The following is a 45052-nucleotide window of genomic DNA, read 5'->3' as shown; positions in this document are numbered from 1 at the left end:
GGGCCAGCAGGCCGGCCCCGGCCGCCAGCGCGACCGCCGCCGCGCCCCCGAGCAGCGCGAGCACCGGGAGGCCCTCCGAGGAGGCGGCGACGGGCGCCGCGGCGGCCGGTGTGCCCGTTGCGGTGGCCGGGGTGGCGGTGGCGGGCGGGGTGGCCGGGGCGCTGCCGAGGTCCGGCAGCGGGGGCAGTGCGGCGGCCGGGTCGAGGGCGACGGCGAAGCTCAGCGGGTCCATCCCGGTGTCCGCGGGGTAGAGCCCGCCGAAGGCGCGGGAGCCCGACTCGGTGAGCCGCAGCGGCAGTTCGACCGCCTTCAGCAGGCCGCCCTCGGTCCGCAGCCCGGCCGGGTCGAACAGGGCCAGCTCCACGCCCGTCTGCTGCCGGGTGGCGCCGTCGGGCGTGCGCCCGGAGACGTCGGCCGTCAGCCGGCCCTCGCCACCGGCCACGCTCACCGCCGGGTTGGCGAGCGTGAGGTCCAGCCCGTACGTGTCGCCCTGGCGCATGCCGGTGAAGCGCACGCTGCCGGTGAAGGCCGCGGAGAGCGTGCCGGTGGCGGGTTCGTAGCCGCCCTTGGCCGGGGTCCAGCGGAAGAACGCGCCGCCGTCCGCGGCGCCGCCGCCGAGCTCCCAACGGCCCTGGGCGACGGCGCCGGTGACGTAGTCGCGGAAGGTCCGCCGTACGCCCCAGTCGAGTGCGCCGTTGCCGAACTCGGTCCGCCCGGCGGGCGGCCCCGCGGAGGGCGCGGTGGCCTCGGGCGTACCGGCCGGCTCCGGCGCGACGGTCGGCGTGACCGTGGGCGCGGACGTCGGGGCGGGGGCGGGTGCGGGTGCGGTGGAACCCGTCGCCGCCGGCAGGTTGACCGAGAGGGTGAGCGGGTCGAGGGCCGTCCCGGCCGGGTAGAAGCCGCCGAAGGCCTTGGCCCCGGCCTCGGTCAGGGTCGCCGGCACGCTGCCGAGCGTCAGGGTGCCGGCCGCGCCGCGCAGGTCGACGCCGCCCAGTGAGAGGTCGGCCAGCTTCGCCTGGCTCACGACGCCGACCTGCCCGGTCTCCCTGGAGCGGCTGCTGACGTCCGCGTACAGCCCGGCGGCCCCGCCCTGGACGGCCCGGAAGGTGAGCCGTCCGATGCTCAGGTCCAGCGCGTCGACGCCGTTCTCCCGGTGCCCGGTGAACCGGACCCCGCCCGAGAAGGAGGCGCTCAGCGCACCGCTCGCCGGGTCGTACGTCCCGCTCGCCGAGTGGAACCGGAAGGTGCTGCCGCCGACCGTGGCGGCTCCCCCGGTGAGCGCCCAACTCCCCTTGGCGATCGGCCCGGTGACGTACGTCAGGAAGGACTGCCGGATTCCCCAGTCCAGCCGGCCGCCCGAGACCCGGCCCTCGGCCGCCGCCGCCCGGCCGGGCAGCAGGGCCACCGCGAGGAGCGCGGCGAGGACGGCCGCCAGCGCGGCGGCCGCGGGTCGAAGCGGTCTGGTCTCGGGCACGACGGATCACTCCCAGCCGGGGACGACGGGCCGTCGACCCCCTTGCGGAACTCAGGTAAGGCTAACCTAATATATGAGTCAAGAGCGCCGTTCACCGGTCCTTCACCGGGCCGCCGGACGGCCGCAACACCCGGCGAAGGGGCCCATGTTGAGCAGCAGCACGAACCGAAGCCGGCCGGTCCGCGGACCGGCCGCCCTGCTGCTCGCCCTCGGCCTGCTGCTCGCACTGCCCGGCTGCGGCCCGACCGCCGGCGGCGCCGGATCCGCCGCCCCGGTGAACTCCTCGCACGGCCCGGACACCGTCGAACCGCTGCCCGCCGCCCCCGAGCCGCGGCTGCCCGCGACCACCGCCTCCGCCGACGGCCGGCAGGTCACCGTCACCAGCACCGAGCGGATCGTCCCGCTCAACGGCAGCCTCGCCGAGCTGGTGTTCAGCCTCGGCCTCGGCCCCAAGGTCGTCGCCCGGGACGTCTCCACCACCTTCGACCAGGCCGCCGGCCTGCCCGTGATCACCCAGGCGCACGACGTCTCCGCCGAGGGCGTGCTCTCGCTGCGCCCGACCGTGGTGCTCGCCGACCGCTCCACCGGCCCGGCCGAGGCCATCGCGCAGATCCGCGCGGCCGGCGTCCCGCTGCTCGTGCTGGACGACGCCAAGCGGCTCGACGACGTCGGCCCGCGCATCGACACCGTCGCCGCCGCCCTCGGGGTCCCCGACGCCGGACGGCAGTTGAAGGAGCGCACCGCCCAGCGGCTGACCGAGGCCCGGGCCGCCCTGCCCACCGCCGACCGCAGGCCCAAGGTCGCCTTCCTCTACCTGCGCGGCAGCGCCTCGGTCTTCCTGCTCGGCGGCCCCGACTCCGGCGCCGGCTCGCTGATCGAGGCCGTCGGCGGCGAGGACGCCGGCAAGGCGGCCGGCCTCACCGGCGACTTCACCCCGCTCACCAGCGAGGCCCTGGTGAAGGCCGCCCCCGACGCGATCCTGGTGATGCGCAAGGGCCTGGAGTCGGTCGGCGGCGTGGACGGCCTGCTGAAGCTGCCCGGCGTCGCCCAGACCCCGGCCGGGCTCGACCGCCGGATCGTCTCCGTCGACGACGGACGGCTGCTCGGCTACGGCCCGCGCACCCCGCAGGTGCTGCGCGAGATCGCCGCCCAGCTCTACCCGGCGGCCGCCAAGTGACCACCGCCGTCCGGGAGGTGGCCGAAGCCGCCGCCGCGCCCGGCGGACCCCGGCCGGTCCGCCTGGCGCTGATCACCGGCGCCCTGGCCGCCGCCCTGCTGCTGTGCGCCCTGCTCGCGGTCGGCGTCGGCGCCTACCGCATCCCGCTCGGCGACATCCTGGCCTCCTTCGCCCACCGCCTGGGCCTCGGCGGCCACGCCCTGGACCGCGTCCCCGAGTCGGTGCTCTGGAACGTGCGCCTGCCCCGGGTGGTGCTCGCCCTGCTGGTCGGAGCCTCGCTCGGCTGCGCGGGCGCCCTGATGCAGGGCGTGTTCGGCAACCCGCTGGCCGAGCCCGCCGTCATCGGCGTCTCCTCCGGCGGCGCGGTCGGCGCGGTGGCCTGCATCGTGCTCGGCCTGGACGCCCTCGGTAGCTGGACGATCACCGTGTTCGCCTTCGGGGGCGGCCTGCTGACGGTCTTCGCGGTGTACGCAATGGCCCGCTCCGCCGGCCGGACCGAGGTGGTCACGCTGATCCTCACCGGGGTCGCCGTGAACGCCTTCTGCGGCGCGCTGATCGGGCTCTTCCTGTTCACCGCCGACACCGCCGCGATCAGCCAGGTCACCTTCTGGCAGCTCGGCTCGCTCGCCCAGGCCACCTGGGGCAAGGTGCTGGCCGTCCTCCCCTTCGCCCTCGCCGGGCTCGTCCTCGCCCCGCCGTACGCCCGCCGGCTCGACCTGCTGGCGCTCGGCGAACGCCCGGCCCGCCACCTCGGGGTGGACGTCGAGCGGATGCGGCTGACCCTGATCACCGTGGTCGCCCTGCTCACCGCCGCCGCCGTCGCGGTCAGCGGCATCATCGGCTTCGTCGGCCTGGTCGTCCCCCACCTGCTGCGAATGATCGCCGGCCCCGGGCACCGCTTCCTGCTGCCCGGCTCCGCCCTCGCCGGCGCGCTGGTGCTGGTCGCCGCCGACCTGGGCGCCCGCACCCTCGCCGAACCCGCCGAACTGCCGCTGGGCGTGCTCACCGCACTGATCGGCAGCCCGTTCTTCTTCTGGCTGCTGCGCCGGACCCGCACCCGGCAGGGAGGCTGGGCATGAGCCGCACCCGCAGGACCGGCGGCCGCTGGTCGCGCACCACCCGGACCGTACCCGAACGGCCCGAGCCCGGAAGCGAGTTGCTCGCCGCCGAGGCCGTCCGGCTGACCATCGGCCACCGCGAGCCCCTGGCCGGCGCGACCGTACGGCTCCGGGCCGGCGAGGTGCTCGCCCTGCTCGGCCCGAACGGCGCCGGCAAGTCCACCCTGCTCTCCGTCCTGGCCGGCGACCTGCCGCCCACCGCCGGCCGGGTCACCCTGCGCGGGCGCCCGCTCGACGGGTACGGCGCCGCCGAACTCGCCCGGCACCGCGCGCTGCTGCCGCAGAGCGCCGAGCTGTCCTTCCCGTTCCCGGCCGGCGAGGTGGTCCGGATGGGCCGCGCGCCCTGGGCCGGCACCGCGGCCGCCGCCGAGGACGAGGAGGCGGTGGCCGGGGCGATGGCCGCCACCGAGTCCACCGCCTTCGCGCGCCGCCCGTTCACCGCGCTCTCCGGCGGCGAGCGGGCCCGGGTCGCGCTCGCCCGGGTGCTCGCCCAGCGCACCCCGCTGCTGCTCCTGGACGAGCCGACCGCCGCCCTCGACCTGCGCCACCAGGAACTGGTGCTGCGGGTGGCCCGGGCGCGGGCCGCCGCGGGGGACGGCGTGGTCGTCGTGCTGCACGACCTCTCGCTCGCCGCGGCCTACGCCGACCGGGTGGCGCTGCTCGCGAACGGGGTCACCGTGGCGGACGGGCCGGTGGCCGAGGTGCTGCGCGCCCCGCTGCTCGGCGAGGTGTACGGCCACCCGGTCGAGGTGTTCCCGCACCCGCGCACGGGCGTGCCGCTGGTGCTGCCGGAGCGCTGACCCCGGGGCCCGTCCGGTGGACCGGGCCGGATCAGCTCTCGTCGTCCAGCCGGAAGCCGATCTTCAGCCCGACCTGGAAGTGCTGGATCCCGCCGTCCGCCAGATGGCCCCGGACCTGCGTCACCTCGAACCAGTCGAGGTTGCGCAGCGTCCGGGCCGCCCGATCCACCCCGTTGCGGATCGCGGCGTCGACGCTCTCGGTGGAGGACCCGACGATCTCGGTGACCCGGTACACGTGCTCGCTCATGGCGGACTCCTCGGCCGCGCGACGGGGCGCGGCGGTGCTCGGCGGAATGCGACGACCCCCCGGTCCACCGTGCACCCCCGGGCCGCCGCCCGCACGCCGGGGCGGGCCGGCGGCGGGCCCCGGGCGGCCCCACGACAGCTCCTAGAGGGCCCCGCCCGCCAGCAGGTCGTCCACCCGGGCCTCGCCGTCCCGGTACCGCCGGGTGATCTCGGCGCTGCACCCGTCGGCCGTCCGCTGCAGGCGCTGCCGCCGCCCGGAGACCTCCCGCTCGTGGGCCCGCAGCCGCTCCAGCGCGGCCCGCAGCTCCTCGGCGGAGTGCGCCGCCAGGTCGGCCAGCCGGACGTCGCCCATCAGCGCGTCGGCCTCCAGCCGGTAGCCCTCGCCACGCGGCGGGCCGAAGGTGACGTGCCGGGCCGACAGCCGGACGGTGGACGGCGCGTCGGTGAGGATGTCCGGCAGCCGGGCCAGCAGCGCGCCGGAGGGCGCCTCGACCGCCGGCCGGTCCGCGGCCCGGCCGGCGCCCGGCCGGCGGTCGAGCTCGGCCCGCAGGATGTCCATCCGGCCCTGCAGCAGCCGGCGGAGGTAGGAGAGGTCGGCCTCCTGCTCGGCGGTCTCCCGGCGCAGGGTCCGCAGCTGCTCCAGGCCCAGACCGGCGAGATCGGGCTCCACCGGCGGCTCCTGGCCCCCGGGCGCCCACCCGGACCGGTCCTGCGCCGCGCTGCTCGCGTTCATCACCCAAACCACCTGCCGTCGTCCGTTCCCGCCCGCTCGCTCGCGGCACCGTCGCCCACCGCGTACCCGTCTGTTCGCACGTCCGGACGCCCCCGGGGGTTCCCGCCCCGCGCCGATGCCACCCGCCGGGGCTATGGCGCCGGAGGACTTGACCCCGCCGGCGGCCGTCCGCCCGGACCCGGGCCCGGCACGGCGAGCCGTGGCGCGCCGACCCCACGGTCCCCCAGCGTGCCACCCCGCCCGCCGCCGCCGCACCGCCCGTGCACCCGAACGGCCCCGTGGCGAACGGGGGTGGCTGATACGACCGGCGGTAACCGCAGCACAGGCGACACCGGAGCTGGCGCAGGCGCGCACCACCCGGCGCGCACCGTGCCGTACGCGCCTCCTGGCGGGGCGGACGCCTCCGGCACAATGGCCGCATGCGAGCAGTGGTGCAGCGAGTGACCGAGGCCAGGGTGACGGTGGCCGGCGAGACCGTCGGCGCGATCGAGGGGCCGGGCCTGTGCGTCCTGGTCGGCGTGACCCACGACGACACCCCCGCCAAGGCGGAGCAGCTGGCCCGCAAGCTGTGGAGCCTGCGACTGTTCGACGGCGGCGAGAGCGGCATGGAGCGGTCCTGCTCCGACCTGGCCGCGCCGCTCCTGGTGATCAGCCAGTTCACCCTCTACGGCGACGCCCGCAAGGGCCGCCGCCCCACCTGGAACGCCGCCGCGCCCGGCCCGGTCGCCGAGCCGCTGGTGGACGAGGTGGTCACCCGGCTGCGCGCCCTCGGCGCCAAGGTGGAGACCGGCCGCTTCGGCGCCGACATGAAGGTGGCGCTGGTGAACGACGGCCCGTTCACCGTCCTCGTCGAGGTCTGACGGCCCCGCGGCTACTGCGGCTACTGCGGCTACTGCGGCTACTGCGGCTACTGCGGGACGATCACGTCCTGGGTGCCCGGGACCTTGCCGGCCAGCAGCACCGCGTCCACCGGGACGTTGCGCTTGACGATCGCCAGCGCGATCGGCCCCAGCTCGTGGTGGCGCGCCGAGGAGGTCACGAAGCCCAGCGCCCGGCCGTCCGGGTCCGAGGCGAGCCGCACCTCCGTCCCGTGCGGGGGCAGCACCTCCTCGGTGCCGTCCAGGTGCAGGAAGACCAGCCGGCGCGGCGGCTTGCCCAGGTTGTGCACCCGGGCGACCGTCTCCTGGCCCCGGTAACAGCCCTTCTGCAGGTGGACGGCGGTGCGCAGCCAGTCCACCTCGTGCGGGATGGTCCGGTGGTCGGTCTCGAAGCCCAGCCGCGGCCGGTGCCCCTCGATCCGCAGCGCCTCGTACGCCCAGATCCCCGCCGCCGGCCCGTATCCGGCCACCAGCGACTCCAGCTCGGCACGCGGCACGAAGAGGTCCCGCCCGTACGACAGCTCGCGCACGGCCGCGGCGCCCTCGGCGGAGGCGGTGGAGCCGGCCGGCAGGTGGACCACCGCGTAGTCGCCGGTCGCGTCGGCCACCTCCACCCGGTAGAAGAACCTCATGCTCTCCAGGTAGGCCAGCAGCGGCTCCAGGCTGCCCGGCTCGACGTGCGCCCAGGTGGTGGTGCCGTCGTCGACCAGGTAGAGCGCGTGCTCGACGTGCCCGTTCGGGGAGAGCACCAGCGCGTCCGTGGCCTGCCCGGGCGGCAGCGCGCTGACGTGCTGGGTGATCAGCAGGTGCAGCCAGGAGAGCCGGTCCTCGCCGGTCACGGTGAGCACGTCGCGGTGCGAGAGGTCCACGAAGCCCCGGCCCGACGCGAGCGCGCGTTGCTCGCGGAAGATCTCGCCGTAGTGGGCGGCCACGCCCTCGTCGGCCCCCTCCGCGGGGACGGCGCCGGGCAGGGCAAGCAGCGGGCTCTTCGTACCGGTCATACCGGCCAGCTTACGACTCCGTGTGATCACGCTTGGCGCTGCAGTCGGCGCAGCGGCCGAAGATGGCGAAATGCTTGAGGTCGGTGTCGAAACCGTGCTGCTCGCGCAGGCTCTCGATGAGCGGCGCGGCGATCTCCGTCCCGGTCTCGGTCACCTTGTCGCAGTCCCGGCAGACCAGGTGCAGGTGGTGGTGGCGGCCCGCCAGGTGGTACGTGGGGGCGCCGTGGCCCAGGTGGGCGTGCGAGACCAGGCCCAGCTCCTCCAGCAGCTCCAGGGTGCGGTACACGGTGGAGATGTTGACGCCGCTGGCGGTCCGCCGGACGTGGCCGAGGATCTCGTCCGGGGTGGCGTGGTCGAGCACGTCGACCGCCTCCAGCACGAGCTGGCGCTGCGGGGTCAGCCGGTAACCGCGCTCGCGCAGGTCGGTCTTCCAGTCGCCGGAGAGGTGCCGGTCGGTGGTGTCGGTGTCCGCCACGGTGCTGTCCCTGCCAAAGGTCGGGGTCCTGATGCCAGTGTAGGGACCGTCCACCTGGCCGGTCCCTACCTGTCGTGCATTCCGATCAGCGGAAGAACGCGATGCCGTCGTCCGGCAGGTCGTTGATGTCCTTGATCAGCTGAGCCGGGGAGAGCACCTTGCGCAGCTGCGCCGACATGTACGGGCGCAGCGGTACCTCGGGGGCGGCCTTCTCGCCGACCCAGAGCAGCTCGTCGTTGACGAAGCCGTACAGCCGCTTGCCGCCGGCGTAGGGCGCCGAGCCCTCGATCCGGGCCACGGCGTCGGTCGCCACGTCGATCTGCGGCTTGCCGTCGGCCAGCTCGCCGTACCAGATCTCGACGGTGCCGTCGTCGCGGACGGAGGAGATCTCGACCCCGCGCGCACCGCTGGTGCCGTGGTGGTTGCTGGTGATCCGCCAGAACGCGTGCTCGTTCTCCAGCGGACGGACCTTCTCGCCCTCGTTGTTCAGCACCCAGGTGCGGGAGCGGAACTCCAGGAAGGGCCGGCCGTCGTGGCGGAACACGACCTCCTGGCCGAAGTTGCACTTCTCCGTGCCCGGGAAGTCATAGACGCCCGCGCCCTCCCAGGTGCCGAGGAGGAAGGCGAGCGGGACGACGTCCTTGTGGAGGTCAGAGGGGATCTCGATCATGTTCCTGGTCGCTGTCGTCGGTGTGGGAATGCTTCAACCGTACGGCAGTGCGGTCAGCGCTGGCCCTGGTACAGCTTCATCACCGAGAAGATGGCGAACCAGGTGATCAGCACGGCCATGAGGGCCAGCAGACCGTCGAAGAAGATTTCCAGACCGGACACGGGGGGCTCCCAGGGCGGCGACAGTGTGGTGGATTTTGCTGGCGCTCACTCTATCCGCCGGGTTACCGCGGGTCGCGGTGAGCCCCGCCACGTCGGGTTCGTAGGGGGAAATAGGGTGACGACATGTCGTCGAACTCGAAGTCGGACCCGAAGAAGCTCGTCATCAAGGTCACCGCGGGGGCGGACGCCCCGGAGCGGTGCTCGCAGGCGTTCACGGTGGCGGCGGTCGCCGTCGCCAGCGGGATCGAGGTCTCGCTCTGGCTGACCGGGGAGTCGTCCTGGTTCGCGCTGCCCGGACGGGCCGCGGAGTTCGAGCTGCCGCACGCGGCGCCGCTGCCGGACCTGCTGGAGTCGATCCTGGCCGCCGGCACGGTCACCCTGTGCACCCAGTGCGCGGCGCGGCGCGGGATCGAGCAGAAGGACACCGTGGAGGGCGTCCGGATCGCGGGCGCGCAGGTCTTCGTCAGCGAGATCATGGCCGACGGCGTGCAGGCGCTCGTCTACTGATCACCCGGGCGCGTCGATCGACGGCCGGCCCGGCCACCGGGCCCGGCCACTCGGCCCGGCTAGCGGTCGCGCGGCTCACGGTCGGGGCGGTCCCGGTCGTGACCGGGGTCGTCCCACCCGGGGTCGTCCCAGCGCGGGTCGTCCCACCAGTCGTCCTCGGGGTCGCGCCGGTTGGCGAGGATCGCGGCGGCCGGCGGGATGACCATCGCGAACAGACACATGCCGATCGCCGCCGGCACGGAGTGGAAGCGCACGACTCCCCAGGCCAGGACGAACGTCACCAGGCAGACGCCCATCATGACGAAGTAGTGGAGGTGCCTCCGGCGTGCCCGCACCCCTCCACGGTACGGCGGAGGGCCCCCGCCGTGGCAGGGGCCCTCCGGTGTCCCGTCGGAATCCGCGGCCGTCGGGCCGCGGCCGTGGATCAGACCGCGATCGCGACCTCGACGGCGGTGCCCTGGGAGGCGACCACCTGACGGTCCACGGTCTGGCCCGGCACCAGCGCGCGCAGGGTCCACTTGCCCGGGCGGGCGAAGAACCGGAACTGGCCGGTCGCCGAGGTGGGCACCTCGGCCGTGAACTCGCCGCCCTCGTCGAGCAGTCGGACGTAGCCGTTGACCGGCTCGCCGTCCCGGGTCACGGAACCCTGGATGATCGTCTCGTTCGCCACGTCAACTCCTGCCAGGTCCGGGCCGCCGGCCTTCGCACCGCACATGTCTTGTCTTCCCTTCTGACTTACGGGTGAGCCGGTGGCTCAGTTGCCGAGCTCGATCGGCACGCCGACGAGGCTGCCGTACTCGGTCCACGAACCGTCGTAGTTCTTGACGTTCTCCTGGCCGAGCAGCTCGTGCAGGACGAACCAGGTGAGCGCGGAGCGCTCGCCGATGCGGCAGTAGGCGATGGTGTCCTTCGCCAGATCGATGCCCTCGGCCTCGTAGAGGGCCTTGAGCTCGTCGTCGCTCTTGAAGGTGCCGTCGTCGTTGGCGTTCTTGGCCCACGGGATGTTGCGGGCGCTCGGGACGTGGCCCGGACGCTGCGACTGCTCCTGCGGGAGGTGGGCCGGGGCGAGCAGCTTGCCGGAGAACTCGTCGGGCGAGCGCACGTCGACCAGGTTCAGGGTGCCGATCGCGGCGACCACGTCGTCGCGGAAGGCGCGGATCGAGGAGTCGACGGCCTTCGCCTTGTACTCGGTGGCGGCGCGGGCCGGCACCTCGGCGACCAGGTCGCGGGAGTCCAGCTCCCACTTCTTGCGGCCGCCGTCGAGCAGTCGGACGTCACCGTGGCCGTACAGCTTGAAGTACCAGTAGGCGTACGAGGCGAACCAGTTGTTGTTGCCGCCGTAGAGCACGACCGTGTCGTCGTTGGCGATGCCCTTGGCGCTCAGCAGCGCCTCGAAGCCGGCCTGGTCGATGAAGTCGCGGCGGACCGGGTCCTGGAGGTCGCTCTTCCAGTCGATCCGGACTGCGTTGCGGATGTGGTTCTTGTCGTACGCGGAGGTGTCCTCGTCGACCTCGACGATGACGACCTTCGGGTCGTCCAGGCGGGCCTGGACCCAGTCGGCGTCGACCAGGACGTCGCTGCGGCTCATGGTGATGTTCTCCATCCGGGGGCGGTTTGCGGAAGGTGCTGGTGCTGCGGTGCTGCGTCCGCCCGAGGGGCGCGTTCCGGGAGCTCCGTCCGAATCCCTGTCCGAATGCTGGGACGGTCGGAGGTGGTGCGTCTCATCGGGCGATGGTCTGCGGATTGCAGCGGTGAAGGTCGGCTCCAGAGGCCGGACCGGATCACCGGGGGAATCGGCGGCGGGCAGGAACTGCCCCGCGCGGACGCCGAGTTAGCGCATTCGACACAGACAGGCGGCCACGCGGCACAGGTCTACCGCCCGCCGCTTCGTGAGGTCCGTCTGTCGCTTCATGCCGACGATGCTAGGGACACCGAAGGCCTGCTGTCATCAGCGTATCGAATCCTGAGATCAGATGGCTCGGATACTGGGATTCGGGGTTCTCCGCGCTTCGGGGCCCTCCGGCCCGCCACCGCCGCGGGCCCCCCGAGGGGCGTCCGGGGCCGGAAACGACACCGCTCCGCGGCCCGCGCTGGACAGCGCGTCTCGCGGAGCGGAACGTCGGGGCGCGGGGCCGGTCAGCCGATGACCTTCACCCCGTTGCCCTGGAAGGTCAGCTGCAGCCCCTCCTCCTGCGGGGTCACCCCGGCCAGGTTCAGCCCGGCCGGCAGCGAGGAGAGGGTGAAGCTCACCGGCTGGAGCTTCTGGTTGGACAGGCCCGCCACCATCGAGGCCACCCCGGACAGCTGGAAGCCGTCCGCCGTGACGGTGTTGCCCTGGCTGCGCAGCGTCCCCTCGCCGATCGCCACCGGCCCCAGCGAGGCCTTGATCTTGCCCGGCCCGCCGTACGACAGCGACAGCCTGGCGCCGGAGCCGATCGGCAGCTTGGCCGCGCCGGCGACCAGCTGGGAGGCCGGCGGCAGCAGCTGGGCGAGGTCCGCGTAGGTGATCAGGCCGCTGCCGGTGCCCTGGTCCACGGTCGCGCTCCTCAGGCTGTCGCTCACCGCGACGCCGGACAGCTTCGCCTTGAAGGAGTGCAGCGCCACCTGGCGGGTGCCGTCGCCCACGGTCAGCCCGTCGGCGGAGATCCGCACGTCGTCCAGCTTCATGGACAGCACCTGGGTGAGGAACGGGAAGCCCTCGATCGTCACGTCCGGGCGCTGGCTCATCCGGCCGCTCTTCACCATCTGGTCGGCGGCCTCGTCCTCGGCCACCCCCACGGCGATCCGGTCGGCACCGACCAGCAGGCCGAGGAGCACCACCAGGCCGATCGTCACCTTCTGCCAGCTGCGCATCGTCTCTCCCCCGTCGTCAGTGGCCGCCGCGCGGGACGCGTCCCCGCGACCCCGCCACGCCTTCCTTCCGCACGACCGTACGACGTCCCGCCCCGGAGCATGGTTCCGGGGCGGGACGTCGTACGGGTGTCACACCGGGTGACGCACCGGATCGCGGGCCGCCGGCGCACCGGCCCAGGGGTGTCCGCGCGCCGTCTCAGCCCGCGAGCAGCGCGGTGCCGATCCAGACCAGCGGCGCCGCCACCGCGAGCGGCAGCGCCACCCCGGCCGTCATGTGGACGAAGCGCGACGGGAAGTCGTACGCCGCCACCCGCCGGCCCACCAGGGCGCCGAGGCCCGCCAGCAGGCCCAGCGCCGGCGGCGCGCCCACCACCAGGCCGAACACCACCGCGGCCACCAGGCCCAGCACCGGTCCCAGCTGCCGGGGGCCGGGCAGCGGCGCCGCCGCCAGCAGCGTGGCCAGCGCGACCGCGCCGACCGCCGCCGGCACCCGGTCGGCCAGCAGCAGCGCGGTGCAGAACACCGTCACCACGGTCGCCGAACCGAGCACGGTCAGCGCGTAGAAGCGCTCGGCCGGGTCCGACGGGCGGAAGGTCTGGAGCACCAGCACCAGCAGGAAGAACCCGCCCAGGGTGCCGGCCACCGCGGCCGCGTTGCCGCTGCCGCCGGCCAGCAGCACCGCCACGTCGGCGGTCAGACCGGCCAGGGCGGCCAGCGCGATGCCCTGACGGGCCGGCCACATGCCGTTCAGCCGGAACCAGCCGGCCGCGGTGAGCGCCTGGAGCAGGCCGACCACCAGGGCCAGCGCCGGCTTGCCGACCGCCGCGCCGCCGGCCAGCAGCGCGGCAGCCCCGGCGGTGATCAGCGCGGGCTGCAGGCCTGGGTCGATGATCGGCGAGCCGGTCCGGGCCGCGGGGGCGGGGGCGGCGGGGGCCGCCGCCGCGGGGACGGGGGTGACGGGCATGCCGGGTCCGCCGTACGGGGGCTGCGGGAAGGCGCCGGTCTGCGGGACCGGGGCCTGCCGGGGCAGCGCCATGGTCGGCGCGTCCCCGACCGGCGGGACGTACGTCTGCGGGGCCGCCCCGGGGGCGTCGAAGGCCGGCCGGTCGTAGGGGGGCTGCTCGTAGGAGGCCTGCTCGAAGGCGGCCGCCGGGTACGGCTGCCCCGGAGCGTCCTGCCCGTAGCCGTCCGGCTCCTGGAACCCCGGGTAAGGCCGCTGCTGGGGCTGCCCCGGGTAGGGCCGGCCCTGGTACGGCTGCTTCTGGTACGGCTGGCCCACTCCGGGCACCTGGCCCGCGTCCGTCCCGTACCCGGCGTGCGCCGCGTACGGCTGCTCGGACGCATGGGCCTGGCCGGGCGCGTACGGCTGCTCGGGCAGGTACGCCTGTTCGGGCGCGACGGCCCCCTGCTGGGGGGCGTAGGACTGCTGGGGGGCGTACGGCTGCTCGGGCGCGCCCTGCGCGTGCTGCGGTCCGCCCGCGGCGTGCCGCCCCGCGCCCGGGTGCCCGCCGGGTCCGGTGTATCCCTCGGTCACCCCGCTCACCCGCCCGCGAACGGCGGGAGGACCTCGACCGTGCCGCCCTCGGTGAGGGGCACGGTCGCGTGGTCACGGGCGCCGACCTGCGCGCCGTCCACCAGGTAGGAGCAGTGCCCGAGCAGCCGGGCGAGCCCGGGCCGGTCGGCGTGCCGCTGCCTGGCCGACGCCAGCGCCTCCGCCAGGGTCGCGGCCTCGTACGGCTCCTCGGCCAGCCCCGCCTCGGCCTTCGCGGCCGCCCAGTAGCGGATCGTCCCGCTGACCCGCACGGCCCGCGCGGGATCGGTGGTCGCGCCCATGGCAACCCCTTCTCGTCGTCCTCACCCGGCCCGGTGTCCCGGTCCGGGTCAACACCGGGGCGGCCGCGCGGGGGCCCGGGAGGGGGAACGCGCGCGGTGCCCGTCGATGTGCGTCCCATGATGGGGGGTCGGCGGCCCCGACCGGCAATCGGCCCACGCGGGCGGGGGTACGGGGGTGTCCACCGGGTTCCGTCCGGGTGTCGTCGGTGCGTCGATCCTGTGTCCAGGCTCACCCGCTCCCCGCCCGGAATGGCCGAACCTTCGCTTTCGGGACCTCCCGGCCCGGGACGCGGTCGGCTATTCTCGTGGGCGTAAGGGATCCGGGCAGAGTCGCCCCCGGGTCCTTTTGTGCTTTCAGGACGCCAGTACGGACGTTCTTGCGAATCGCCGGTCCACCCCCGGCGGCACCGCAGGGACCGCCCCGCCTCTCGCGGCACAACGGAGTGCCCGGTCCGGCCGGGGCGTCGTCACCCGGCTCCGGGCCGCCGCCCGGCGCGGGACAGACCGGAAGGTTCACGGGATGAGCAGGGCACGAACGGCGCGCCAGGGGTTGCGGGACCTCCGACGCACGCCCCGTTCCGTCGTGCGCGCCGGTGAATCCTCCGGATCGCGTCAGCCGGCGCCCTCACCCACCCTCACCTCAGCACGTGAGCCATCCGGCTGTGGCGGCAGCCGTCACGCGACCGCGACGACCCGGAAAGGGGACCACCGGGTATGAGTTCTCTCCTCCTCCTCACCAACGCGCTACAGCCCTCCGCGGAGGTCCTGCCAGCCCTCGGCCTGCTGCTCCACACCGTCCGGGTGGCACCCGCCGAGGGCTCGGCCCTGGTGGACACCCCCAGCGCCGACGTCATCCTGGTGGACGGCCGGCGGGACCTGCCGCAGATCCGCAGCCTCTGCCAGCTGCTGCGCTCCACCGGCATCGGCTGCCCGCTGATCCTGGTGGTCACCGAGGGCGGCCTGGCCGCCGTCACCGCCGAATGGGGCATCGACGACGTCCTGCTCGACACCGCCGGACCGGCCGAGGTCGAGGCCCGGCTGCGGCTCGCCACCGGCCGCCTCCAGGTGACCACCGACGACAGCCCGATGGAGATCCGCAGCGGCGACCTCTCGGTCGACGAGGCCACCTACTCCGCCAAGCTCAAGGGCCGGGTGCTCGACCTCACCTTCAAGGAGTTCGAGCTGCTCAAGTACCTCGCCCAGCACCCCGGCCGGGTCTTCACCCGGGCGCAGCTGCTGCAGGAGGTCTGGGGCTACGACTACTTCGGCGGCACCCGGACGGTCGACGTCCACGTACGGCGGCTGCGCGCCAAGCTCGGCGTGGAGCACGAGGGGCTGATCGGCACCGTCCGCAACGTGGGCTACCGCTTCGTCGTCCCGGAGAAGGCGGACAAGGGGGAGCGGCCCGAGCTGTCCCAGCGAAGCGCGGCCCCCGTGGAGGCCTGAGCCCGCGGACGGCGCGCGCGGGCGGCTCCCCCACCGGGGCCGCCCGCGCGCCCCGTCCGGCTTGTCCGCAATCCGCCCGCCCTGTCCGGCGCGGGCGCTCCCGTACCGACGGGTAGCCCAGGTCCCACTGCCCACCGGCGGAGCCACACGCGTAGACTTCGCCCGTGGCCAAAGTGACGCGCGACGACGTAGCCCGGCTGGCTGGCACCTCGACCGCGGTCGTCAGTTACGTCATCAACAACGGGCCCCGGCCGGTCGCCCCCGCGACCCGGGAGAAGGTCCTCGCGGCGATCGAGCAGCTCGGCTACCGGCCGAACAGCGTCGCCCAGGCGATGGCCTCCCGGCGCACCAACCTGATCGGCATGGTCGTCCCCGACGCCCGTCAGCCCTTCTTCGCCGAGATGGCGCACGCCGTGGAACGCGCCGCCTCCGAGCGCGGCAAGCTCGTCCTGATCGGCAACTCCGACTACGTCGACGACCGCGAGGTCCACTACGTCCGCGCCTTCCTCGGCATGCGGGTCTCCGGCCTGATCCTGGTCAGCCAGGGCCCCTCGCAGCGCGCCGCCGAGGAGTTCGCCGCCATGGAGGGCGCCAAGGTGGTGCTGCTGCACCGCCGTCCCGAGGCGATCGACGACGTCGCGGTGGTCAGCGACGACGTGGGCGGCGCCGAGGCCGTCGTCCGCCACCTGCTGGAGGAGCACGGCCACCCGTACGTGCTCTGCTTCGGCGGCCCGGTCGAGGCCCCCGCGCCCGGCGACCCGGTCATCGACCACGTCGAGGGCTGGCAGCGCGCCATGGACGCCCACGGCCTGCCCACCGGACCGCACCTGGTCGACGCGCCCTTCCACCGCTACGGCGCCTACCAGGTCGCGCTGGAGCTGCTGCGCTCCCCCGACCGCCCGCCGGCCATCTTCTGCTCCACCGACGACCAGGCGATCGGCGTGCTGCGGGCCGCCCGCGAGGCCGGACTGCGGGTGCCCGAGGACCTCGCGGTGGCCGGCTACGACGACGTGCCGGAGGCGGCCTTCGTCGACCCGCCGCTGACCACCGTCGCCTCCGACCGGGACGCCATGGCCCGGGCCGCCGTCGACCTGGTGCTGGACGACTCGCTGATGGTGCCCGGCTCGGACACCGAACGGGTGCGCAAGTTCCCGTCCCGCCTGGTGATCCGCCGCTCCTGCGGCTGCGGCGGCGACTGACCCGTCCCGCCGGGGCGTCCGACCTTTATGGGCCCCTGACCAGGCTTTATGAGAAGTCAACGGGCTTCTCGGACACCTCTGAGCCGGTTCTCACCGGATTCTCATCCGGCGGGCGGACGTTGGTCGGCATGAGCGACCAGCACCGCAGCGACCCCACCAACGGCGGCCCGCACCCCACCGGTTCCACCCCCTACCCCGCGGCCCCGCCGCCCCTGGAGCCGCCGCCCGCCGTCCCCGGCGCGGCGCCCGGTCCCGATGCCGCCGCCACCGGTCCCGGCACCGTCGTCCCGGAGGCCCACGGCGGCCGGGCCCGCCGCGGCCTCCTGCGCGGTCGGCTCGCCCTGGTCACCGCCGTCGCGGCGGTCGCGGCCGTCCTCGGCGGGGTCACCGGCGGGGTCCTCGCCGCCGAACAGCGCGCCGGTGCCACCACCACCGCCGTCGCCGGCCCGATCGCCGCCCGGTCGGACGGCAGCGCCGACGTCTCCGCCATCGCGGCCGCCGTCTCGCCCAGCGTCGTCCAGATCAGCGCCCGGACCGCGAACGGCACCGCCACCGGCACCGGGGTGGTCCTCGACGAGGGCGGCCGGATCCTCACCAACCACCACGTGGTCTCCGGCGCCGGAGACCGGCTGACGGTGACGTTCCAGGACGGCTCCACCGCCACCGCGACCGTCACCGGCACCGACCGCTCCCTGGACATCGCCGTGATCACCGCGACCGGCGCGAAGAACCTCACCCCCGCCTCCCTCGGCGACTCCTCCGCCGTCGCGGTCGGCGACCCCGTGGTGGCCATCGGCAACCCGGAAGGCCTCACCGGCACGGTCACCTCCGGCATCATCAGCGCCAAGGACCGCGAGGTCACCGTCGACCTCGACGAGGACAGCACCGGCGGCAACGGCGGCTTCGGCATCCCCGACCTGCCCGGCGTGCGCGGCAGCGGCAGCACCGCGACCGACGGCACCACCTACCGGGCCTTCCAGACCGACGCCGCCCTCAACCCCGGCAACTCCGGCGGCCCGCTGATCAACGCCACCGGCCAGGTCATCGGCATCAACTCGGCCATGTACTCCCCCGGCGGCACCGGCTCCGCCGCCACCGGCAGCGGCGCCGGCAGCGTCGGCCTCGGCTTCGCCATCCCCATCGACGACGTCCAGAAGGTCCTGCCGAAGCTGATCGCCGGCCAGCAGTCCTAGGCCGTCCCGGGCCCGCCGGACGGACAATGGCTCCGAGCAGGCCATCCCACCCCGCACACAACGAGAAGGGGCAGCCGCCCATGACCGCGTCCGCCGACGACCGCACCGCCGCCGAGTCCGGGGCACCCGCCCCCGCCCGGCTCCTCGTGGTCGACGACGAACCCGCCCTCCGGGACGCCCTGGAGAGCAGCCTCGCCTTCGAGGGCTACGAGGTCGCCACCGCCACCGACGGCCACGAGGCGCTGGAGGCCGTCGAACGCGACCGCCCCGACCTCGTCCTGCTCGACATCATGATGCCCCGCATGGACGGCCTGACCGCCGTCCGCCGGATGCGCTCGCGCGGCGACACCGTCCCCGTGCTGATGCTCACCGCCCGCGACGCCGTCGGCGACCGGGTCACCGGCCTGGACGTCGGCGCCGACGACTACCTCGCCAAGCCCTTCGAACTCGACGAGCTCCTCGCCCGCGTCCGCGCCCTGCTGCGCCGCAGCGCGCTCGCCACCGAGGCCGCCCGGGCCGCCGCCGCGCAGGAGGAGGGCGAGGTGATGGCCTTCGCCGACCTGCGGATGAACACCGCCACCCGCGAGGTCACCCGCGGCAACCGCCCGGTCGAGCTCACCCGCACCGAGTTCATGCTGCTGGAGATGTTCCTCTCCCACCCGCGCCAGGTGCTCACCCGCGAGCAGATCCTCAAGGCGGTCTGGGGCTTCGACTTCGAGCCGTCCTCCAACTCCCTGGACGTGTACGTGATGTACCTGCGCCGCAAGACCGAGCAGGGCGGCCTCCCCCGCCTGATCCAGACCGTACGCGGCGTCGGCTACGCGCTCCGCCAGGCCCCCGGCGCCGGCGCGTGAAGGCCTGGTACCGCAACCGCTCCCTCCGCAGTCGGCTGACCTTCCTCACCACCGCCGCCGTCGCGGTGGCGATCGCACTGTCCGCCCTGGCCTGCTGGTTCATCGTCGAGCAGAAGCTCTACGAGCAGGTCCGCAAGGAACTGCAGAGCGTGGCGGTGCCGCCTCCGGTCATCCTGACCGGTTCGGAGTACGCCTGCGCGAGCACCCCGCAGGCCGCCCTGGAGAGCAGCAGGTCGGCCCCGCAGCGGATGCGCCTGCCCTTCCGCGACGTCCAGTACACCGGCACCGCCCTCAACGGGGTCTGCCTGCCGGCCGGCGCCGACCGGGCGATCGTCATCGAGCCCGACGACTCCCGGGCGGCCCAGCTGCGCCCCAACCAGGCGATCATCCGGGACGGCCGGTACACCAACGGCAAGCCCGCGATGGTCCGGATCTCCCCGGTACCCAACGAGCCCCGGCTGCTGATGATGATCGCCGCGCCGGTCGAACCCATCGAGGACTCCCTCAACCAACTCGCCCTGCTGCTCGGCGCCGTGGCCCTCGGCGGGGTGATCCTCGCCGGACTCGCCGGCCGGCTGGTCGCCCGCTCGGCGCTCAGGCCCGTCGACCGGCTCACCGGCGTGGTCGAGCACATCGCCCGCACCGAGGAGGTCGGCACCACCATCCCGGTGCACGGCAACGACGAGATCGCCCGGCTCTCCACCTCGTTCAACTCGATGTCCACCGCGCTCGCCAACTCCCGCGAACGGCAGACCCGTCTGATCGCCGACGCCGGGCACGAGCTGCGCACCCCGCTCACCTCGCTGCGCACCAACGTCGACCTGCTCATCCGCAGCGACGACACCGGGCGGCCACTGCCCGCCGCGACCAGGACCAAGCTGCTCGGCAACATGAAGGCCCAGATGCAGGAGCTCACCGTGCTGATCGGCGACCTGCTCCAGCTCTCCCGGCCCGACTCCCCTCGGCCCGGCGGCACGGTGGCCGTGGTCGCCCTGCACGAGATCGCCGAGCGGGCGGTCGCCCGCGCCCGGCTGCGCGGCCCGGGGCTGGTCTTCGAGACCGTCGTCGAGCCCTGGTACGTCCGCGGCGACGCGGCCGCCCTGGAACGGGCGGTGATCAACCTGCTGGACAACGCCGTCAAGTACAGCCCGACCGCCGGGGTGGTCGAGGTCCGGCTCCAGGAGGGCGTGCTGGTCGTACGGGACCACGGTCCAGGCATCCCCGCGGACGAACTCCCGTACGTCTTCGACCGGTTCTGGCGCTCACCGTCCTCGCGCCAGCTGCCCGGCTCGGGCCTGGGGCTGTCCATCGTGGCGCAGAGCGTCCGGGAGGCCGGCGGCGAGGTGGCGCTGGGCCCGGCCCGGGACGGCGGCGCGGGCGCCCAGGCGACCGTCCGGCTGCCGGGCACCCCGCACGGCCCGCAGGAGGCCCCGCCGGGGAAGGACACGGCCGGGGAATGACCCCCGGAAAGGACGACGGGCGGGGCGCCCCGACAGCGCCCCGCCCGTGTTCACCGGCTCGTGGTCAGTCGATCGCGCTGCCCGGGCCGATGACGGTGATGCGGTCCTGTGCGGGGGCCTTCAGCGGCGCGGCGGCCGAGCTGTTGGCGCCCAGGTAGGCGGTGAAGGTGTCCAGGTCGGAGACGCCCACCAGCTTGTCGGTGCCGGCCGCGAGGGCCGGGAAGCCGTCGCCGCCACCGGCCAGGAACTCGTTGGCCGCGACGCGGTACTTGCCGGCCGGGTCGATCGGAGCGCCGTTCAGGCGGACGCTGTCCACCAGCACCCGGTCCGCGCCGGTCTTGCGCATGTCCAGGGTGTAGGTGAGGCCCTTGGAGACCTGGAGGATCTTCGGCGCGGCCTCGTTGCCGCCGCTGACCTGCTGCTGGAGCAGCTGGACGAGCTGGGCGCCGGTCAGCGTCTTGACCTGCATCATGTTGGTGAACGGCTGGACGGTGAACGCCTCGCCGTAGGTCACCACGCCGTCGCCCTCGCTGCCGGAGGCCTTGTACACGAGGTCGGAGCGGATGCCGCCGGGGTTCATGAAGGCGACCTGCGCGCCACCCTTGTCGGCCGGGGCCAGGGCGGTCAGCTGGGCGTCCGCGATCACGTCACCGAGCGGCTTCTCCGGGTCGGCGTTGCCGCGGCCGTTGATGTCCGAGGCGATGTAGCCCACCGGGCGGCTCGCGATCGGGGCGGCCAGCTTGGAGTAGTGCGAGATCAGCTCCGTCATGTCCGGGGCCTTCTCGACCGTGCGGCGCACGACGTGGTTCTCGGCCTTGACCGACGGGCGGACGATCGCACCCGTGGTCTTGTCGAGCTTCAGGTTGATCTCGGTGTAGAGCCGGCCGAAGGAGGCCGCGCTGGTCACCGAACGCGGCACGCCCTGCGGGTCGGGGATGGTGCAGGCGTACGCGTTGTGGGTGTGGCCGGTGACGATGGCGCCGATCGCCGGGTCCAGGTTCTTGGCGATGTCGACGATCGGGCCGGAGATGCCCTGACCGGCCGTCCCGCAGTCGTAGTTGTAGGTGGTGCTGGCCGGGTAGCCGCCCTCGTGGATCAGGGCGACGATCGAGTTGACGCCCTTCTTCTTCAGCTCGGCGGCGTACTTGTTGAGGGTCTCGACCTCGTCGGCGAACTTCAGGCCCTTGATGCCCTCGGCCGTGACGATGTTCGGCGTGCCCTCCAGGGTGACGCCGATGAAGCCGACCTTCACGCCCTGCGACTTGGTCACCCAGTACGGGGCCAGCAGCGGCTTGCCGTTCTTCTCGTTGGTGACGTTGGCGGACAGGTAGTTGAAGTTGGCGCCCTTGAACGTGCGCCCCTCCTCGTAGCAGCCGTCCGTCGGGTGGCAGCCGCCGTTCTGCAGGCGCAGCAGCTCGGCCGCGCCCTCGTCGAACTCGTGGTTGCCGACCGAGGTGACGTCCAGGCCGAGCTTGTCCAGCGCCTCGATGGTGGGCTCGTCGTGGAAGAGCGCCGAGGTCAGCGGGCTGGCGCCGACCAGGTCGCCGGCCGCGACGGTGATCGAGTCGTCGGCGGGGATGCGGGCCTGGCGCAGCGCGGTGGCCAGGTACTCGATGCCGCCGGCCGGGGTGGCGACGGGCTGGCCGGTGGCCGGGTCGATCTCCCGGATGGTGCCGGACGAGCCGGCCGGGGGCTCCAGGTTGCCGTGCAGATCGTTGATCGCCAGCAGTTGGAGGTTGACGGTCCTGGAACGCTTGGCGTCCGCGGCCTGCGCGGCCGTCGGGACGGCCACCGTACCGACGAGGCCGGCGGCGGCGACGGCGGCGAACACCGCGCGTCGGGATCTGACGGTGAGCATGAGGGTCCCCTGCACCTTGAGAGAACGCCCGGCTGTGGACAGGTCCGGGCGGCGGTGATGTCGGATGCGACCAGTGCAGCCTAGAGTCAACGCGCGTAGCTGTCAGGACCCTGGACGTAACGACAGGGTTACCTACTGACGAATCATCGCGGGACATCCGCCCCGCCCGCGCCGGACCCGCCGCGGCCCCGGGCGCCCCGGCCGGGACGCCCGCGCGGCGGTCGGCACGCGCTCAGACGCCCGGTTCGGCCGCCAACTGACGCTCTGCCCGGGCCCGCTCGGCCACCGCGTCCTCGGTCATCGCCCGGTCGGTATAGACCAATGGGCGCTCGGTCTCGGTGATGATGTGCTTGACCACCTGCACGTTGCCGTTGACGTCCCAGACCGCGATGCCCGGCGAAAGTGTGGGGATGATCTCAACCGCCCAGCGCGGCAGACCCAGCACCCGGCCGGTGGACCGCGCCTCCTCGGCCTTCTGCATGTAGATCGTCCGCGTCGAGGCCATCTTCAGGATCGCCGACGCCTCCTTGGCCGCCGCGCCGTCCACCACGTCCGACAGGTGGTGCACCACGGCGACGAAGGAGAGCCCGAGCCGGCGGCCGAACTTCAGCAGCCGCTGGAACAGCTGGGCCACGAAAGGGCTGTTGATGATGTGCCAGGCCTCCTCGACCAGGAAGATGCGCTTCTTCCGGTCCGGCCTGATCCAGGTGTGCTCCAGCCAGACGCCGACGATCGCCATCAGGATCGGCATCGCGATGGAGTTGCGGTCGATGTGCGACAGGTCGAAGACGATCAACGGGGCGTCCAGGTCGATCCCGTCCGTGGTCGGGCCGTCGAACATGCCCCGCAGGTCACCGTCGACCAGCCGGTCCAGCACCAGGGCCACGTCCAGGCCCCAGGACTGCACCTCCTCCACCGCCACGCCCAGCGACTCCACCGCCGACAGGTCGGGGTTGCGCAGGGTGGTGATGATGTCGTCCAGCACCGGCTGGCGGTCCGTCACCATGGCCACCACGTGGGCGTGCGCGGCCTTCAGTGCGAACCCGGCGCGCTCCTCCAGGCCGCGCCCCATCGCCACCTCGATGATGGTCCGCAGCAGGGACAGCTGACCGGTCTGGGTGATCGCCGGGTCCAGCGGGTTGAGCTTCACCCCGCCGTCGCGGGCGGCCATCGGGTCGAGGCGGATCGACTTTATGCCCAGCGCGTCGGCGATCAGGTTCCACTCGCCGACGCCGTCCTCGCCCTGCGCGTCCAGCACCACGACCTGCCGGTCACGGAACCTCAACTGGCGCAGCACGTACGTCTTCTCCAGCGCCGACTTGCCGTTGCCGGACTCGCCCAGCACCAGCCAGTGCGGGGCCGGCAACTGCTGCCCGTACAGCTGGAACGGGTCGTATACGTACCCCTTGCCGCTGTACACCTCGCGGCCGATGATCACGCCCGAATCGCCCAGTCCCGGGGCCGCCGTCGGCAGGTAGACCGCCTGCGCCTGGCCGGTGGAGGTGCGCACCGGCAGCCGGGTGGTCTCCACCTTGCCGAACATCAGGCTGGTGAACGCGTCGGTGAGGTTGCCGATCGCCATGCGGGGCCTCCAGGTGGATCAGCGACGGATGCCGGTGGCGAACGGCAGGGTGTTGACGAACGCGCGGTGATGCTCGCGGTCGCACCACTCCAGCTTGAGGTAGCTCTTGCCGGCCGAGGCGCGGATGGTCCGCTTGTCGCGGGCCAGCGCGTCCGGGTTGCGCGAGGAGACCGTGATGTACCCGACCAGGTTGACCCCGGCCGCGCCGGAGGCCAGGTCGTCACCGCGCTGGTCGACCCGACCGGTGTGGGCCAGGTCGCGCGGGTCCACCGTGCGGTTCATCTTGGCGGCGCGGTTGGCCTCCGCCTCGTCGTTGGTCTTCTCGGTGAGCATCCGCTCGATCGCGACGTCGGTCGGCTCCAGGTCCATCGTCACCGCGACCGTCCGGATCACGTCCGGGGTGTGCACCAGCAGCGGCGCCAGGAAGTTGACGCCCACCGGGGTCAGCGGCCACTCCTTGATCCAGGCGGTGGCGTGGCACCACGGTGCCCGGGTCACCGACTCGCGGGTCTTCGCCTGCAGGTACTGCGGCTCGGTCGCGTCCAGCTCGGCCGGCCAGGCGTTGCGCTTCGACATCGCCTGGATGTGGTCGATCGGGTGGTCCGGGTCGTACATCGAGTGCAGCAGCGAGGAGAGCCGGGCCTGCCCCAGCGGCTGGCGCACCCGGATGTCCGCCTCCGCCAGCCGCGCGCAGATGTCGGTCAGCTCGCGGGCCATCACGGCCGCCAGCCCCTCGTCGTCCCGGGCCCGCCGACCGGTGGCCGTACGGCCCATCGCGTGCGCCTCGGCCGCCAGGTCACGGGTGTAGTGCATGCACGCCACCAGGTACGCCCGGTGCTGCTCCGAGGAGGTCGACACCATCGACTGCAACTGGTCGTACGAGTCCTGCAGCCAGCGCGGCGCGCCGTGGTCGCCACGCCGCTCCACGTCCTTGGCGTGCGCGTCCGGGTCGGCCGGCAGCGTACGGGCCAGGATCTGCAGCCGGGTCACGAAGCCGTCCCCGTTGGCGACGTGCTTGAGCAGCGTGCCGAACCGGTCGACCAGCGCCTCCTGGTCCTCGGAGTCGCGCAGGCCCACGCCCGGGCCCTCGATCTCGATCGCCGCGGTGACCGTCCGCCGCTCCAGGTGCATCAGCACCCCGACCTCGTCCGGCCCGAACGGCGCCGACAGCCAGCGCAGCCGCCCCACCCCCGGCGGCGGGCCGATCTCCACCTCGCGCCCGTCCAGCCGGGTGCCGGCGTCGACCACGTCCGACCGCCACACCGCCCGGCCGCTGCGGACCGTCCGGCGGTAGGTGCGGTTGATCTCCACCCACTTGTAGAACGTCCGCCGCCGGTACGGCACGTACACGGCGGCGATGGCCAGCGCGGGCAGGCCGACCAGACCCGCGATGCGCAGGGCCAGGACCGGCATCAGCAGGCCCCACATCATGCCGAGGAAGGCCCCGAAGATGATCAGGACGATCTCGCCGGACTCCCGGTTGCGGCCGATCGGCGCGTTCGGGCGGGCCTTGCCGATCAGGTAGGTGCGGCGCTGGTGCACGTACGGCTGGGCGTACTGGGCCCCGTACTGGCCGAGCGGTTCGCTGCTCATCTACCCGTCACCCTCCCTTCGCTGGATTGCTGTCGCGGATCGGAACCTGGGGCGGGGCGGCCTGCGGCGGCGGCGCCGGCGTCCGGCCCGCGTGGGCGGCGATGCCCGGCGCGACCGAACCGCCGCCCGCGCCGGAGCCCGAGGCGGTCGCGGCCTGCGGGCCGCGGTCGCCGTGCGTGCTGATGCCCTGCTTGACCAGGTTCGCGGTGCCGTTGATCATCGCCGATCCGGCCGACACCGCGTTCGCCCGGGCGTGGCGCATGCTCATGATCTCGTCACCGAAGCCCGGCACGAACCGGTAGACGGCGGCGCTCGCGAAGATCGACAGGAACAGGATCGCCAGACCCGACAGCACCCGCGCGAAGTCGTCGTTCGCCCCCGCCCCGGTCGCCACCGCGCCGGCCAGGCCCAGGATGATCACGATGATCGGCTTGGCGAGGTCCACCGCGAGCATGATCCCGGCCCAGCGGCGCACGTGCTTCCACAACTGCTTGTCCACCAGCCCCGCGTACACCGCCGTCCCCAGCAGCGCGCCCACGTACAGCATCGCGGCCCGGATCAGCAGCTCGATCCAGAGCACCGCGGCCGCCAGCACCGCCACCAGCGAGACGATGATCAGGATCAGCGGGCCACCGCCCATCGACCCCTTCTCCAGCGTGTCCGCGAACCCGCCCAGGTACGTCCCGGTGTCCGACTTCGTCCCCACCGCGATCGCCTTGGTCAGCCCGTCCGTCGCGCTCACCACGGTGTACAGGATCAACGGCGTGAACGCCGAGGCCACCACCGTCAGCCAGAGGAACCCGATCGCCTCGGAGATCGCCGTCGTCAGCGGCGCCCCGCGCACGGCCCGCTTGGTCACCGCGAGCAGCCACAGCACCAGCGTGATGATCGTCGACCCGGCGAACACCACCGCGTACTGCTGCAGGAACGACGCGTTGGTGAAGTCCACCTGCGTCGTCCCGTCGATCGCCCCCGACAGGTTCCGCACCACCCACGCCGCCGCCTGCGCACACCCCTTCGCCAACGACCCCAGCGGATCGGCGACGTTGCCCACCGACCCCGTCCCGGGGAGGGACGAGGTTCCTCCCGGAGCGCAGTAAACGTCGCTTCCCGGCAGAGGGATGCCAGGGCAGTTCGAGTTCGACGCCGTCGGGCTCGGAGAGGGCGCGGCCAGCGCCGGCCGGGCCGCGAGAACGACGGAAAGGCCTCCCAGCAGGAGACCACCGCCGACCCGGCGCAGCCCGCGGACCAAGAGACGACCGGAAGCACCGTCAGCGGGCATAACGGAAGCCTCCGAACTGCTCGACGGCACCAGTGATCTCCTCCGAGGTCGCGGCCTGCTGGTCAGGCGGTACCGGCGCCGGGCCGGCCGCCCGGCTGTAGTCGACGAGCTTCCAGTCCGCTCCGGTCCAGCGCAGGTTGAGGACCAGCGAGAACCACTCCTGCGAGACGGGCCTGGTCGAGGTCTCACCAGCCAGACCGAACAGCCCCACGCACCAGACCTCGACCTTGGCTCCCTCCGCACTGTAGGAGGAGCTCTTGGTACCGACCGGCACCGTACGGCTCACCAGCGTCAGTCCCTTGGGGGCACGCCCCTGGGCGTCCACGCCGAACCGCGCGATGCTCTCCGCCGAGAAGCCCTGGTCCAGCCGGGACTGGAGGGCCTGCAGGGCGGCCGGGTCGGCGATGGTGGTGACGATGGTGTGGCGGGCGTCGGTGCGGAACATGTCGGCGGAGCCGATCGCCACGGCGTAGTTGGCGGCGGCCGACTGGGCGCCGGCGTCGGTGCGCGGGTACCCGGTGCCGATGCCGTTGCTGGTGGTGGCGACGGGCTGGTCGCCGCTGGGGGCGGGGCCGGCGCCGGAGGGCGGGGTGCTGGCGGCGGCCCGGTCGGCGGAGGTGGCGGGCGCGGGGTCGGGCTTGCCGCGGTTGGCGATGGAGATCGCCACGACGAGCAGGGTGACGACCACCAGCACGGTCAGCAGGGTGCGCAGCGGGCGGGGCTGACGCGCGTTGATCTGCGAGGAGGACTGTTCGCCGACCGGTAGCCGCGTACGGGTGTGCGGCTGGTCGTCGGACAACGGCACGGCGGCCCTCCTGGTGCGGGGAGCCGGCTGGGCGGCTCCGGGGTCCCCTCGGCCCGTGGCCGGGCGCGGAGGGGGTCGTGGACGGACTCCTGGCGGGTCCTGCGGTGCTGCGGGGTCGCGCGGCCCGGCGGCGTGGACGACGGCGGGCGCGCGGTCGGGGGCGTGGCCGGACGGTCGGACAGCGGGCGGGACCACCCCTGTCCGATCGTCAGATGGCCATCCCGTAGACAATGGTGAACAGGGTGCCCAGTGATCCAATGATGAACACGCCGGTCAGCCCGGCGATGATCAGCCCCTTGCCCTGTTCGGCGCCGAAGCTGTCGCGCATGGCGGTGGCGCCGATCCGCTGTTTGGCCGCGCCCCAGACGGCGAGGCCGAGGCAGGCGAGGATCGCCACGGCCATGACGACCTCGACCATCACCCGGGCCTCGGAGCCGAGGCTGGCGAACGGCCCCCAGTCCGGGGCGATCCCGCCGATGATGGTGTCGATATTGGGTTTCTTGGGGGGCTCCTCGGCCAGGTGGCCGATCGCGATGCTGTCCACGCTGCTCAGGTTCATTTCCATCTCACCGCCCGATCAGGCAAATTCAAGGGCCCAGACCCCGCCCGCGCGAAGGGTCGGAACCTATTCTTGGCCAGATCTGATGTCGACTTGGCTGCTTCTCGCGGATTGGTCGTGAGGCGTCGGACACGTACGCCAGGATGTCCATCGTACGAAGGATAGCGCTCACTGTTTGTATCTCTGATGATTGCGGTGAGCAACGCCTTCCGGGACACTTCGACTGACGATTCGTCGGGATGGTGCTGATGGTACTCCGGAAGGCCGGTACGGCCGCCGCCGCGGCGGGAGTTGTCGCCCTGGGCTTCGTCGGCCTGGTGACGATCGGGACATATGCGGCGAGTGGTGTGCCGCAGCAGTCGGCCCGTCAGAGTCACTCCGCGCTCTCGCCGGGGACGGTGCCGGCGGCGTACCAGGGGGCGATCCAGCAGTGGGGTCAGCTCTGTCCGGAGATCTCCCCGCCGATGCTGGCGGCGCAGCTGTACCAGGAAAGCGGATTCAACCCCGACGCGCGTTCTCCGGTCGGCGCACAGGGAATGGCGCAGTTCATGCCGGGCACCTGGGCGAATCTGGCGACGGACGGGAACAACGACGGCCGCAAGGACGTCTGGGACCCGATCGACGCGATCGCCTCGGCGGCGACGTACGACTGCCAGCTCGCCCGTGAGGTGGCGAAGGTGGGGGGCGATCAGCAGGCCAACATGCTGGCCGCGTACAACGCCGGTCCGTACGCGGTCATCAAGTACGGCGGGGTGCCGCCGTACAAGGAGACCCAGGGGTACGTGAAGAGCATCCGGTCGCTGGCGCGCAGCTTCTCGGCGCCGACCGCGCCGGTGGAGGTGTCGGCGCAGGCGGCGGGCGCGATCTACTTCGCGCAGACCAAGCTGGGCACCCCGTACCTGTGGGGCGGGGAGGGGCTCCCCTCCCAGGGAGGACGGTTCGACTGCTCGGGGCTCACCCAGGCGGCGTTCGAGAGCGTGGGCATCGAGCTGCCCCGGGTGGCCAACGACCAGTGGTACGCGGGGCCGCACCCGTCCCGGGACCAACTGCGCCCCGGCGACCTGGTGTTCTGGGCGACCGATCTGAGCGATCCGCGCAGCATCCACCACGTGGGCATCTACGTGGGCGGCGGGTACATGATCGACGCGCCGCACACCGGTGCGGTGATCCGGTACGACAAGATCGACACCAAGGAGTACATCGGCGCGACCCGGGTCACCTCGGACGGTGCGGAGGCGCTGCCGGCGCGCGGCACGGACGGCACCATCACCGGCAAGGGCGGCCCGGGCTCGGGCAACCCGGAGAACGCCCCGGCGCCCGCCTCCTCGCCGGCCGCCCCCCGGGCGACGGCCGCGGCGCCGCCGACCGCGGCACGCCCGGCGGCGGCCGCCGTCCCGACAGGTCCAGGTCAAACCCCGGCAAAGAGCTGACCCCGGCGCCCGTCGCCGTGTGCGCGTGAGGTGGACGCTGAGTCAAGTTTCCATAACCGCGCGTTTGCGTGGAACGCTGTGCACCGGCTATGACGTTGTGTCCGTTGGTCCCGCGTGGTGCGTCTGAGCTGCGCGGACCTCGACCACACGGGGTCCCGGGGCCGTCCGGGGCCCGACCCGACCGATCGACCAGGTGCAGCGGAACCAGAAGGAGGTGCGGCGTGTCGACGCCGCTTGCCGACACGACCAACCCCGACCTCGACCTGCTCTACGCCGTCAACGGTCTGGCCCGGCGCTCCCCGGACTGGCTGGACCACGCGGTCTCCTGGGTCGGCGAGTACGGCATCCTGCTCGGGCTCGCGCTGCTGGGCCTGACCGGCTGGCTGCAGGCCCGCCGCCGCCCGGACGCCCCGGTGGCGGTCGCCGGACTGCTCTGGGCGCCGCTGGCCACCGCCGTCGCCGAGCTGGCCAACCTGCCGATCTCGGCGATCGTGGACCGGCCGCGCCCCTTCGTCGACCACTCCGGGCTGGACGTGCTGGTCGAGGGCAAGGAGGGCACCTACTCCTTCGTCAGCGACCACTCCACGATGTCGATGGGCATCGCGGTGGGGCTGTTCCTGGTGAACCGCCGGCTGGGCTGGATCGCCGGCGCGCTGGCCCTGCTGCAGGGCTTCTGCCGGATGTACATGGGTGTGCACTACCCCACCGACGTGATCGGCGGCTTCGCGCTCGCCACGGCGGTGGTACTGCTGCTCGCGCCGATCGCGATGGCCGTCCTGGTGCCGCTCTGCCACGCGCTGGCCCGGACACCGGTCGCGCCGCTGATCAGAGCACGTCAGGGGGGTGGGCCGAGCCCGGTCCGGCGCCGGCGCCGCGGCCGGAGCGGCCCGGTGGCGAGCGACGGCCAGCCGCCGGAGTCCGACCTCGCGGCCTGAACAACCGAACGTCCGGGGCCGCTGAACGACCCCGGACGGCCCGGCAGGACCGGCAGGACCGGCAGACCCGACAAACCCGGTCCGCCCGGTGGCTCAGGTGACGCTGCGGGTGGCGTGTTCGGCCGCCTCACGCCGGGTCAGCTCGCGCGAGCGGCGGGCCGGTGAGAACCAGCCGCAGCTACAGGACGCGAAGGAGAAGGAACCGCGCTCGCTGATCTCGACGCGGTGCTCGGGCATCTGGGCAGTGCCGGGGGCGACCGGCAGCTCACTCTGCACGGGCTTCACCGTAACGCGTTCGGCACCCGGCGCGCGACGCCCTGAACGCGCCGGATCGCGCGTAACCCATTCCCGGTCAACTCGTTTACCGGGCAAGAGTTCTGCCCACCCGGGGCGGAGGCCTTCCGGGCGGTCGGGCCCGAGGGCCCGAGGGGGTTGTCGCGAGATGAAGAAGCCCAACCAGCACCAGGACCACGCGCGGCCGGGCCGGTCCCTGACGCGACCGCGCCCGCTGGCCGGCGCCGCGGCGCTGGCCGTCTCCGTGGCCGTGCTGACCGGCTGCTCGGGCGGTTCGGGCGCCGGTTCCGCGGACGGCACCGCCACCACCCCCGACAAGCTCTCCGCCGACCCGCTGACGGCCGTCCGCGGCGCCGCCGACATCACCGGCCGGACGGGCTCCGCTCACGCCGTGACGGAGCTGGTCACCGAGTCCGCGGAGAAGAAGGCCGTCTTCACCGGCACCGGCGGGTACGACTACGTGAAGCGGGTCGGCCGCCTGGAGGTCACCGTGCCGCCCGGCGCCGCCACCACCGGCAAGATCGTCGAGGTGGTCCTGCCCGGCACCGTCTACCTGCAGAACAGCGGGGCCAAGGTGCCCGAGGGCAAGTGGGTCAAGCTGGACGTGCGCCAACTGCCGGACGGCAACCTGGTCAGCAGCGGCGCCACCGACCCGGCCTCCGCCGCGGGCGCGCTGCGCGGGGCGCAGAAGGCCGAGCTGGTCGGCTCCGAGACGGTCGGCGGGGTGGTCCTGAAGCACTACCGGGGCACCCTGGACCTGGCCAAGGCGGCCGAGGCCACCGGTGGGCGCGGCGGGGACGGCCTGCGGATGGCCGGACAGACCTTCACGGTCAAGGAGGTCCCGTACGACGCCTGGCTGGACGAGCAGGGCCGGCTGCGCAAGGTGGTCGAGGTGTTCACCTTCGCCGGGGTGGCGGGCTCCAAGGAGGCGAAGGACCAGGTGAAGGTGGTCTCGACCACCTCGCTCACGGATTTCGGGAAGCCCGTGGAGGCGGCCGAGCCGCCGGCCGCGGACATCTACGCGATGAAGTCCACGGAGAGCCCGAAGTAGCGGTGCGGGGCGTGCCCGCCGACCGGGTGGGCGCCGAAGGGTGGTGTGCCACCCGTTTCGGCGGCGCCGAGATGGCCCGTCCGTGCCATGTGGCGGGGCTCCCGAATGCCTAGGCTGGGGTCGGGTGGCCGCCGCCCGGGCTGGCGAGGCGCTGAAGGGGTGGTGCAGGTGGTGTCGTCCGCAGTCGGTCGCAGCGACGGCCACGACGACGCGGCCCTCGACGAGATCGAGCTGGCCGGCGAGCTGATGATCGCCGCGACGGCCAGCACCGGCGACCGGTTGCCGACCGAGCGGATCGACGAGGTCCTGCTCGACCGGCCCGGCGACGGTGGGGCCGCCGGACCGGAGGAGGGCCGGCGCGGCTCCTGACCCGGCCGCACGATCCATAGGCCTGCCCGGCCCGTACGGCCCGCGCTCCCGGCCGGGCCACCCCGCCACCGGAGGCCGGGCGTTCCCGGCAACGGCGGCGGGCGACGGCGCCGGGTAACAGCGCCCGTGAACGGCGGCCGTGGACGGCGCCCGGCGGGTCAGCTGCGCAGCAGCCGGCCGATCGCGGCCGTGGCCTCGGCGACCTTGGCGTCCAGCTCCGTCCCGCCCTCCTCGGCGGCCGCGGCGACGCAGTGCCGCAGGTGCTCCTCCAGCAGCGAGAGGGCGAAGGACTGCAGGGCCTTGGTGCTGGCCGAGACCTGGGTGAGCACGTCGATGCAGTAGACGTCCTCGTCGACCATCCGCTGCAGGCCGCGGATCTGGCCCTCGATCCGGCGCAGCCGCTTGAGGTGGGCGTCCTTCTGGGCGCTGTACCCGTGCGGGCCGTGCCCGCCGTGGGCGTGGGCGCCACGGGCACCGTCCTGACCCTCGGCGCCGGGCCGGTCGCCGTGCGGACCGGCCCCGGGCGTGGGGTCCGGCTCGGTGCGCGCTTGCGTCGTGGTCATCGGCCCGCCTTCGTCTGAGTGCCTGGGTGGCTGCGTCGGCCTCCAGTGTCCAACACCGGGGCCCTGCGTGGTGTTCCTCCGGCCGCTCCGGCCGCGGCTCCCGGGGCGCGGACGGGGGCGCTCAGGACGGCCGTTCCGGGGTTCCCCCGTCCGGGCGGCGGCCTGATCTTCCCGGCGCACGACGGGCGCAATCCGCGCGAGGTTCCGTCAGACTGGGGCTCACGTCCGCACACGGGTGTGCGGTCCGGTCCACCGACGCGTCGCTCCTTGCGCCGCCCGAACGGAAGAGGAGGTTCCCGCTCCTCCGTCGCCACCCCGTTTGCGTGGTTCCGCTTGGTTGCACCTAGCATCGTTCAGTCCCTACCCCGCACATCGGAGATCTCCGTGCGTTTTAGCCTGACCCCGAAGGAGACGAGCTTCTACGACATGTTCGCCGCGGCCGCGGAGAACCTCGTCGTCGGATCGAAGCTCCTGCTGGAACTGCTGGGGGCGGACGTGTCGGCCCGCGCGGAGATCGTCGAGCGCATGCGCGCCGCCGAGCACGCCGGGGACGACACCACCCACGCGGTCTTCCACCAGCTGAACTCGTCGTTCATCACGCCCTTCGACCGCGAGGACATCTACAGCCTCGCCTCGTCGCTGGACGACATCATGGACTTCATGGAGGAGGCCGTCGACCTGGTCGTCCTCTACGACATCCAGACGCTCCCCAAGGGCATCGAGCAGCAGATCGAGGTGCTGGCGCGGGCCGCCGAGCTGACCGCCGAGGCGATGCCGAACCTGCGCAGCATGTCCAACCTCACCGAGTACTGGATCGAGGTCAACCGGCTGGAGAACCAGGCCGACCAGATCCACCGCCGGCTGCTCGCGCACCTGTTCAGCGGCCAGTACGACGCCATCGAGGTGCTCAAGCTCAAGCAGGTCGTGGACGTCCTCGAGCAGGCGGCGGACGCCTTCGAGCACGTCGCCAACACGGTGGAGACCATCGCCGTCAAGGAGTCCTGACCCACGTGGACACGGCAGCACTCATCGCCGTCATCGGCGTGGCCTTCTTCTTCACGTACACCAACGGCTTCCACGACTCGGCGAACGCCATCGCCACCTCGGTCTCCACCCGGGCGCTCACCCCCCGGGCGGCGCTGGCGATGGCCGCGGTGATGAACCTGGCCGGCGCCTTCCTGGGCAGCGGCGTGGCGAAGACCGTCTCGCAGGGCATCATCGAGACGCCCAGCGGCAACCAGGGCATGGCGATCCTCTTCGCCGCGCTGGTCGGCGCGATCACCTGGAACCTGATCACCTGGTACTTCGGCCTGCCCTCCTCCTCCTCGCACGCCCTGTTCGGCGGCATGGTGGGCGCGGCGCTGGCCGGCGGCACCGAGGTGCTCTGGGGCGGCGTGGTCGACAAGATCATCATCCCGATGATCATCTCCCCGATCGTCGGCCTGGTCGGCGGCTACCTGGTGATGCTGGCGATCCTCTGGATCTTCCGGCGGGCCAATCCGCACCGGGCCAAGCGCAACTTCCGGGTCGCCCAGACCGCGTCGGCCGCCGCCATGGCCCTCGCGCACGGTCTGCAGGACGCCCAGAAGACCATGGGCATCGTGGTCATGGCGCTGGTCATCTCGGGCGAGCAGACCAGCTACGACATCCCGGTCTGGGTGAAGATCTCCTGCGCGACCATGCTCTCGCTGGGCACCTACGCCGGTGGCTGGCGGATCATGAGGACCCTCGGCCGCAAGATCATCGAGCTGGACCCACCGCAGGGCTTCGCGGCCGAGACCACCGCCTCGGTGGTCATGTACATCACCTCGTTCGTCTACAAGGCGCCGATCTCCACCACCCACGTGATCACCTCGGCGATCATGGGCGTGGGGGCCACCAAGCGGATCCGCGCGGTCCGCTGGGGCGTGGCGAAGAACATCGTGCTCGGCTGGTTCATCACCATGCCGGCGGCCGCACTGGTCGCGGCGCTGATCTACTGGCCGGTCCACCTGTTCTGGGGCTGAGCCCGGACGGGACGGCACAGGACGGGACGACGCAGGACGGGACCCGGGCGACACGACGCGGGGACGGGAGACCCGTCCGGGACCACACGGCACGGAAGACCCGCCCGGAAAGGCGGCAGGGCCCGCCCCCACATCTCGGGGGCGGGCCCTTTGCTCCGCGGCGGCACCGCCATGCAGCACCGCGGAGCAGTTCTCGGGGATCGCGGCGCAGGCCCGGGGCCCGCGTCCGAAGGGGCGGTCTAGCCGAAGCGGCCGGAGATGTAGTCCTCGGTCGCCTGCACCGACGGGTTGGAGAAGATCCGCTGGGTCTCGTCCATCTCGATCAGCTTGCCCGGCTGGCCGACGCCGGCCAGGTTGAAGAAGGCGGTGCGGTCGCTGACGCGGGCCGCCTGCTGCATGTTGTGGGTCACGATGACGATCGTGAACTGGTTCTTGAGCTCGCCGATCAGGTCCTCGATGGCGAGGGTGGAGATCGGGTCGAGGGCGGAGCAGGGCTCGTCCATCAGCAGCACCTCGGGCTCGACCGCGATGGCGCGGGCGATGCACAGACGCTGCTGCTGGCCGCCGGAGAGGCCGGCGCCCGGCTTGTTCAGCCGGTCCTTGACCTCGTTCCAGAGGTTGGCGCCCTGGAGGGACTTCTCCACCACGCCGTCCAGCACGTTCTTCTTCCGCACGCCGGCGAGCTTCAGCCCGGCGATCACGTTGTCGTAGATCGACATGGTGGGGAACGGGTTCGGCCGCTGGAACACCATGCCGACCGAGCGGCGGACGGCGACCGGGTCGACGTCCTTGGCGTAGAGGTTCTCGTCGTCCAGCAGCACCTTGCCCTCGACGCGGGCGCCGGGGATCACCTCGTGCATGCGGTTGAGGGTGCGCAGGAAGGTGGACTTGCCGCAGCCGGAGGGGCCGATGAAGGCGGTCACCGAGCGGGGCTCGACGGTCATCGAGATGTCCTCGATGGCCTTGGTGCCGCCGTAGAAGGCCGACAGTCCGCTGACGTCGATGCGCTTGGCCATGATCTTTCGTCTTCTCTCGTCGTCTCGTACGTCAGTCGGTCGGTCAGTGCCCGCCCTTGGGCGACCGCCACCGGGCGATGCCCCGGGCGATGAGGTTGAGCCCCATCACGAAGGCGATCAGCACCAGCGCGGCACCCCAGGCCCGTGCGTAGCCGAAGTCGTTGTTGACCTGGGCGTACTGCTGCCAGATGTACATCGGCAGGGACTGCTGCGGTCCGTCGAACGGGTTGTCGTTGAGGTAGTCGGCGCCGAACACCAGCATCAGGACCGGGGCGGTCTCACCGGTGATGCGGGCGACCGCGAGCATCACGCCGGTCATGATGCCGCCGATCGCGGTGGGGAGGACGATCCGCAGGATGGTCTTCCACTTGGGCACGCCGAGCGCGTACGAGGCCTCGCGGAGCTCGTTCGGGACGAGTCGCAGCATCTCCTCGGTGGAGCGGACCACGACCGGCATCATCAGGATGGCCAGCGCGAGGCTGCCCGAGAAGCCGGAGTAGTTGAAGCCGAGGGCGATGTTCCACAGGGACAGGATGAACAGACCGGCGACGATCGACGGGACACCCGTCATGACGTCGACGAAGAAGGTGACCGCCTGGGCGAGCCGGCCGCGGCCGTACTCCACCAGGTAGACGGCGGTCAGCAGACCGATCGGGGCGGCGATCAGGGTCGCCAGGGCCACCTGCTGCAGGGTCCCGATGAGGGCGTGGTAGATGCCGCCGCCGGGGCCCGACTGCAGGATGCCCCGCATGGTGTGGGTGAGGAAGTACCCGTCCACCACCTCGGCGCCCTGCTGGATGGTGTAGGTGGTCAGGGCGACCAGCGGGACGACGGCCAGGATGAAGGAGACCCAGATCACCGAGGTGGCGAACCGGTCCTTGGCCTGGCGGCGGCCCTCGACGCGGACGGCCAGGGCGTAGCTGATGACCAGGAACAGCACGGCCGAGATCAGGCCCCACTGGATCTTGCTCTCCAGCCCGCCGAGCAGGCCGATCCCGCAGCCGAGCGCGATCGAACCGGCGGCCGTGGCGCCCGGCGCCCACTTGGGCAGCCGGTTGGCGGTCAGCTTGCGGCCGATGGGCCGGGCGTCCGCCGGGACGGGCGTGGTCGCGGTGCTCATGCGTTGGCCCCCGAGTACTCCTTGCGGCGGGCGACGATCAGCCGCGCCGCACCGTTGACCACCAGCGTGATCACGAACAGGACGAGGCCGGAGGCCATCAGCGCGTCCCGGCCGAGGGGCTGGGCCTCGCTGAACTTCAGCGCGATGTTCTGCGCGAAGGTGCCGCCGCCCGGGTCGAGCAGGTGCAGCGACAGGATGCTGTTGGGCGACAGGACGATCGCGACGGCGATGGTCTCGCCCAGCGCGCGGCCGAGGCCGAGCATCGAGGCCGAGATGATGCCGGGGCGGCCGAACGGCAGCACCGCGGTACGGATCATCTCCCAGCGGGTCGCGCCGAGCGCGAGCGCCGCCTCCTCGTGCATCCGCGGCACCTGCTTGAACACCTCGCGGGTGACCGCGGTGATGATCGGCAGGACCATGATGGCCAGCAGGATGGCGACGGTGAACAGGTTGCGCGGGGTGGTGCCGGTGCGGGACTGGTCGAAGATGACCGTCCAGCCGAGGTACTGGTCCAGCCAGCTGGTCAGGCCCTCCATGTGCGGCACCAGGAAGAGCGCGCCCCACAGGCCGTAGACGATGCTGGGCACGGCGGCCAGCAGGTCCACCAGGTAGGCGAAGGGCTGCGCGATGCGGCGCGGCGCGTAGTGCGAGATGAACAGCGCGATCCCGATGGCGACCGGGACCGCGATGATCATCGCGATCAACGCGCTGACGATCGTGCCGAACGCCAGGACGGCGACGCCGAAGACCGGCTTCGCCGCGTCCGGCGTCCACTCGAAGGTGGTGAGGAAGTTGCCCTCGTTCTTGCTGAGGGCGATGCCCGAGCGCCAGGTCAGGAAGCCCGCGATGGCGGCCATGACCACCAGGAGCAGGATGCCCGAGCCTCGCGCGGCGTTCATGAAGATCTTGTCGCCGAGTCGGCTGTCACGCTGGCGGCGGACCCTGCCTCGCGGGGCGGCAGGGGTTTTTGAAGTCATTGGTCTTCTCCGGTCTGGTGGTACCGCCCTGAGGGGGCGGCACCCTGGCGGCGGTGCCCCGGACGTGGTTCTGCGTTTTTCACCTGTGGTGTGTCACTGATGGCCAGCGGGACGGCCCCGGCCCCCCTCCTTGTTCCAGGGCCGTCCCGACGGTGGTCCTACGGTCAGGCCAGACCGGCGATGGCGGTGTTGACCTTGGCGGTGAGCTCCTTGGGCAGCGGGACGTAGCCCTTCTCGCCGACGGCCTTCTGGCCCGCGTCACCGGCCGCGTAGGTCAGGAACGCCTTCAGCGTGTCGAGAGTCTCGGCCTTGTTGCCCTTGTCGCAGACGATCTCGTAGGTGACCAGGACGAGCGGGTAGGAACCCTCCTCCTTGGTCGCGTAGTTGAACTCCAGCGCCAGGTCGGAGCCGGTGCCGACGATCTTGGCCTTGGCGAAGGTCGTGGCGGCGGTCTCGGCGGTGGCCGGGACCGGCTTGCTGGCGCCGGTGTTGATGGCGGCGCTCTTCAGGTTGTTGGTCTGGGCGTACGACAGCTCGGCGTAGCTGATCGAGTTCTTGACCTGCTTGACCTGCGAGGAGACGCCGGCGCTGCCGCTGGCGGCCTGGCCGCCCTTGGCCGCCCAGGTCTTGCTGGGCTTGTAGGTCCAGGCGCCGCCCGAGGCCTTCTCGAAGTACTTGGTGAGGTTGTCGGTGGTGCCGGAGTCGTCCGAGCGGTGGAACGCCTGGATGTCGGCGTCCGGCAGCTTGGCGCCCGGGTTGAGCGCGGCGATCGCCGGGTCGTTCCACTTGGTGATCTGCGAGTCGAAGATCTTGGCGGTGGTCGGGCCGTCCAGGACCAGGTTGTCGACGCCCTCGACGTTGTAGATGATCGAGATCAGGCCACCGACGAGCGGCAGGTTGATGCCCTGGCCACCGGTGCAGACCGCCTTGGAGGCGTCGACCTCGGCCGGCTTCAGCGCCGAGTCGGAGCCGGCGAACTGGACCTTGCCCTGGGTGAACTGCTGGACACCCGCGCCCGAGCCGACACCGCCGTAGTTGACCGTGGTGCCCGAGCAGGCGGCGCCGAACGTGGTCTTCCAGACGTCGATCGCGTTGCCCTGCGCGGTGGAGCCGGCGGCGACCAGGGTGCCCGGCTTGCCGCAGGCGATGGAGGCGGCGGGGGCGGCGCCACCGCTGGAGGAGCCACCGGCGGTCTTCGTGTTGTTCTCGTCCGAACCGCACGCGGCGAGCGACAGCGAGCTGACGAGCGCCATGGCACCGATGGCGAGGGCCTTGGAGCGGCCGTTCCGCTGGAGCTTCACAGGGGTGTCCCTTTCTGTGGCAACGCCCGGCGCCCTGGCCGCGGGAGGCGGCGGAACGCGGGGTTTTGCTGTGGTCCGGGGCCCGTTCGGCCCTCCGGTGAGACCGAAGTTAGGCGCGGTAGGTGACGCGTCAGCCGGTCGGGAGTGAACGGGAGGTGAACCTCGAACGGATGGCAGGAAACCGGGTCAGGTAGTAACGGTTGCGTCACGGGGAGGGCGCGGCGAGATCACCCCGACCGCCCCGGGGCACCCCTCGGACGCCCCGCGACGGGCCGCCGGCACACGCGTCCCGGGAGCCCCACCGGGCGATCGACCGCTCCCGTCCGACACCGACGGCCGGCCACCCGGCACCCCGCCGGAGACCGCGCCTGATGCCCCGTCCGCACCACGCAGAACCCAGCGGATCCCGGCGGTCGCGGTGTCCACCGCGTACGGACCGCCGTCGGCGCCCGGCACGAACAGCGTAGGCCCGACCACCGCACCCGGCACCCCGACACGACAGCGTCTGACAGGGCCGGCACGAAAGGGGAAGGAAAGGGCAGGCTAGCGGCGGGCCCGCTTCAGCGGACGGGCCCCCAGCTCGGCGAGCAGCGCGTCGACCAGCCCGCGATCGCGCTCGTGCGTCAGCCGCGTCCGGGCCTTGCCCGCCGGCAACCACTCCAGCCGGTCCACCTCGCGGTTCGGCCGGAACTCCCCGCCCGAGGGCACCGCCGACCAGTAGCGAACCTCCTTCGGCCGCCCCTGCGCCAGGTAGTGCTGCGCCGGCAGCTCCACCCCCAGCACGCAGCGGAACCCGGTCTCCTCCAGCACCTCGCGCAGCGCCGCCTCGACGACCCCCTCGCCCGGGTCGAGCTTCCCCTTGGGCAGGCTCCAGTCGTCGTACTTGGGCCGGTGGATCACCGCGATCCTCGGCCGCCCCAGCCGGCCGCTCTTCTTCAGCCGGCCCGGCAGCCACAGCACCGCCCCGGCCGCCAGGATCACCGGCGAGCGGCCGCCCGCGGCCCCCGGGCCCCGGGCGTGGTCGTCCTGCGCGGCCCTGCGGCGGTCACTCAAGTCATGCCATCCGTGGTGCTGGGGAGATGTCGGAGACCGGTGGCTCCCAGCCGTCCAGGCCGGCCGACACCTCCGGCCACTGCCGGCCGAAGGCGTACCGCGTCGCCTCCACCTCCAGTCGCTGATCAGCATGCACCACGCCCAGCACGTACGCGGTGGCGGGGGTGATCCTCGGGGTGCGCGCCGCGGTCGCCGCCGTCACCGCCGCGTCCGCCGCCTCCTGGTGCCGGGCCAGCACCAGGTCCAGGCCGTCCAGCTCCGCCGCCGGCCGGGCGCACACCTCCAGCGCGTACCGGGCCCGCTTCACCAGGATCCGCACCCGGTGCCACGGCTCGTCGTCCGCCGCCAGCGCCGCGTCCGCGTCCACCGCCCCCCGCGCCGGGGGGACCGCGCCCAGCCGGCGCAGCCCGTCCCCGCCGTACGGGGTCGCCGCCCGCTGCAGGGGCAGCTGGGCCGCCCCCGCCGCCAGCGCCGCGAAGGCCGCCGCCGCCTGCGGCAGCAGCACCGCGCCCGCCCGGCCCTGCGCCGAGTCCAGCAGCGGCGCCTCCCCGACCAGCAGGGTCATCCGGTCCGCCAGCGCGTGCAGCCGGGCCGAGCGCAGTTCCTGCAGCACCGTGGTGTGCGCCCTGGTCCGGGCCAGGGTCAGCTGCCGGTCCAGCAGCGCCCGGGCCTTCGGCGCGCCCGCGTGCCCGGCCAGCATGCCCGGCGCGTCCGGCTCGGCGGCGCTCAGCGCGTCCAGCGCGCCCAGCAGCCGGGCCGAGCGCCGTACGTAGCCGGGCTCCAGCGCCAGCAGGTTGAGCAGCCAGCGCAGCTCGGTCCGGGACTCCTGCGCCCACGCCGGCTCGAAGGTCCCGCCGAAGGTGTGCAGCAGGCCGCCTATCCGCCGCACCGCCCGCAGCAGGTCCGACGTCCCGGCCGACGGGACGACGACGGTCCCGGGTCTCGCGCCGACCTCGCCCACCGCCAGCGGCAGGGCGCGCAGGAAGGCGCCGGCCTGGGCGGTGAGATGGCTGGAGAGGATGTCCCCGGCGGTGGCTGTGGACGCCGCCAGGGCCGTCATCGGCGCATCGGTCATGAGTTGGTAGATCCCCGTTCCCCCGGGGGGCGGTCCCCCCGGGGCTGGTGGCCGACTGCTTCGCCGGGGCCCGGCCCGCCCGGGTCCCGGTTCCCCCGGGGCCGGTCCCGTTCCGGCCCCGCGGGTCCCGCTCCCCTCAGCGGGAGGACGAGGACGTCCGGCGGCGCTGACGCGAGTCGATCAGCAGGTCCTGCACGTGCCGCAGCCGGCGGCCCTCGGCGTCCTGCGAACGGCGCGTCCAGGCGCCGTCCGGGCCCAGGTGCCAGGACTCCGTCTCGTCCGACATGCCCAGGTCCAGCAGCCCGGAGAGCTCCGCCCGGTGCGCCGGGTCGGTGATCCGCATCAGCGCCTCGATCCGGCGGTCCAGGTTGCGGTGCATCATGTCGGCGCTGCCGATCCACACCTCCGGGTCGCCGCCGTTGCCGAACACGAACACCCGCGAGTGCTCCAGGAAGCGGCCCAGGATGGACCGCACCCGGACGTTCTCGCTCAGCCCCGCCACGCCCGGGCGGATCGCGCAGATCCCGCGCACCCAGACGTCCACCGGGACCCCGGCCTGCGAGGCCCGGTACAGCGCGTCGATCAGCGCCTCGTCGACGATCGAGTTGACCTTGAGCTTCACGTACGCCGGCCGGCCCGCGCGGTGGTGCGCGATCTCGTCGTGGATCCGCGTCACCAGCCCGTCCCGCAGCCCGCGCGGCGCCGTCAGCAGCCGCCGGTACGACTCGCGCCGCGAGTAGCCCGAGAGCCGGTTGAACAGGTCCGAGAGGTCCGCGCCGACCTGCGGGTCCGAGGTCAGCAGGCCGAGGTCCTCGTACAGCCGGGCCGTCTTCGGGTGGTAGTTGCCCGTCCCGACGTGCGAGTAGCGACGCAGCGTGTCGCCCTCCTGGCGGACCACCAGCGACAGCTTGCAGTGCGTCTTCAGACCCACCAGGCCGTACACCACGTGGCAGCCGGCCTCCTCCAGCTTGCGGGCCCACTTGATGTTGGCCTGCTCGTCGAAGCGCGCCTTGATCTCCACCAGGACGAGCACCTGCTTGCCCGACTCGGCCGCGTCGATCAGCGCGTCCACGATCGGCGAGTCACCCGAGGTGCGGTACAGCGTCTGCTTGATCGCCAGCACGTCCGGGTCGCCCGCCGCCTGCTCCAGGAAGGCCTGCACCGAGGTCGAGAAGCTGTCGTACGGGTGGTGCAGCAGCACGTCCCGCTCCCGCATCGCCGCGAAGATGTCCGGCTGCGAGGCCGACTCCACGTCGGTCAGCCCGCGCGCCGTGCCCGCCACGAACTTCGGGTACTTCAGCTCCGGCCGGTCCAGGTCCGCGATGCCGAACAGACCCGTGAGGTCCAGCGGCCCGGGCAGCGGGAAGACCTCCGCCTCGGTGATGTTCAGCTCCCGCACCAGCAGGTCCAGGATGTACGGGTCGATCGACTCCTCGACCTCCAGGCGCACCGGCGGCCCGAAGCGCCGCCGCATCAGCTCCTTCTCCAGCGCCTTGAGGATGTTCTCGGTGTCGTCCTCCTCCACCTCCAGGTCCTCGTTGCGCGTCACCCGGAAGGCGTGGTGCGCCAGCACCTCCATGCCCGGGAACAGCTCCTCCAGGTGCGCCCCCATGACGTCCTCCAGCGGCACGTACCGCTGCGGCGAGGCCTCCAGGAAGCGGGCGAGGGACTGCGGCACCTTCACCCGGGCGAAGTGCTTGTGCCCCGAGACCGGGTTGCGCACCACGACGGCGAGGTTGAGGGAGAGTCCCGATATGTACGGGAAGGGGTGGGCCGGGTCGACCGCCAGCGGCGTCAGCACCGGGAAGATCTTCTGCCGGAACAGCGTGTGCAGCCGGGCCTGCTCCTTCTCCGCCAGCTCCGGCCAGCGCACCAGCTCGATGCCCTCGGCCGCGAGGTCCGGCAGCACCTCCTGCTGGAAGGTCGCGGCGTGCCGCGCCATGAGCTCGCGCGAGCGGGTCCAGATCAGGTCCAGCACCTCGCGCGGCTGCAGTCCGGAGGCACTGCGCTGCGCCACCCCCGTGGCGATCCGGCGCTTGAGGCCGGCCACCCGGACCATGAAGAACTCGTCCAGGTTGCTGGCGAAGATCGCCAGGAACTTGGCCCGCTCCAGGAGCGGGATCTGCGGGTCCTCGGCCAGCTCCAGGACCCGCTCGTTGAAGGCCAGCCAGCTGCGCTCGCGGTCCAGGAAGCGCCCCTGGGGCAGCTCCTCGAACTCTTGCTCGTCGGCCGCGGGCAGCTCCGGCGGTATGCCCAGCGCGCTCGCCATCAGGGCCGGCGGTGACAACGGGGCAGAGACGGGGCGGGGGATGCTCATGGGCTCCAGCTCCTCCAACAGCAGGACGGGGTCCGGACGCGAGTGGCTCTGCGGCCCGTCGTCCTCGCCCAGCGCCAGCGTCCACCCACCGGGTGCGGTCAGGACCGGACCGGACAACGAGTGCCGGCCGACGCTGCACGAGCGAGACACTACGGACTTCATCCTGTGATCTTCGCGGCAGCAATTGAATCCACGGTAAACACCGCATGGCCAGGAGGAAAGCTGAGTCGGTCGGGGCCGGGGCGGACCTCCCGGCCCATTGCCCCGGCCGCTCCGGCTCCGCTATACGTCCTGGTCGGCGCGGTACCCGACGCGGTACATCAGGTCCACCTCGTGGATGGTGAACCCCAATCGCTCATATACCCGCACAGCGGCCGGATTGTCCGCATCCACGTAGAGAAGTACGGTTTCCAGTCCGCGCTCGCCCGGCCCGCGCCCGGTCAGGTGACGCAGGCCCGCCGCGGTGAGCGCCCGGCCCAGTCCGCTGCCCTGCTCCGCAGGGTCCACGCCGACCACGTACACCTCGCCCAGCGCCGGCCCGCCGTCCGTGCCCGGGTGGACCTTGGTCCAGTGGAAGCCCACCAAACGGCCCCCCCGGGTCGCCAGGAAGAAGCCGGCCGGATCGAACCACGGCTCGGCCAGCCGGTCGGCGAGGTCCCGTCCGGTCCAGGCGCCCTGCTCGGGGTGGTGGGCGAAGGCCAGCGCGTTCAGCCGCAGCCATTCGGCGTCGTCCTCACCCGGACGGAAGGTCCGCAGCTCGATCCCGTCCGGCAGCGGCGCGGCCTCGGTCTGCGGGCCGGTCCGCCGCATCTGCCGCAGCTCGCGCACCAGCTTCGCCCCGTACCGCTCCGCCAGGTGCCGGGCCGCGGGGTGGCCCCCGTGCACCCAGACGTCGACCTGGTCGTGCCCGGCCCGGTGGGCCTCCGCGAGCACCGCGTCCACCAGCCGGGGCCCGTACCCGCGCCCGCGGGCCGCCGGGGCCACCACCAGCTCGGCCGACGGGTTGCCGGCACCCTCCGGGACCTCCAGCTGGCCGTAGCCGAGGACGGCGGAGGCCGTGGCGGTGAAATCCGCGGGGGCCGTCTGGACCAGATGGGTGACGCCGGGCCTGGCCGCCTCCGAGGAACGCAGCCGCAACCGACCCTGCTCGGACACCGCGTCCCGGCCGTCCGCCGCCCGGGCCTCGGCGAGGACGCGCAGGACGCCGTCCCGCCACTCCGGCCGCAGCACCGCGTCGGCGATGACCGTACCGGGGGGCGTCTGGTGGAGGCGTGCCTGCTGAGCGTCCTGATCGTCCATGCCCTGACGATACGTCACCGGTGACTTTCTGCCCAGAAATGCGAGAAACCCCGCCCGGGTGCCCCGGGCGGGGTTGCTCTGAATGATTGTTCGGCGGCGTCCTACTCTCCCACAGGGTCCCCCCTGCAGTACCATCGGCGCTGTGAGGCTTAGCTTCCGGGTTCGGAATGTAACCGGGCGTTTCCCTCACGCTATGACCACCGAAACACGGTGAAACTGTCAACCGCACCCCACCCAGGCCGTGGGCGGGGGGTCGTTGTTTCAGAACAACACAGTGGACGCGAGCAACTGAGGACAAGCCCTCGGCCTATTAGTACCGGTCAACTCCACCCCTCACAGGGCTTCCATATCCGGCCTATCAACCCAGTCGTCTACTGGGAGCCTTACCCTCTCAAGGAGGTGGGAGTGCTCATCTCGAAGCAGGCTTCCCGCTTAGATGCTTTCAGCGGTTATCCCTCCCGAACGTAGCCAACCAGCCATGCCCTTGGC

At 72.8% G+C, this 45052-nt stretch carries 45 protein-coding genes and 2 rRNA genes; 16 read left to right on the top strand and 31 right to left on the bottom strand.

The annotated features are described in order from the left end of the window. Positions 1–1474: HtaA domain-containing protein (locus tag ACWEQL_RS18160; protein ID WP_452151266.1), on the bottom strand; the 1474-nt coding region annotated here is incomplete at its 3' end. Between the two features lie 145 nt (positions 1475–1619). On the opposite strand from ACWEQL_RS18160, the gene ACWEQL_RS18155 reads away from it, so the two are divergent. From ACWEQL_RS18155 to ACWEQL_RS18145, 3 genes are read left to right on the top strand one after another with little or no spacing between them, the layout of a single operon-like run. After that, positions 1620–2651: a heme/hemin ABC transporter substrate-binding protein gene (locus ACWEQL_RS18155; protein WP_452151265.1), complete on the top strand. Its 1032-nt coding sequence runs from the start codon at positions 1620–1622 to the stop codon at positions 2649–2651. Then, positions 2648–3730, top strand: a complete 1083-nt coding sequence (locus ACWEQL_RS18150) for a FecCD family ABC transporter permease (RefSeq protein WP_452151264.1) — start codon at positions 2648–2650, stop codon at positions 3728–3730. The genes ACWEQL_RS18155 and ACWEQL_RS18150 overlap by 4 nt, the downstream gene beginning before the upstream one ends. Continuing rightward, the gene (locus tag ACWEQL_RS18145; RefSeq protein WP_452151263.1) at positions 3727–4569 is read left to right on the top strand and encodes a heme ABC transporter ATP-binding protein; all 843 of its coding nucleotides are present in this window, start codon (positions 3727–3729) and stop codon (positions 4567–4569) included. The genes ACWEQL_RS18150 and ACWEQL_RS18145 overlap by 4 nt, the downstream gene beginning before the upstream one ends. Before the next feature lie 31 nt (positions 4570–4600). Here ACWEQL_RS18145 and ACWEQL_RS18140 read toward each other — a convergent pair whose 3' ends face one another. Together ACWEQL_RS18140 and ACWEQL_RS18135 are read right to left on the bottom strand one after the other, a co-directional pair. Next, positions 4601–4816, bottom strand: a complete 216-nt coding sequence (locus tag ACWEQL_RS18140; RefSeq protein WP_452151262.1) for a dodecin — start codon at positions 4814–4816, stop codon at positions 4601–4603. Between the two features lie 141 nt (positions 4817–4957). Next, a complete protein-coding gene (locus tag ACWEQL_RS18135; protein ID WP_452151261.1) occupies positions 4958–5548 on the bottom strand; it encodes an RsiG family protein in 591 nt (196 codons plus the stop codon). Between the two features lie 419 nt (positions 5549–5967). Between ACWEQL_RS18135 and dtd the strand changes: the two genes are divergently transcribed. Further along, positions 5968–6408, top strand: coding sequence for a D-aminoacyl-tRNA deacylase (gene dtd / locus ACWEQL_RS18130; RefSeq protein ID WP_452151260.1), 441 nt, complete (start codon positions 5968–5970; stop codon positions 6406–6408). Between the two features lie 47 nt (positions 6409–6455). On the opposite strand, the gene ygfZ is transcribed toward dtd, so the two are convergent. From ygfZ to ACWEQL_RS18115, 3 genes are all read right to left on the bottom strand, one after another. Then, a complete protein-coding gene (gene ygfZ / locus ACWEQL_RS18125) occupies positions 6456–7427 on the bottom strand; it encodes a CAF17-like 4Fe-4S cluster assembly/insertion protein YgfZ (RefSeq protein WP_452151259.1) in 972 nt (323 codons plus the stop codon). 10 nt (positions 7428–7437) lie between these two features. Continuing rightward, the gene (locus tag ACWEQL_RS18120; protein ID WP_452151258.1) at positions 7438–7902 is read right to left on the bottom strand and encodes a Fur family transcriptional regulator; all 465 of its coding nucleotides are present in this window, start codon (positions 7900–7902) and stop codon (positions 7438–7440) included. Between the two features lie 85 nt (positions 7903–7987). After that, on the bottom strand, positions 7988–8572 hold the full coding sequence (locus tag ACWEQL_RS18115) for an FABP family protein (RefSeq protein ID WP_452151257.1): 585 nt from the start codon (positions 8570–8572) through the stop codon (positions 7988–7990). 284 nt (positions 8573–8856) lie between these two features. On the opposite strand from ACWEQL_RS18115, the gene ACWEQL_RS18110 reads away from it, so the two are divergent. Continuing rightward, a complete protein-coding gene (locus ACWEQL_RS18110; protein ID WP_452151256.1) occupies positions 8857–9240 on the top strand; it encodes a DsrE family protein in 384 nt (127 codons plus the stop codon). 59 nt (positions 9241–9299) lie between these two features. On the opposite strand, the gene ACWEQL_RS18105 is transcribed toward ACWEQL_RS18110, so the two are convergent. The 7 genes from ACWEQL_RS18105 to ACWEQL_RS18075 form a co-directional block, all read right to left on the bottom strand. Further along, positions 9300–9575: a DUF3099 domain-containing protein gene (locus ACWEQL_RS18105; RefSeq protein WP_452151255.1), complete on the bottom strand. Its 276-nt coding sequence runs from the start codon at positions 9573–9575 to the stop codon at positions 9300–9302. 89 nt (positions 9576–9664) lie between these two features. Further along, the gene (locus ACWEQL_RS18100; protein ID WP_030059605.1) at positions 9665–9955 is read right to left on the bottom strand and encodes a DUF1416 domain-containing protein; all 291 of its coding nucleotides are present in this window, start codon (positions 9953–9955) and stop codon (positions 9665–9667) included. 39 nt (positions 9956–9994) lie between these two features. Then, on the bottom strand, positions 9995–10828 hold the full coding sequence (locus tag ACWEQL_RS18095; protein WP_452151254.1) for a sulfurtransferase: 834 nt from the start codon (positions 10826–10828) through the stop codon (positions 9995–9997). 243 nt (positions 10829–11071) lie between these two features. Next, the gene (locus ACWEQL_RS18090) at positions 11072–11152 is read right to left on the bottom strand and encodes an Ms5788A family Cys-rich leader peptide (RefSeq protein WP_350517234.1); all 81 of its coding nucleotides are present in this window, start codon (positions 11150–11152) and stop codon (positions 11072–11074) included. A 224-nt stretch (positions 11153–11376) separates the two neighbouring features. Next, entirely contained in the window at positions 11377–12093 is a 717-nt protein-coding gene (locus tag ACWEQL_RS18085) for an LmeA family phospholipid-binding protein (RefSeq protein ID WP_452151253.1), read from the bottom strand. A gap of 196 nt (positions 12094–12289) precedes the next feature. Next, a complete protein-coding gene (locus ACWEQL_RS18080) occupies positions 12290–13627 on the bottom strand; it encodes a hypothetical protein (protein ID WP_452151252.1) in 1338 nt (445 codons plus the stop codon). Between the two features lie 5 nt (positions 13628–13632). Next, positions 13633–13926, bottom strand: a complete 294-nt coding sequence (locus ACWEQL_RS18075) for a MoaD/ThiS family protein (protein ID WP_452151251.1) — start codon at positions 13924–13926, stop codon at positions 13633–13635. Positions 13927–14640: 714 nt separating this feature from the next. Between ACWEQL_RS18075 and ACWEQL_RS18070 the strand changes: the two genes are divergently transcribed. The 5 genes from ACWEQL_RS18070 to ACWEQL_RS18050 all read left to right on the top strand — a co-directional run bounded on the left by ACWEQL_RS18070 (position 14641) and on the right by ACWEQL_RS18050 (position 20078). Continuing rightward, the gene (locus tag ACWEQL_RS18070; protein ID WP_452151250.1) at positions 14641–15372 is read left to right on the top strand and encodes a response regulator transcription factor; all 732 of its coding nucleotides are present in this window, start codon (positions 14641–14643) and stop codon (positions 15370–15372) included. Positions 15373–15536: 164 nt separating this feature from the next. Next, on the top strand, positions 15537–16571 hold the full coding sequence (locus ACWEQL_RS18065) for a LacI family DNA-binding transcriptional regulator (protein WP_452151249.1): 1035 nt from the start codon (positions 15537–15539) through the stop codon (positions 16569–16571). Positions 16572–16699: 128 nt separating this feature from the next. Next, a complete protein-coding gene (locus tag ACWEQL_RS18060) occupies positions 16700–17764 on the top strand; it encodes a S1C family serine protease (protein ID WP_452151248.1) in 1065 nt (354 codons plus the stop codon). A gap of 80 nt (positions 17765–17844) precedes the next feature. Further along, positions 17845–18618, top strand: a complete 774-nt coding sequence (locus ACWEQL_RS18055) for a response regulator transcription factor (RefSeq protein WP_452151247.1) — start codon at positions 17845–17847, stop codon at positions 18616–18618. Then, the gene (locus tag ACWEQL_RS18050; RefSeq protein ID WP_452151246.1) at positions 18615–20078 is read left to right on the top strand and encodes a sensor histidine kinase; all 1464 of its coding nucleotides are present in this window, start codon (positions 18615–18617) and stop codon (positions 20076–20078) included. The genes ACWEQL_RS18055 and ACWEQL_RS18050 overlap by 4 nt, the downstream gene beginning before the upstream one ends. Before the next feature lie 64 nt (positions 20079–20142). Here ACWEQL_RS18050 and ACWEQL_RS18045 read toward each other — a convergent pair whose 3' ends face one another. The 6 genes from ACWEQL_RS18045 to ACWEQL_RS18020 form a co-directional block, all read right to left on the bottom strand. Next, the gene (locus tag ACWEQL_RS18045; RefSeq protein WP_452151245.1) at positions 20143–21936 is read right to left on the bottom strand and encodes a bifunctional metallophosphatase/5'-nucleotidase; all 1794 of its coding nucleotides are present in this window, start codon (positions 21934–21936) and stop codon (positions 20143–20145) included. A gap of 232 nt (positions 21937–22168) precedes the next feature. Next, on the bottom strand, positions 22169–23518 hold the full coding sequence (locus ACWEQL_RS18040) for an ATP-binding protein (protein WP_452151244.1): 1350 nt from the start codon (positions 23516–23518) through the stop codon (positions 22169–22171). Positions 23519–23536: 18 nt separating this feature from the next. Beyond that, positions 23537–25111 (bottom strand): SCO6880 family protein, encoded by a 1575-nt coding sequence (locus tag ACWEQL_RS18035; RefSeq protein WP_452151243.1) that lies wholly within the window; start codon positions 25109–25111, stop codon positions 23537–23539. A 7-nt stretch (positions 25112–25118) separates the two neighbouring features. Beyond that, on the bottom strand, positions 25119–26102 hold the full coding sequence (locus tag ACWEQL_RS18030) for a hypothetical protein (RefSeq protein ID WP_452151242.1): 984 nt from the start codon (positions 26100–26102) through the stop codon (positions 25119–25121). Between the two features lie 280 nt (positions 26103–26382). Continuing rightward, positions 26383–27198, bottom strand: a complete 816-nt coding sequence (locus tag ACWEQL_RS18025; protein ID WP_452151241.1) for a hypothetical protein — start codon at positions 27196–27198, stop codon at positions 26383–26385. A gap of 208 nt (positions 27199–27406) precedes the next feature. Then, entirely contained in the window at positions 27407–27757 is a 351-nt protein-coding gene (locus ACWEQL_RS18020) for a hypothetical protein (RefSeq protein ID WP_452151240.1), read from the bottom strand. 248 nt (positions 27758–28005) lie between these two features. Here ACWEQL_RS18020 and ACWEQL_RS18015 point away from each other — a divergent pair, with 248 nt between their 5' ends. Beyond that, entirely contained in the window at positions 28006–29187 is a 1182-nt protein-coding gene (locus tag ACWEQL_RS18015; protein WP_452151268.1) for a bifunctional lytic transglycosylase/C40 family peptidase, read from the top strand. Between the two features lie 221 nt (positions 29188–29408). Further along, positions 29409–30122, top strand: a complete 714-nt coding sequence (locus ACWEQL_RS18010; RefSeq protein WP_452151239.1) for a phosphatase PAP2 family protein — start codon at positions 29409–29411, stop codon at positions 30120–30122. Positions 30123–30215: 93 nt separating this feature from the next. On the opposite strand, the gene ACWEQL_RS18005 is transcribed toward ACWEQL_RS18010, so the two are convergent. Next, a complete protein-coding gene (locus ACWEQL_RS18005; RefSeq protein ID WP_452151238.1) occupies positions 30216–30398 on the bottom strand; it encodes a hypothetical protein in 183 nt (60 codons plus the stop codon). Positions 30399–30564: 166 nt separating this feature from the next. Between ACWEQL_RS18005 and ACWEQL_RS18000 the strand changes: the two genes are divergently transcribed. Both ACWEQL_RS18000 and ACWEQL_RS17995 read left to right on the top strand, forming a co-directional pair. Next, positions 30565–31467, top strand: coding sequence for a hypothetical protein (locus tag ACWEQL_RS18000; RefSeq protein ID WP_452151237.1), 903 nt, complete (start codon positions 30565–30567; stop codon positions 31465–31467). A 168-nt stretch (positions 31468–31635) separates the two neighbouring features. After that, positions 31636–31836, top strand: a complete 201-nt coding sequence (locus tag ACWEQL_RS17995) for a hypothetical protein (protein ID WP_452151236.1) — start codon at positions 31636–31638, stop codon at positions 31834–31836. Between the two features lie 158 nt (positions 31837–31994). On the opposite strand, the gene ACWEQL_RS17990 is transcribed toward ACWEQL_RS17995, so the two are convergent. Next, a complete protein-coding gene (locus tag ACWEQL_RS17990; protein WP_452151235.1) occupies positions 31995–32399 on the bottom strand; it encodes a metal-sensitive transcriptional regulator in 405 nt (134 codons plus the stop codon). 384 nt (positions 32400–32783) lie between these two features. Between ACWEQL_RS17990 and ACWEQL_RS17985 the strand changes: the two genes are divergently transcribed. Both ACWEQL_RS17985 and ACWEQL_RS17980 read left to right on the top strand, forming a co-directional pair. Next, entirely contained in the window at positions 32784–33404 is a 621-nt protein-coding gene (locus tag ACWEQL_RS17985) for a DUF47 domain-containing protein (protein WP_452151234.1), read from the top strand. A 5-nt stretch (positions 33405–33409) separates the two neighbouring features. Continuing rightward, complete coding sequence (locus ACWEQL_RS17980) at positions 33410–34405, top strand: anion permease (RefSeq protein WP_452151233.1); 996 nt, start codon at positions 33410–33412, stop codon at positions 34403–34405. A gap of 239 nt (positions 34406–34644) precedes the next feature. Here ACWEQL_RS17980 and pstB read toward each other — a convergent pair whose 3' ends face one another. The 10 genes from pstB to ACWEQL_RS17930 form a co-directional block, all read right to left on the bottom strand. After that, positions 34645–35421, bottom strand: coding sequence for a phosphate ABC transporter ATP-binding protein PstB (gene pstB, locus ACWEQL_RS17975; RefSeq protein WP_452151232.1), 777 nt, complete (start codon positions 35419–35421; stop codon positions 34645–34647). 43 nt (positions 35422–35464) lie between these two features. Next, entirely contained in the window at positions 35465–36541 is a 1077-nt protein-coding gene (pstA, locus tag ACWEQL_RS17970) for a phosphate ABC transporter permease PstA (RefSeq protein WP_452151231.1), read from the bottom strand. Further along, positions 36538–37518, bottom strand: coding sequence for a phosphate ABC transporter permease subunit PstC (pstC, locus tag ACWEQL_RS17965; RefSeq protein ID WP_452151230.1), 981 nt, complete (start codon positions 37516–37518; stop codon positions 36538–36540). The genes pstA and pstC overlap by 4 nt, the downstream gene beginning before the upstream one ends. A gap of 164 nt (positions 37519–37682) precedes the next feature. Then, entirely contained in the window at positions 37683–38819 is a 1137-nt protein-coding gene (gene pstS, locus ACWEQL_RS17960) for a phosphate ABC transporter substrate-binding protein PstS (protein WP_452151229.1), read from the bottom strand. A gap of 543 nt (positions 38820–39362) precedes the next feature. Beyond that, positions 39363–39872 carry an NUDIX hydrolase gene (locus tag ACWEQL_RS17955; protein ID WP_452151228.1) on the bottom strand — a complete coding sequence of 170 codons (510 nt, stop codon included), beginning with the start codon at positions 39870–39872 and terminating at the stop codon, positions 39363–39365. A gap of 1 nt (position 39873) precedes the next feature. After that, positions 39874–40947, bottom strand: coding sequence for a CHAD domain-containing protein (locus tag ACWEQL_RS17950; RefSeq protein ID WP_452151227.1), 1074 nt, complete (start codon positions 40945–40947; stop codon positions 39874–39876). A 136-nt stretch (positions 40948–41083) separates the two neighbouring features. Then, entirely contained in the window at positions 41084–43264 is a 2181-nt protein-coding gene (locus ACWEQL_RS17945; protein ID WP_452151267.1) for an RNA degradosome polyphosphate kinase, read from the bottom strand. Between the two features lie 282 nt (positions 43265–43546). Beyond that, the gene (gene mshD, locus ACWEQL_RS17940; RefSeq protein WP_452151226.1) at positions 43547–44563 is read right to left on the bottom strand and encodes a mycothiol synthase; all 1017 of its coding nucleotides are present in this window, start codon (positions 44561–44563) and stop codon (positions 43547–43549) included. A gap of 88 nt (positions 44564–44651) precedes the next feature. Then, positions 44652–44768: ribosomal RNA gene (rrf, locus tag ACWEQL_RS17935) — 5S ribosomal RNA — on the bottom strand. Positions 44769–44853: 85 nt separating this feature from the next. Next, positions 44854–45052 (bottom strand): 23S ribosomal RNA (locus ACWEQL_RS17930); the annotation flags it as partial.

Source organism: Kitasatospora sp. NPDC004240, assembly GCF_053603215.1.
This window is presented reverse-complemented; position numbering and strand designations above follow the sequence as displayed.

Excerpts from the sequence above, each read along its gene's own strand:
- ACWEQL_RS18155 (WP_452151265.1), top strand. The coding sequence starts at position 1,620 with ATGTTGAGCAGCAGCACGAACCGAAGCCGGCCGGTCCGCGGACCGGCC.
- ACWEQL_RS18145 (WP_452151263.1), top strand. The coding sequence starts at position 3,727 with ATGAGCCGCACCCGCAGGACCGGCGGCCGCTGGTCGCGCACCACCCGG.
- ACWEQL_RS18140 (WP_452151262.1), bottom strand. The coding sequence starts at position 4,816 with ATGAGCGAGCACGTGTACCGGGTCACCGAGATCGTCGGGTCCTCCACC.
- ACWEQL_RS18135 (WP_452151261.1), bottom strand. The coding sequence starts at position 5,548 with ATGAACGCGAGCAGCGCGGCGCAGGACCGGTCCGGGTGGGCGCCCGGG.
- dtd (WP_452151260.1), top strand. The coding sequence starts at position 5,968 with ATGCGAGCAGTGGTGCAGCGAGTGACCGAGGCCAGGGTGACGGTGGCC.
- ygfZ (WP_452151259.1), bottom strand. The coding sequence starts at position 7,427 with ATGACCGGTACGAAGAGCCCGCTGCTTGCCCTGCCCGGCGCCGTCCCC.
- ACWEQL_RS18115 (WP_452151257.1), bottom strand. The coding sequence starts at position 8,572 with ATGATCGAGATCCCCTCTGACCTCCACAAGGACGTCGTCCCGCTCGCC.
- ACWEQL_RS18110 (WP_452151256.1), top strand. The coding sequence starts at position 8,857 with ATGTCGTCGAACTCGAAGTCGGACCCGAAGAAGCTCGTCATCAAGGTC.
- ACWEQL_RS18100 (WP_030059605.1), bottom strand. The coding sequence starts at position 9,955 with ATGTGCGGTGCGAAGGCCGGCGGCCCGGACCTGGCAGGAGTTGACGTG.
- ACWEQL_RS18095 (WP_452151254.1), bottom strand. The coding sequence starts at position 10,828 with ATGAGCCGCAGCGACGTCCTGGTCGACGCCGACTGGGTCCAGGCCCGC.
- ACWEQL_RS18090 (WP_350517234.1), bottom strand. The coding sequence starts at position 11,152 with ATGAAGCGACAGACGGACCTCACGAAGCGGCGGGCGGTAGACCTGTGC.
- ACWEQL_RS18085 (WP_452151253.1), bottom strand. The coding sequence starts at position 12,093 with ATGCGCAGCTGGCAGAAGGTGACGATCGGCCTGGTGGTGCTCCTCGGC.
- ACWEQL_RS18075 (WP_452151251.1), bottom strand. The coding sequence starts at position 13,926 with ATGGGCGCGACCACCGATCCCGCGCGGGCCGTGCGGGTCAGCGGGACG.
- ACWEQL_RS18070 (WP_452151250.1), top strand. The coding sequence starts at position 14,641 with ATGAGTTCTCTCCTCCTCCTCACCAACGCGCTACAGCCCTCCGCGGAG.
- ACWEQL_RS18060 (WP_452151248.1), top strand. The coding sequence starts at position 16,700 with ATGAGCGACCAGCACCGCAGCGACCCCACCAACGGCGGCCCGCACCCC.
- ACWEQL_RS18055 (WP_452151247.1), top strand. The coding sequence starts at position 17,845 with ATGACCGCGTCCGCCGACGACCGCACCGCCGCCGAGTCCGGGGCACCC.
- ACWEQL_RS18045 (WP_452151245.1), bottom strand. The coding sequence starts at position 21,936 with ATGCTCACCGTCAGATCCCGACGCGCGGTGTTCGCCGCCGTCGCCGCC.
- ACWEQL_RS18040 (WP_452151244.1), bottom strand. The coding sequence starts at position 23,518 with ATGGCGATCGGCAACCTCACCGACGCGTTCACCAGCCTGATGTTCGGC.
- ACWEQL_RS18035 (WP_452151243.1), bottom strand. The coding sequence starts at position 25,111 with ATGAGCAGCGAACCGCTCGGCCAGTACGGGGCCCAGTACGCCCAGCCG.
- ACWEQL_RS18020 (WP_452151240.1), bottom strand. The coding sequence starts at position 27,757 with ATGAACCTGAGCAGCGTGGACAGCATCGCGATCGGCCACCTGGCCGAG.
- ACWEQL_RS18015 (WP_452151268.1), top strand. The coding sequence starts at position 28,006 with ATGGTACTCCGGAAGGCCGGTACGGCCGCCGCCGCGGCGGGAGTTGTC.
- ACWEQL_RS18000 (WP_452151237.1), top strand. The coding sequence starts at position 30,565 with ATGAAGAAGCCCAACCAGCACCAGGACCACGCGCGGCCGGGCCGGTCC.
- ACWEQL_RS17990 (WP_452151235.1), bottom strand. The coding sequence starts at position 32,399 with ATGACCACGACGCAAGCGCGCACCGAGCCGGACCCCACGCCCGGGGCC.
- pstB (WP_452151232.1), bottom strand. The coding sequence starts at position 35,421 with ATGGCCAAGCGCATCGACGTCAGCGGACTGTCGGCCTTCTACGGCGGC.
- pstA (WP_452151231.1), bottom strand. The coding sequence starts at position 36,541 with ATGAGCACCGCGACCACGCCCGTCCCGGCGGACGCCCGGCCCATCGGC.
- pstC (WP_452151230.1), bottom strand. The coding sequence starts at position 37,518 with ATGACTTCAAAAACCCCTGCCGCCCCGCGAGGCAGGGTCCGCCGCCAG.
- ACWEQL_RS17950 (WP_452151227.1), bottom strand. The coding sequence starts at position 40,947 with ATGACCGATGCGCCGATGACGGCCCTGGCGGCGTCCACAGCCACCGCC.
- ACWEQL_RS17945 (WP_452151267.1), bottom strand. The coding sequence starts at position 43,264 with ATGAGCATCCCCCGCCCCGTCTCTGCCCCGTTGTCACCGCCGGCCCTG.
- mshD (WP_452151226.1), bottom strand. The coding sequence starts at position 44,563 with ATGGACGATCAGGACGCTCAGCAGGCACGCCTCCACCAGACGCCCCCC.